Here is a 57,671-nt window from a genome sequence, read left to right as displayed (position 1 = left end):
ATGTTCAGGCTACCTACAAGGGTACTGCTCTGGAAAAAGTCAACCGCTTCTTGCACTGTTAGCTGTAAAACCTCACCTATAGACTTGCCTTGAAAGGTGACTTCTAAAATCTCTTGGTTATAGCGTGTACCTTGGCAAGTATCGCAGGTTAGCCAGATATCGCTCATAAAATCCATGGTGGTTTTGAGCATTCCATAACCTGCACAGGTGGGGCACTTACCTCGCTTACTCTGGTAAGAAAAGTCAGCTCGTTTCCACCCACCCGCATTGGCCGATTCGGTTTTGGCATAAATAGCTTTTAGCTCATCTAAGATTCCTGTATACGAAACAGGAGTAGTTAATCTGTTGACAGTCAAGCCTTCTTGAGTAATCATCAAAACCTCCGAAAATTGCTCTAAACCAAATACTGACGAACAATTAATTGCTTTTCCTTTTTCCCAAGAACGATAAAGTACCTCTTTCACCAAACTCGATTTCCCACTTCCCGATACGCCTGTAATCGCAGTGATTTGCCCAGCGAAAAAGTCCACATTAATCTGCTTTAGATTGTGCGCAAAAGCACCTTTCACCCCAAAAGCTTGCCCTGCCGAGTTTTCACTTTTCTTTACGTTCTCTCTTCGTTCATTTAAAAGTTGAGCTGTTACCGATTCTTTCACTTTACTTACACCTTCAACCGTTCCCTGATAAATGAGCTCGCCACCATTTCGACCAGCCTCAGGTCCCATTTCAATCAAGTAATCAGCCTGACCAATGAAGACAGGATCATGCTCTACCACCACCACAGTATTGCCATTGGACACCAGTTTTTTCAACGCTTTTGAAAGTATGAGTACTTGTTCTTCATCTAACCCAATAGTCGGTTCGTCTAACACGTAAATCACCCCGAAAAGATGCTTAGAAAGTTGACCAGCAAGTGTTACTCGCTGACGTTCACCACCCGAAAGGGTGCTCACTGCTCTGTCGAGGTTTAGGTAACCCAACCCTAAATCGATCATCGTTTGCAGCGATGCTTTCACCGATGGCAACACCACCTGAGCAATTGCCCATACCGTAGAATCATTAGAAGCTGAAGTTTCTTCCAATAATGACAAACATTCACTGATGCTCAGTGATGAAAGTTCGTGTATGTTTTTGCCCAAGAAAGTGGGAGTTAACAACTCTGGTTTCAGTCGGCTACCCTGGCAAGTAGCGCAAGTCACTTCGTGCATTAAACTTTCAAAATCGCTCAACTTTTTGTTGTGCAACCTGCGTTGATATTCTTCGTCAATATAGCGGCAAAAGCCTTTCCAAGGGGCTTTAATTTCTTGCTGGCCCTCTCCTGTTTTGGTTTTGTACTGCCAAGTGGTTTCCCAAATTTGGTTGCCCGTTCCATATAGAATGGCTTCTTGAATTTCAGGATCGAGTTCCTGCCACGGTTGCTCTAAATTCCACGACTTTTGGTGCGCAACTTCTTTCAACGTAGCCATAAACTGACCGTCTACATCGGCATAATAGGCAATAGCTTTGTTGGTTGAAACAGCTCCTTCAAAAACCGAATCACGTGGGTTCACAATAATTGCTTCAGGGTCGCATTTCAGCTGAATTCCCATGCCTTCGCAAGCTGGGCAAGCTCCCAAATAATGATTGAAAGAGAAATGCTGTGCCGTGAATACTTCTCCCTGATGTTGGGCAATTCGTGAGTACAGCAATCGAAAGGCATCGTGAATGGTAGATTGTGTTCCCACCGTAGACCGTTTAGATGGGCTGCCACCTCTTCGGTTAATGCCAATGGCTGGCCCCAAACCACTGAACGATTTGATTTCTGCTTCGCTATTTTGCTGCAAAAAGCTTCTGTGGTACGTAGAAAGTGATTCGGTAAATCGGGCATTCGACTCGGCAAAAAGCGTGTCGTAAACCAACGATGATTTTCCACTTCCAGAAAGACCCGTTACTACCGTTAGCTTGTTTTTAGGAACCCGAACATCTACATTTTTAAGACCATGAGTTGTTACTCCTTCCAAGAAAATTTGGTTCGTTAAAAGCTTTTTGGTTGACGCTTGACTCTTTTGAACATTTACCCTAGTTCTGCTTTGTTGTGGTACTCCCTGGTAAAGAATGGTTCCACCTTTTTGACCACTTTCTGGCCCTAACTCAATGTGCCAATCACTGTGGGCAATCACCGTCTCGTTCTGTTCAATACACACAATGGTGTTTCCCTTTTGCTTGATTCTTTCGAACAAACGCAAGAGCGAATGGATGTTATCGTGGTGCAGGCCAATGCTCGGTTCTATGATTACGTAAAGCGTATCGCCCGTATCTTTTTTCTGTAGTTGATTGGCGATTTTAATTCGCTGGGCTTCGCCACCAGACAAGGTGGAAGAAGACTGACCTAAAGTAAGGTAACCCAAGCCCATTTCTTCTAACAGTTGAAGTCCTGCAAGTACTTTTTTGTCTTTTGAAAAGAACGCCACTGCGTCAATCACCGACAATCTATACACATCGGCTATGGATAAGCCTTTGTACTTCACCTCTAGCGTTTCTTGGTTAAACCGATCACCATTACAGGTTCCGCAAACAAGCTCTACATTACCGAGAAAGTGCATCCCGATCTGAATCTTTCCCGCCCCTTGACAAGTCTCACAGCGTCCACCTTTATTGTTGAATGAAAATCGCGACTTGGTAAATTTCCTTTCTTTCGACTCTGGCAACTGCGCAAATATATCGCGGATATAATCTGACAAGCCCAAATAAGTAGCAGGGTTGCTTCTTGGCGTTTTTCCGATGGGCGAATGATCGATAAAAATCAGTTTATTGATGGCTTCTAGGTTTCGATGTTCGTTAACTTTCACTTTCCCATCTACCGAAACACCTAACTGCTGCTCTACCGCCTTGAGCAAAGTACCTTTCACCAAGCTCGACTTGCCTGCTCCCGACCGGCCACTCACTACATTGAGTTGCCCCAGATGAAAGCTAACATCAATATTTTTGAGGTTTCTTTCAGAACAACCGATGAGTTCTATCGCTGCTTTCTTTTCGGTTGATTTTGGTGTAGAAACCGTATCAGTTGTCGTTTGTAAAGCTCTAAAAGTAGGACTCGTTGCTGCCAAATCTTTTTGTTGAAGAAAATCAGACAAAGCTCCGTTAAAGATGAGCTCTCCTCCATTCACTCCCGCTTCAGGACCTATTTCTATGATATGATCTGCACTTTTAATGGTGGCCAAATCATGCTCTACCACAATTACAGTATTGCCCTTGCGCACCAACTCTTTGAAGTGATGAATCATTCTTTGCTTTTCGTGCCAATGCAAACCAATGGATGGTTCATCGAACACGTAAAGCACATCGCTAAGCGGCACTAAAATCTGATTGGCCACGCGAATTCGTTGTATTTCACTTGCTCTGAGCGAAGCCGAAGGTCGGTCTAAGGTAAGGTGCCCCAACCCTAAATCTGCCAGTAAATCGGTTTGAGCTTTTATTCTTTGTACTATCTCGGTGGCGACTTCGTTCCAATTGTTTGCTTCTATCCAAGCTTTGAGTTCATTCAATTCGAAACGGCTAACCTCTGCAATGTTTTTGTCTTGCACCCGAACACTCAGCGCATCTTGATTGAGTCTTGCCCCATGGCATTCAGGACAAGTAACTGCGCTCACAAATCGGAGAATGTTCGGGTTCCTATCGCGCTTCAAAATATCAGCCATGATGGTAAGAATGCCTTTGTAATAGCCTTCTTCCCTGGGTTTAGCCTTCATGCCTGTCCACCGTAAACGCGATTCTAAGGTGTGTTTACCGAAAGGCACTTTTATCTTGTCACTACCGTGAAGAATCACATGGCGTTGAGCATCGGTGAGATCGTTCCAAGGAACATCAACACTAAAACCCTCGGCTTCGCAAACTTGATTGAGTACATCAATAGTTACCTGAGAATACGTAATGTAGCCATTGGGCAAAGTGGTGGCCAGGGCGCCTTCTCTAATGGTTTTCTCAGGAAAAGCGACCAGCTTGTTGACATCAATTTGCTCTTCTTGGCCAATTCCGTTGCAACGTGGGCATTTGCCGATAGAAGAATTGAAGGAAAATAGTGAACGTGTGGGTTTTATATTTCGCTGTGTCTCTCCTGTTCTGGCAAATAGTAATCGGAGTAGATCGTGTATATCGGTAAGGGTTCCTACGGTAGATCGAGCATGAGAGCCACTTGTGCGCTGACCAATGGCAATTACTGGAGAAAGCCCTTCAATTTCATCAACTTCTGGACGATTCAGTTTGCCCATAAATTTTCGGGCGAAAGAAGGCAAGGTTTCGAAGTACCTACGCTGCCCTTCTTGGGCTATAATATCGAAGACCAAACTCGACTTTCCCGAACCTGAAATACCCGTGACTACAATCAGTTGATTGTGGGGAATTTTAAGCGAAATATCCTTTAGGTTATTGGCTTTAGCACCTTTTATAAGAATGGCAGGCTGCGAACTCTCTTGCATTCCGTGAAATTAGTAAAAGCCCTATGGAATGCTAATTATGCCTCTTGTCACCAGCAAGTAAAATCAGACCGATTATATTCAAACATAGAAGTCTTAGACGCTAAGACTAGTAAGGATCATGCTGAGGTACAAAGCATCTTATGCAGCCTAGTAGTCCTGTTAATCAATCTAGCTTCTACCCCTGCCCTAAAGGGTGAATGATGAAGATTTCGAACTGATGAAGCTAAAATCCCCTTTAGGGGAGTTAGGGGTCATGCTGAGGTACGAAGCATCTTATGCGGCCTTGCAAATCCTTGCTTGCGGATAGGATTCTTCTCTGCGTTCAGAATGACTTAGACGCAACCGTATCGGTAACCGCCTGTGCCCTTGCTGTATTGTCACCAACTAGCAAAGTAAGACTGATTGTATTCAAATATAAAAGTCTTAGCGAGACGCTAAGACTAGTGAGAGGTTTTATATTTCGTTGGGTCTCTCCTGTTCTGGCAAAAAGTAATCGGAGTAGATCGTGGATATCGGTAAGAGTTCCTACCGTAGACCTTGCGTGAGAACCACTTGTGCGCTGACCAATAGCAATGACTGGAGAAAGCCCTTCAATTTCATCTACCTCTGGGCGATTGAGTTTACCCATAAATTTTCGGGCGAAAGAAGGCAAGGTTTCGAAGTACCTGCGCTGCCCTTCTTGAGCAATTACATCGAAGACCAAGCTAGACTTTCCAGAACCCGAAATACCCGTAACTACAATCAACTGATTGTGGGGAATTTTAAGCGAAATATCCTTAAGGTTATTGGCTTTAGCACCTTTAATAAGAATGGCAGGCTGCGAACTCTCTTGCATTCCGTGAAATTAGTAAAAGCCCTATGGAATGCTAAACCTCACTTGGTCTCATATGTCTTAGCCAGATGCTAAGACTAGTTAGAGCTACGGCTTACCATATTACCCTTGCAAATAAACCCCGAATTAACTTTCTTGACCTCAAGAAAACACACACATATTCAATCTCCCCTGTGATTTTCTTAAAAACTTAAAAGGTGCATATAGCAGCACACCAATATGGTGTGCTAACGCTCACGTTTATGGGCATTAGCACACGTTGTACAGCGTAAAAAAGTAATAACAGGCAATCAATGAAAATTTTTAAAGTTGAAATCTCCAAGTTTAGGTCAATCGATAAAGGAGAGTTTCATTTAAGCCAATTAAATGCAATTGTAGGGCAAAACAACTCTGGAAAATCGGGAGTTATGAGAGCATTAAACTCTTTTTTTAATCCAAAAAATGAAATCGAATATTATAAGGATGGCACTAACCTTTATAGCTCTACTAATACAGTACCAAGAATAACTATTGTTTTTACGAATGTTCAACAAGATTCTATCCTAAGCAAATACGTTCAGAACGGTTATCTATCCATCAAACATGAGTATAATAAAAAAAGAAAAAGATTAGACTACTCGGTATTTGATACCAACAAAAAATACCGTGCATTAACTGAAGATGAATTAGACCAATTGCATCAGGGTATTCAATTTGTTTTGATTCCTTCTGAAAGAGGTTCTATGCACAACCTAAGAAATGAAACCGGTGTTTTGAGACAGCTTTTTGATACTTTTTTCACTAGTCATACTGCAAAAAGAGATACGTTAACACCTAAAGTAAAAAGTGCGTTCAATTATTTTAAGGATAATGCTCTAAACAAAGTTGCTCAAGGAATTGAAGGAAAATATTTAGCAAAAAGAGGCTTTAAAATAAACATAGACAGTCAATTCCCCTTGAGTTACGACTTGTTCGTCAATGATTTAATAATAAAAATAAGTGAAGGGGATAGAGATTTTAGTTTAGAAGAATGTGGTAGTGGTATTCAAAGTTTAGTAGCGATTTCTGTATATAAATATTTAGCTGAGCTAAACCATTCAAATTTCATTATCGGAATAGAGGAACCTGAAGTCAATTTACATCCACAAGCGCAAAAAGAGTTAATTCATTCTTTGTTAGATGAAATCAATGAAAATGATGTCCAGATTATTTTCACAACTCATTCTACTGTAATTATTGACCAATTAGACCATTCTGACATTATATTAGTTAGAAAAGTAACAGACCCTAAAAGGAAGTTTAAAACAAAAATCAAACAGTTATCCTCAACATTTTGGAATGATTACAGTCTTGATGAATTAAAATACAATAAGTTTCACAGGTTTAGGAACTCTGAGTTTTTTTTCGCTAACCATATATTAGTTACAGAAAGCGACACTGACTCTGAAGTCTTCAGGGAACTTCTGGATAGAAATAAGATTAACATCGAAAAATCTGGTATCTCGGTACTAGAATTAGGAGGAATAACATCATTAAAGTACGCCTTTTATCTAATTCGGGATTTAGAGCTTGAAAAGACCTTTGTAATTGACAAAGACTTTTTCTTCCCATATTCAAATAACAAAAAAGTGGACAGTAGAGATGGTAGAGGATTCTTTAAGTACGGTAAAACATTTAAATCGAATCAACTAATAAACGAGCTTTTTGATAACGAAAGTAAGAGATCAATAATCGAAGACTATCTTGCAAACAACCACACTAAGTCGTTACAACTTACACCTGATTTTGATGTCATATGCATGAAATATAATTTAGAAATGGATTTACTAGCTACTTCTAATTCACAAAATGTAGTTTACAACTATTTAAATGTACAACCAGAACAAAGAAATACAGCATACCTTTTTTTGAACAAAGAAGATGCTTTAAAAGAGGTATCCCTACTATTGCATGTAATTCAGAATTCGACAAGACAAAATCTTCCCTATTCTTATAGATACATAATTAAACGCTTCGAAAAGTATGCTAACAAATAAAAAAGCTGTACAACAATACCTATGACACCATGTCGTGTCGGTGGATTACGATAGGTTTGTAGTTACTTGATAGACCGCGAATTCTCTGAATGCGCCTAGTGTGAAAAAGAAATTACTATGCGAATTCAAAGATTTCGCTACTTAGATAAACGAAATACGAACTTAAACACGCCATGGTCCATACCCAAACCATTCTCATTCCCCCTCCCATTCACCATCAAACATTAAACTTTGAACATTCACCATTAAACCTTAAACATTGAACATCAAACATTCAACATTAAGCCTGCGGTCGATTAAACAATATTAACATCCTCCCTCAGTTACCCTTTTGAATTAATTACTATTTTTGACTTCAAATCATTCTGCATTGGCTAAGGAAATCAAGAAACATAAGCGCAAAAAGAAACTCGGATCATACCACTACGTCAGTGTCATCTTTAGTGCAACTCTAGCCTTATTTGTCATCGGTTTATTCGGCATAGTTATTCTGCAAGCCAACAAGCTTACTTCTATTATCAAGCAGAATATTGAAGTACAAGTCTATCTGAACAAAGACCTTTCTAATAGCCAAAAGAACAGAATTCAAAGCACGCTCACTTCTAGCGATTTCATTCTCAATGAAGAAGGAGAAGAACCGATTAACTTTATTTCTAAAGAAGAAGCGGCCACCCAGTTTATTGAAGAAACCGGAGAAGACTTCACTGAATTTTTAGGTGAGAATCCGTTGAGAGATGCCTACGTAATCAGAATTGCACCAACCTATCAGACCAATACCAAACTGGATAGCATAGCGAATGTCATTGAAGATATCAGTGGTGTGTATGAAGTAACTTACGTGCAAAACTTGGTCGACTCAATTAACAGCAACCTAACCAAACTCAGTCTTATTCTGGTGGGTATTGCTGCCCTATTGACCATTATTGTCATTCTGTTGATCAACAATTCTATTAAGCTAGCATTATTCTCACAGCGATTCCTGATCAGGAGTATGCAGTTGGTTGGAGCCAAAAGCGGATTCATCAAGAAGCCTTTCCTTTCTAGGTCTTTGCTTCATGGTGCCATTGCTGGTTTAATTGCTTCAGGACTTTTATTTGGGCTCAAGCAGTTTGCCAACCAAAAAGTGGAAGGCTTAGATCAGCTTCAGCAGCAAGAATTGATATTAGCGCTTTATGGCGTTTTGATTTTATTAGGGGCTTTAATCTCTTACTTTAGCACCATCAAAGCCATGAACAAGTATTTGAAAATGTCTTTGGACGAACTCTATTAGTATGTCGGAAAAGAAAAAGAACAACTTCGCTTTCAGCAAAGAAAATTATAAGTGGATGCTTATCGGATTAGGAACCATATTGGTTGGTTTCGTTATCATGTCATTAGACGGTGAGCAGCACGGACAAGGCTTCTTAGGCCTAACCCTCGGCCCAATCGTAATTATGGCTGGCTTTATCCTAGAGTTCTTCGCTATTTTCAAAAAATCAAAATAAATGACTTGGTTCGAAGCCCTAATTCTTGGCTTGGTTCAAGGGTTAACTGAGTTTCTCCCTGTAAGCAGTAGCGGACACTTGGAGATTACCAAAGCCATTTTTGGCGATAATAGCTTACCAGAAGAAAGCTTACTAATGACTGTGGTTTTGCATGCAGCCACTGCTTTGAGCACCATTGTCATCTTCCGAAAAGATATTGCTGAAATACTCAGGGGATTACTCCAATTCAAGAACAATGAGGAGTTTCGATTCTCTTTGAAAATCATCATTTCTATGATTCCTGCAGCCGTGGTTGGTGTTCTTTTTGAAGAAGAGATTGAGCAGTTTTTCGGTGGAAACCTTCTGCTGGTAGGTTCTATGCTTATCCTCACTGCTGGCTTACTTTTCTTGGCCGATAAAGCCAAAAGCACATTGAATCCTGTGTCTTACAAAAACGCATTTGTAATAGGTGTGGCTCAGGCAGTAGCTATTCTACCTGGAATTTCAAGATCTGGAGCAACTATTTCTACCTCAGTGCTTTTAGGAGTAGATAGACAAAAAGCAGCGCGTTTCTCCTTTTTAATGGTCGTACCATTGATTTTAGGGAAAATGGCTAAAGATATTTTGAGCGGAGACTTGGCCGAAACACAAACCGAGACCAGCCTTCTTATAGTTGGTTTTATAGCTGCATTTGTGGCTGGTTTAATCGCTTGCCAATGGATGATTGCGCTGGTAAAGAAAAGTCAACTTAAATATTTCTCCTTCTACTGCCTGATTGTTGGTATTATTGCCATCATCTACACCCTAGCTTAATGCTGAATTTAGATCCGGAACTAAGTAAGCAAGAAAACTTTCTTGCTGGTCAGGTATTACTGATCGACAAACCATTGGAGTGGACTTCTTTCGATGTTGTAAAGAAGGTTCGCAACAACATCAAGATTAAGAAAGTAGGCCATGCTGGTACCTTAGACCCATTGGCTACAGGCTTGCTCATTGTCTGCACAGGCAAAATGACCAAGTCTATTGAGACTTTTATGGGGCAGGAAAAGGAGTATACTGGTTCCTTCACTATCGGTCAGACCACTCCAACCTACGATTTGGAATCGGAACCTACAGAAGCGGTTGCCATAGACCATATTACTGAGGCCGGCCTAGAAAAGGCCAGACAGCCATTTTTAGGAGAAATCAGCCAGACCCCTCCCATTCACTCTGCCATTAAAGTGGGCGGAAAGAGAGTTTACGAACTGGCTCGTAAGGGAGAAGACGTAAAGTTGAAATCGAGACAGGTGACTATTTCAGAATTCGAACTCACCAAAGTAGATTTACCCCGAATTGAATTCCGTGTAGTTTGTTCAAAAGGCACATACATTCGTAGCTTAGCTAACGATTTTGGTGCAGCCTTAGGTGTGGGAGCACATTTAAGTAGCTTGAGAAGAACTAAAATTGGCGAATTTGATGTTGAAAATGCTTATCAGTTAGAACAACTGATAGACTTTCTAAAAGAGCTTTCATGAAGATTCATCTGGGAACAGAAGCTATTGAAAATATAAAAAATGCCGTTGTTACTTCTGGCACTTTCGATGGCGTACACATGGGCCATCAGAAAATCATAGATCGCCTAAAAGAAGAAGCCCGCAGAATTGATGGCGAAACAGTGCTCATCACCTATTGGCCTCATCCTAGGTTGGTTTTAAAGCCTTGGGACAGCTCACTCCAACTGCTTTCTACTTTTCCAGAAAAAGCAAACCTGCTAGAAGAGTACGGTATCGACCATTTGGTTAAAGTGCCTTTTACTAAGGAGTTTGCCTCCATGCAGGCCGAAGATTACATTAGAGTAATACTCAGTGAACGCATTCAAACCAAGAAAATAATCATTGGCTACGATCACCGTTTTGGTAAAGACAGAAGTGGTGGTTTGGAAGAGCTACACCAATTTTCTGATAAATATTGCTACGAGGTAGAAGAAATTCCTCGTCAGGATATTGAAGAAATAGGCATCAGCTCTACAAAAATCCGCAGAGCCTTAGAGGTTGGAGATGTACAACAAGCCAATACATTTTTAGGAAGAAACTATGCCATTACTGGCCGTGTAGTGCATGGTGAAAAAATTGGCAGATCTTTAGGATTCCCTACAGCCAACATTTCCATTAAAGAAAACTACAAACTCATTCCTGCCGATGGTATATATGCCGTTCGTGTTTGTCTTAAGTACAACAAATTCGATGGCATGCTCAACATTGGTAACCGCCCAACCATTGGTGGCGACCATAAAACAATTGAAGTAAACATTTTTGACTTCAATGAAGATATCTATGAGAGTGAGATCTCAATTGAATTTGTAGATTTGATTCGGAAGGAAATTAAATTCAGCTCGCTCGATGCGCTGAAGGAGCAGCTCAAAATTGACAAGCAGTCGGTTACTGAGCGATTAAGTAAACTATAAAATCAATTGCTATGATTAATAAGGTGGTCAACAATGCTGAAGAAGCCATTGCAGACATTCCTGATAACGCCACACTCATGTTGGGTGGTTTCGGCCTATGTGGAATACCCGAAAACTGTATCAGTGCACTAGTAAAGAAAGGCGTAACTGGCCTTACTTGTATTTCTAATAATGCTGGTGTAGATGATTTTGGAATCGGCCTAATGCTTCAAACCCGTCAGGTTAAAAAAATGATCTCCTCTTACGTAGGAGAGAATGCTGAATTCGAAAGACAGCTACTTTCGGGTGAATTGGAGGTAGACCTAATTCCACAAGGTACTTTGGCCGAAAGAATTAGGGCTGGTGGAGCTGGTATTCCTGCATTCTTCACTCCTGCTGGTTATGGAACCGAGGTAGCTGAAGGCAAAGAAGTAAGAGAATTCGATGGTAAACACTACTTATTGGAATCTTGGCTGAGGGCAGACTTTGCCTTAGTGAAAGCTTGGAAAGGCGATAAAGCTGGTAATCTAGTCTTTAAAGGAACGGCTAGAAACTTCAACCCAATGATGGCCACTGCTGGTAAAATCACCATTGCAGAAGTTGAAGAGCTAGTTGAAGTTGGTGAGTTAGATCCAAACCAAATTCATACTTCGGGTATTTTCGTTCAGCGAATTTTCGAAGGAAAAAACTACGAAAAGAGAATCGAACAGCGAACTACTAAAATTAAATGATTTGATGATTAGATAATTCGGTAATTTAATAATGCACTTAACAAACACACATGAGAACAGACAGAGAATTGAGGTTCAAAGGTTCGATTATAAAAGTGCTTTCGAAAAATATATCGACCAGTAAATCATCAAATTGACTCATCTTCAAATTTTCAAATTATGTCTTTAGACAAAATAGGTATAGCAAAACGTATTGCCCAAGAAGTTCAAGATGGCACATACATCAACTTAGGCATTGGCATCCCTACCCTAGTGGCCAACTTTATTCCTGACAATATTAATGTGGTGCTTCAATCTGAAAATGGGCTATTAGGTATTGGTCCTTTCCCTGAAGAGGAAGAAGTAGATGCTGATTTAATCAATGCAGGAAAGCAAACGGTGACAACCATGGCTGGTTCTTCACTTTTCAGTTCAGCAGAAAGCTTCGCTATGATTCGCGGTGGCCATGTAGACCTCACTATTCTTGGAGCTATGGAAGTATCAGAGAATGGCGACATTGCCAACTGGAAGATTCCAGGCAAAATGGTGAAAGGCATGGGTGGAGCTATGGACTTGGTGGCTTCGGCAGAAAACATCATTGTAGCCATGCAGCACTGCAGCAGAAGTGGAGACTCTAAATTATTAAAAGAGTGTACCCTTCCTATTACAGGTATCAGATGTGTAAAAAAGATAGTGACAGACTTAGCCGTAATGGATGTACTTCCTGAAGGTGGCTTTAAACTAATTGAAAGAGCACCTGGCGTATCTGTTGAAGAAATAGAAGCTGCTACAGAAGGAAAACTAATTATTGAAGGAGAAATTCCTGAAATGCAAATAGACTAACTAATACAGAAATGAAAGATTCAGAGATTAAGCTGAAAATAAAACTAGACAAAGACGCTATTCCAGAAACCATTACCTGGGATGCTACCGACAAAGACATTCCTGGAGAAGAGGAAACAAAGGCCTTTAACCTGGCCATTTGGGATCACAACACCATGAGCACTTTGCGCATTGATTTGTGGAACAAAGAAATGCCTGTAGACGAAATGAAGCGCTTTTATGTGGATTGTTTAGGTGGTCTAGCACAAAGCATATTGAACTCTACTGGAGACGAATTCATGTCTTCTGCTATGAACAGGCTTTGTGATAAACTGGTAAAACACCTTGAAGAGGAAAACCGCAAAAATTCCCAATAGAATTCACCCTATATGCTATAAAACCGCGCTTTGCCGTTCTTGCAGAAATATTATGCATGACGAATAAAATTACGCGCGGTACTTTTTAAACATCAAAAACATTGTATTTTTGGACTGATGCCTATGATTCAATTTCTGAGATCATAGGACCGCCAAACTTTATTTGTTTCAAAAACCTTAGTATGAAGAACTTGATGAAAATTTTTAAAGGTCTGCTACCGGTCCTGCTCTTAATGCAATCGATTACTGCGCTTGCTCAAGATCAGGTAAAGATATCTGGTAGAGTTATTGACGCTGCTAGCAGTCAGACCCTACCCGGAGTTAACATTCGGGTAAAAGACAAAGTGGTTGGAACAATCTCAAACGCCAATGGAGATTTCAACCTCACTGTCAATCAATCAGCACCACTAACATTGATTTTTTCTTATGTTGGCTACACTCCACAAGAAGTAGAAATCACTCAATCAAATGTTACTGGGTTAGAAATAAAAATGGAGGAACAAATCATATTCGGTCAAGAAGTAGTAGTATCTGCTTCTAGGTTCGAAGAGAACATCCTCACCTCTCCTGTTTCTATTGAAAAACTAGACATTCTGGATATTAAAGCCACTGCAGCCCCTTCATTTTATGAAGGCTTAGCTAACCTAAAAGGTATAGACTTTAGTACCCAAAGTTTAACGTTTAAATCGATCAACGCTCGTGGATTTGGAGCAAACGGTAACACCAGATTCGTTCAGTTGATAGATGGTATAGACAATCAAGCACCAGGCTTAAACTTTGCCGTAGGTAACATTGTAGGTATTAACGACCTAGACCTTGAGTCTGCTGAATTAATACCTGGTGCAGCTTCTGCCCTTTACGGACCAAACGCGATAAACGGTATTTTACTGCTAAACTCTAAAAACCCTTTCGAGTATCAAGGACTTAGCGTTTATGCTAAAACTGGTTTAAACAGTGTAGATTATGGTGCTTCTGAAGAACAAGAGTTTTACCAAGATTATGGATTTAGATGGGCTAAAGCCTTCAATAACAAACTAGCATTTAAAGTAACAGGTTCTTACCTAAGAGCTACAGACTTTGTAGGTATAGACACAAGAGACCAAGGTTTGGCTACTGGTGGTGCTGTAGAAAGAGGCACTACCGAAAGAGGTAACAATCGTTTTTATGATGGTGTAAACGTATATGGTGACTTCGGTATTACCGTAGGGGCTGTAGCAGATGCTGCCATTGCAGGTGGAACAACTTCTTTAGTTCCATTAAGAACCCTTTTCCCTGACGATCAGGACGGATATTTTACTCCTACTGGTTTCACCGAGAACTCGTTCGTAGACAATACTACTGAAAGTATAAAGTTTGGAGGTGCGCTTCACTACAGATTGAATGACAAACTAGAGTTATTCGGTCAAGTAAATTATGGTGCAGGTAGCACGGTATACACTGCCAACGATAGATTCGTACTAGATAATTTCTCAATTACTACTGCCAAAGTAGAATTAAGAGGTTCGGAATTCTACGCTAGAGCTTACACCACCCAAGAGAACTCAGGCGATAGTTACGCAGCTAACACCTTAGCTTCATTGATTAACCAGCAAACTTACTTATCTCCGTATCTTCAGACTTTTGCAGGTGCAAGATTAACAGGTGCATCAATTGAACAATCTCACGCTGCAGCACGTCAGGCAGCAGATGCAGCTCAGCCTCAACCAGGTTCTGCTGAATTCGAAACCTTAGCCAATTCACTAAGACAAGTTTCTATTGCCGATGGTGGTGCTAAGTTCTTAGACAAATCAGCACTTTGGCATATGGAAGGTAGCTGGGATTTAGGTGAAAGAATTGAGTGGGCCGATGTAGTAGTTGGTGCAAACTGGAGAAGATACTCATTGAATTCTGAGGGTACTCTTTTCGCTTTAACTAATGATGGCGAAGAAGTAAGCATAGATGAGTTTGGTGCTTATACTCAAGTTTCTAAGAACTTTTTAGACGACAACCTGAAGCTTCAAGGCTCGGTTAGATATGATAAAAACGAGAACTTTGAAGGCCAGCTTTCTCCAAGAATTTCAGCAGTTGGTACAATTGCAGACAATCACAACATTAGAGGTTCATTCCAGAGAGGTTTCCGTATCCCCACTACTCAAGATCAATTCATTGACTTAGATGTGGTTTCTAGAAGACTAATTGGTAGCAATGAGCTATTGGTAAATAGATACAACTTCTCTCCTCAAAACACTTACAGAAGTGAAAGTGTAGCGGCTGCTAGAGCTGCTGGCAACCCAGATCTTTTGGTTTTGGAAACTAGAGTAGACGATGGTTTTAAAACTGAAAAGGTTAACACCTTCGAAGTAGGATATAAAGGTCTTTTCCTAGACGGTAGACTTCTTGTTGATGCTTACTACTACTACAGTAGATACTCAGACTTCATTGCGGAGATCGATTTCACTCAAGCAGTACCTAATGGTATTAGAGGTTCAAAAGTAGACGATAGCCCTGCTGTTCGTCAAGATATAGTTGATGGTTCTGTTCCTACACAAAGATTCGGTTTTGACATCAATGCTGATGGTAATGTAGAAGCACAAGGTTGGGCTGTTGAAGTTGATTATACCTTAGATGGTGGCTACTACCTTGGTGGTAACGTGGCATTCAACCAACTAATCTCTCAAAGCGACCTTATTGCTCAAGGCTTTAGAGCTTCTTACAACACTCCTGAATATAGATTCAATCTGCAAGTAGGTAACCGTAAGGTAACTGATAAGCTTGGTTTCCAAGTAAACTATAGATGGCAGCAAGCATTCCTTTGGGAATCTTCTTTTGGTACTGGTGTAATTCCTGATTTTGGAACACTAGATGCTCAGGTTTCTTATAAAGTGCCTGAGTGGAAGTCTACCTTAAAACTTGGTGCTAGCAATATTCTTAATGAGCGTTATACAACCTCATTTGGTAACCCAACATTAGGTAGCATCTACTACTTCCAAATCACGTTTGACGAATTCTTCAATTAATTGAGAATGAAAATGAAAAGACTTAAAACATACTTATTCGCTCTACTTCCGCTTGCTTTCATTACGTTTAGCTGCGATGAAGAAGACATACTAGTACAAGAACAGCTAGACAATAACCCGCTACCTGGTGCCGAAACTGGAGACGGTGGAGTATTAGACCTTTCCAATTATATCTCGCTAGGTAATTCAATTACAGCGGGTTTTATGGACAATGCGCTCTACACCAACGGGCAGAACCATTCATTCCCTAACCTATTGGCAACTCAGTTTGCTATTCAGGGTGTAGGAGGTGGTTCTTTTAACCAACCAGATATTAATTCAGCTAATGGTTTTTCAGGGGTTTCAGGAACTAATATCTTAGGAAGATATGAGCTAAGCCTTGCTCAACAAAGACCAGTGCCAACAGTGGGTGAAGCAATTGGTGACTTTAGCGGAAACAAGTCAGAGTTGAACAATTTTGGTGTACCAGGTATGAAAATAACTGATGCAACAAACCCTGGCTTTGCAAATCCATATTATTTGAGGTTTGCCTCTAACCCTGGTACTAGTACAGTGTTGGGAGATGCCTTGTCTACCACACCTACTTTCTTTTCTTATTGGTTAGGCAACAATGACATTCTTGGTTACGCTGTTGCTGGTGGAGTTGACGAAAGTAGCATTACTAGTCAACCTAACTTCCAAAGTGCACTAGAACAGTCTTTAGGCGCGTTGGTACAGTCAGGCGCAGAAGGAGTAGTAATGACACTCCCTCCTTTTGTACTGCTTCCTTACTTTAGAGCAGTAAAATGGAATGCCATTACGCTAGATCAAGCTACCGCAGATCAGTTGAATGCAGGTCTTGGCTCTGTAAATCAAGTGCTAGAAGGAATGGTTGAAGCCAATCTGATTACTCAGGCAGACTACGATGAAAGAGAAATCTCTTATTCTGCTGGTGCAAATCCAATCTTGGCTCACGACACTGAACTTGAAGACCTAGGTCCAAAATTTGACTTATTACTTCTATTAAACAGAATCAGTGCGGCTCAAAGAGAGCAGCTAAGACCTTATGAGCAATCTCGACCGTTGAGAAATGGTGAGTTACCATTATTGACTGCAGGTTCTCTATTAGGTACTGAAGCTGATGGTGATAACTCAGCCAATACCCCTACTACTACTATTGGTGCGGTTATCCCTCTCGGATACAACCTTTTAAATCCATCAAACTCAGATGGTGATGGCCTATTCCTCAATATAGAGGAGTTTGAAACCGTAGTAGAAATGACAGCTACTTATAATGCTACAATTGCAGGAGTTGTTGCGGGAATCAACGCACAGGCTAATGGATCAATCACCTTAGTAGATGTTCAGCCTGCTTTTGCAGATGCCTTTGGACTTTCGCCAGCTTTAGCAAATGCGTTGTTCGATCCATCGAATGGTGCAAACCCAGCCTTAGCAGCTTTCGCAGATGCAGCAGAAGCAAGAGCAGATGGCACTTTAGGTATTATGATAGAAGGCCACAACCTTCAACCAGACTTTGCTCCTAACGGTATTTTCTCAACCGATGGTATTCATCCAAACCCAAGAGGTCATGCCATTATCGCTAACCTTATTATTGAGGCATTGAATAATCAAAAAGGTGCTGATATTCCTATGGTAAACGTAACTGCTCTAAGAGGCATACTCGCAAGAGACTTCTAAAGCAGAAGTATTGAAATTATATTGAAAGAGGCTTCGGCCTCTTTTTTTTATGCATAAAAAAAGAACCCCGAAGACGTATTCTTCGGGGTTCACCTCAACCAAATAGATTATTAACCATCAACTTCACTAACCAACCAGGTTACGATTGTAACCACAACACATAATAGGCAAAGGCATTGCCAACTAACTCTAAACATCATAAAACATTGACAATCTGTTACTTACACAAAACTTATGATGTGCCAAAAATCAAAATCAAGACCATAGCTAGACTTCATTCCCATAATGGGATTTTTATTAACTCTTCAAGAACGCATAAGCTTTTTGAAATGAGTTATTCTCACTTATGAGAGCTAAGTATTTCTATCTATTTTTGACAAAAATTATAATACATGCCAGGATTTGAGTTTTTCGGAGACGAAGAGAGAAAAGAAGTAAATGATGTGTTGAACACGGGGATTCTAATGCGCTATGGTTTCGATGGTATGAGACAGGGCCACTGGAAAGCCAAAGAATTAGAGAAGGCTATTACTGAGACTTTCGGTGTTAGACATGCTCAATTAACATCTAGTGGAACAACAGCCCTTAGCACAGCTATGGCTGTTATGGGAGTTGGACATGGAGATGAAGTGATAATGCCTACTTTCACTTTTGTAGCCAGCTTTGAAGCTATTATTGCTGCTGGTGCAATTCCAATACTAGTTGATATTGATGAAACGCTTTGCTTAGACCCTAAAGCCGTAGAAGCTGCTATTACCCCTAGAACCAAAATGGTAATGCCTGTTCATATGTGTGGCTCTATGGCTCAGATGGACGAACTTCAGGCAATCTGTAAGAAACACAATCTACTTTTATTAGAAGATGCTTGCCAAGCCATTGGAGGTACTTTTAATGGGCAGAAGCTCGGAACCATTGGAGATGGCGGCACTTTCTCATTCGACTTTGTAAAAACCATTACCTGTGGTGAGGGTGGTGCATTCTTAACCAACAATGAAGAATACTTTCTCAACGCGGACCATTACACCGACCACGGCCACGACCATATTGGCACCGATAGAGGTGCCGAAAGTCATCCATTCTTAGGTTATAACTTTAGAATTTCTGAGCTGCACGCTGCTGTTGGGCTTGGTCAAATCCGTAAGCTCGACAAAATCTTAGAAACGCAGAAGAAGCACAATGCCATCATTAAGGCTGCTTTAGAGAAAGTTGAAGGCATTACTTTTAGAAAAATCCCTGATCCGCAAGGTGATAATGCTTCTTTCCTATCCTTCTTCCTCCCTACTGAAGAATTGGCAAGAAAGGCGCACAAAGCACTTCTAGCCAACGGGCTTGGTGGAAATTTCTATTGGTTCGATAACAACTGGCATTATATTAAAAAGTGGGATCACCTGAAGAACGCTACTTCCCTATTCCCATTAAACCCAACATTAGTTCAGGCAATTGAAGAAACAGATTTCAACTCATTCGCTCAATCTGATACAGTAATGGGTAGAACTATATCATCATTAATCAACTTAAACTGGACGGAAGAACAAGCTAAAGAGAGAGCCTCTAAAATGGCTGAAACCATTCAATCGGTATTATAATGAAAGCAGTTGCATTGATTCCTGCCCGATACGATGCCACACGTTTCCCCGGTAAACTAATGGCAAAACTAGGCTCAAAGTCTGTGATTTTGAGAACCTACGAGTCAACGGTGAATACTGGTTTGTTTGAAGAAGTTTACGTAGTCACTGACTCAGACATCATATTTGAGGAGATTACGGCAAGTGGTGGCAAAGCCATAAAGAGTCAAAAAGAGCATGAATGTGGCAGTGATAGAATTGCCGAAGCCGCAGAAAAGATAGAGGCCGATATTATAGTAAATGTTCAGGGAGACGAACCATTTACCAAAAAAGAGCCATTGGTTAAGCTGCTCGAAGTTTTTGAAGGAGAAGATGCCAAAGAGATTGATTTAGCTTCTCTTATGCAGGTACTTACTAAGGTAAATCAGATTGAAGACCCAAACTATGTGAAGGTGGTGGTAGACCAAAATAACTTCGCCATGTTCTTTTCTAGGTCTCCAATTCCTTACCCAAGAAATAAGGCAGCAAACGCCAAATACTACGAGCACATTGGTGTATATGCTTTCAGAAAGCAGGCTTTGCTCGACTTTTACAATACGCCTATGACTATACTTGAAGACACTGAAAAAATTGAGTGCCTAAGGTATTTGGAAACAGGCAAAAAGATTAAAATGGTAGAAACAGAATATATGGGTATTGAAATAGATACTCCTGAAGATCTGGAGAATGCCAAAACATTTATTGAAGACTAATATGAAATTCAAGAATTTCCCAATGGTTAAAATGGTCGTTTACGGCAGAGGCTGTTTCGATCAAACCGCAGATATAATTAAACCACATAGAAAAGGAGACTATCCGTTTATCTACATTGTAGATGATGTGTTTAAAGACAAGCAAGAGCTAATTGGCCGAGTTCCCCTTTCAGGTACTGATAAAATTGTTTTTGCAAGTGCTGCCGATGAACCAAAAACCAAGCAAGTAGATGCAATTGCCAATGAGCTAAAAGACACTTACGGAGAAGTTTCTGGTGTAATAGGCATAGGTGGTGGAAGCATGCTAGATTTAGCCAAAGCTGTTTCGTTGATGATGACCAACCCTGGTTCTTCTGCAGATTATCAAGGCTGGGATTTGGTTAAAGTACCTGGCGCTTATCATGTTGGTATTCCTACACTCTCAGGTACTGGAGCTGAGGTCTCTAGAACTACAGTGCTTACTGGCCCAGAAAGAAAGCTGGGAATGAACTCAGACTACACGCCTTTCGATCAGATTGTGCTAGACCCTGAGTTGATTAAAAATGCTCCTAAAAACCAGAGGTTTTACACTGGTATGGATTGTTACATCCACTGTGTAGAATCTTTAACAGGAACTTACCTAAACACTTTTTCCCAATCTTACGGAGAGAAAGCTAATGAACTTTGTGAAGAGATTTTCCTAGAAAAAAATGAGTGGGACGATGACTCTGATGATAAGCTAATGATGGCTTCTTTTCATGGAGGAATGTCCATTGCCTATTCTCAAGTAGGTGTAGCACACGCTCTTTCTTATGGATTAAGCTTTTTACTAGGCACCAAGCACGGCATTGGGAACTGTATAGTTTTCGATCATCTTGAAGAGTTCTATCCTGATGGAGTTAAGAAGTTTAAGGCGATGGTAGATAAGCACGAAATCTACATTCCTAAAGGAATCTGTGCCGACCTTACCGATGCTCAGTTCGAGAAAATGATTGATGTAGCCATGTTCCTTGAACCACTTTGGGAAAATGCCCTTGGCAAAAACTGGAGAGAAACCATCACCAGAAAGAAACTTAGAGAAATGTACGAATTGATGTAAAAGTCAATTTTCAAGACATAAGGCAGTCAGCTCTCTTTGAGATGGCTGCCTTTTTTGTTTCAAACCTTTAAAAGGCCACACTTTAAGAACATATATTCTTAGGGAACACCTCTTCTCATTGGGCGGTTTCGCCCAATGAATAACAAAATCTAGTTTACTTCCCTCCTTTTTCTTAGTTTCAAAAGAATTATTTCGAAAAGAAATCTACAGATAATCATGAAACGCAGAAACTTTTTACAATCCGCAGCCTTAGCAGGCTCAGCTGCCTTAGTGGCACCTTCGGCTCTTGCTGAAGCAATGCGAAGAGAGAAAATCAAAGAGTTTGGTTTTCAGTCTTACACCGTCCGTGATTTTATTATGAAAGACATGGCTGGCACGCTAAAGCGACTCAGAAAAGCTGGCTACACCAACATGGAAGGCTTTAACTTTGGTGAAGGCAAACTACTCGGCAAGCCAATCGCTGAAGCCAAAGAAATCATCAGTGACAATAAAATCACACTCAAGAGCATTCACATAATGACACCAAACCTTGGTGACAACATGCAAAAAACCATTGATGATGCAGCAGAGCTCGGCACCGAATATTTGGTGTGCGCATACCTAATGCCTAACGAGAGAGAGTCAATTGACCAATACAAGGCACTATGTGAGCAGTTTAACACTTTTGGTGAAATGACTAAAAAGTCGGGAATCCAATTTGCTTATCACAACCACGATTTTGAGTTTCAGGAAATTGATGGCCAATTGCCGATGGATGTAATCCTAAAGGAAACTTCTTCAAGCAACGTCAAGATTGAACTAGACATTTACTGGGCTAGAAAAGCAGGCATCAACCCACTGACTTTCTTCAGAGATAACTCTGGCCGAGTTCCATTATGGCATGTGAAAGACCTTTCTTTAGACGAAGGGCAACCAATGACCGAGATTGGAAATGGCATTATAGACTGGAAACAGATCTTTGCTCACAAAAAAGACGCAGGGCTGAAGTACTTCTTCATTGAACAAGACGCCAACTTTGAGGTGGACTCTCTAACCAGTTTGGAGACCAGTATTCAACACCTCAAAAAACTGTCATATTAAAAAGATCAATTCATTATGAAATACAAAGGGCTACTTTCAGTAGCTCTTTGTATTTTAATTAATAAGTAAAACTCAGGTCAGCCAACCTACCGATGCACCTTAATTTCTAAGACTTTGTGATTAAGGTATTTATAGTAAATTACATTTTCAATTCAACCTTAATGAACGCTAAAAAAGTCTACTTCTGGTCTATAGCAGGAGCCCTTGCTGGTTTCCTCTTCGGTTTCGATACCATTGTAATCAACGGTGCAGAACAAGAGCTACAAGCTTTGTGGTCAACCTATACACTCAACGGCAGCAATGACCTTTTTCACGGTCTTATCGTTGTTGGTTCCGCGCTTTGGGGTACTGTTATAGGCGCTATGCTGGGAGGCATCCCAAACGACAAATTAGGTCGCAAGAAAACTCTTCTAATTATAGGAATCTTATATACTATCTCTGCACTAGGCTCGGCCATGGTGAGCGACCCTTGGCTGTTTGCTATATTCAGATTTATCGGTGGGCTTGGTGTTGGTGCTTCTACCATTGCCGCCCCTACGTTCGTATCGGAAATTGCCCCAGCACAAATGCGAGGCAGACTCGTTGCTCTGTATCAACTAAACATTGTTTTCGGTATACTTATAGCCTTTGTTTCTAATTACCTTATCGCTATAAATGTAGACACAGAAGCTTGGCGATGGATGATTGGTATTGAGGCTGTTCCAGCCCTAGCGTATACCCTTATAGTCTTGACTGTACCAAGAAGCCCTCGTTGGCTTATGCTAAAGAAAAACGATGAAGAAGGGGCACGAAAAATATTTGAATGCATTTACCCAGAAAATGAAGTGGAAGCTCAGCTTACCATTGTCCGTACATCTTCAGTTCAGAAGCATAGCACAGTAGAAAGCCTGTTTTCTTCTAAGTACAGAGTACCTTTAATGCTTGCATTTGCCATTGCATTCTTCAATCAGTTCAGTGGAATTAATGCATTGCTATACTACGCCAGAAGAATATTCTCAGAGGCAGGGTTGGGAGATGATGCCGTATTCTTGAGTACTGTTGGAGTTGGCATTGCCAATTTCATTTTCACCATAATAGGTGTACTTATTATAGACAGAGTAGGCAGAAAAAAGCTGATGTACATTGGTTCGTTTGGCTACATCATAACACTCGCTACTACTTCTTTGGCCTTTTTCAATGGGTGGTCTTCCATTATTCCTCCAGCGCTTTTTCTATTTATTGGAGCTCACGCCATTGGTCAAGGTGCGGTTATTTGGGTCTTTATATCTGAGATTTTCCCGAACCACCTGAGGTCAAAGGGTCAGTCATTCGGTTCCTCTGTTCACTGGTGGTTAGCGGCCATAATTCCAGCCATGGTTCCAGCTTTATTCACCTCTATTGGTGCAGGTTGGGTATTTGCCGTCTTCGCCATCTTTATGGTATTCCAACTTTTATTCGTTTGGAGGTTTATGCCTGAAACAAAAGGTAAATCACTAGAACAATTAGAGAAAGAACTAATCCGTCAATAATGAAAAAACTGTCCTTACTCCTTCTTACCATTCTAATACTCTCCTCTTGTAATCAAGAAAAGCAGAAAAAAGAGCAACAAGAAGAACTCTCTTTTCCTGACGACAAATTCAGGTCGCAAATTCACTTCACCCCAAAAGAAGCCTGGATGAACGACCCCAACGGGATGGTATATTACGATGGTGAATACCACCTTTTCTATCAATACTATCCTGACAGTACGGTGTGGGGACCAATGCATTGGGGGCATGCAGTAAGCCCAGACATGGTACATTGGAAACACTTACCTATAGCCCTTTACCCTGATGAATTAGGATATATATTCTCTGGTTCGGCAGTAGTTGACTGGAACAACACCAGTGGCTTTCAAACTGGAGAACACCCTCCCATGATTGCTATTTTTACTCATCATGAACCTGTTGGTGCTGAAGAAGAAGGCAACAACACCTATCAATATCAAAGCATAGCCTATAGCAATGACAAAGGTAGAACATGGACCAAGTATGAGGGTAATCCTGTAGTACCGAACCCTGGCATCAAAGATTTTCGCGACCCAAAAGTAATATGGCTCGAAGATTTCCAGCAGTGGTTAATGGTTTTTGCTGCACTTGATAGAGTGAAATTTTACACCTCTCCCAACTTAATAGACTGGAAATTTCAGAGTGACTTTGGAATGAATGATGGGTCTCACGGTGGTGTATGGGAATGCCCAGATCTTTTTCAGCTTCAGGTTGAAGGTAGCGAAGAAAAAAAATGGGTACTGTTGCTCAGTATTAATCCTGGAGGGCCAAATGGCGGTTCTGCTACCCAGTATTTTGTGGGAGACTTTGACGGAAAAACCTTTACCAACAGTCAAGACCCAAATGCAAGCCAGTGGCTAGACCATGGACCTGACAATTACGCTGGAGTTACTTGGAGCGATATTCCAGAAGAAGATGGTAGAAGGCTATTCTTAGGCTGGATGGGTAATTGGAATTATGCGCAAGTGGTTCCTACGGAAAAATGGCGCAGCGCGATGACCATTCCTAGAAGCCTCCACCTTACCAAAAATCAGACATCTGGAGTTTATACGGTAGCTTCTCGGCCAGTAAATGAATTAGCGAGTCTGCATACAAAATCAGTCGATTTTGAGAAGGAGTCGGTTAATGCAGGCACCAGGTTCTCCTTGATGAATACTGATGATTTAGGCTTGACCGTTCCTTTCAAGTCTGAATTCACTGTGAATACGTCTGGCAGACAAAGCAATTTCCGCTTAGTCTTAGACAATCCAAAAACTCAAGAAGAGTTTGTATTTAGATTCCAAGACGGTACTCTGTATGGTAATCGCGCAAAATCAGGTTTAACGGATTTTGCAGATAATTTTGCTCACCAAGAAGCAACAGCACCATTTCAACAATTATTGAAAGAGAAAGAGTTGAAAGTTGAGTTTTTCGTAGATGAATCCTCCATTGAAATATTCTTAAATGATGGCTCTGTAGTAATGACCGAAGTATTTTTCCCTACTGAAGGTTTTACCCGAGCCTACCTGATTTCAGACGATAATCCACTAGAAATCAATAGCGCAAGAACTACTCAACTCAAAAGTATTTGGTAACCACCTATACCCTTTTTATTGTATCATTTTTATGGAATGGGTACATTCCATCTTCAATCTTAATATATCAACCATGAAACAATTACTCAAACTCACTTTAGTAGCCTTGCTACTCTCACCGCTCAGCCTGCTGGCTCAGAAAAAAATTGTCGCACCAGAAAGCATAACGCTAGATGTTGGACAAAAAATGAAACTAGATATCTACGTAACAGAAGATGGCAAAAAATCTGACGAAACAGTTAGAGCGTTTTCAAGAGCTAGAAGAAGTCTTTATGTAGACGCTGACCTTATGGTTGAGGCTTTCAAGCCAGGTGAATATGAAGTTTTAGTAATTGGTGGCGGCTCGGTAGAAGACTACCCAGAAGGTAATAACCGTACCAGCATTAAGGTTTTGGTAAAGTATCCAGCAATCGCTGAGATAAAAGTAGAGGGCATTCCTAATAAAATCTATGCGGGAACTCCAGTACCGCTCAATTACACTGTTATTGATGAGGCCGGCCTAACCAGAGAAGATGTTCAAGTGACTTTCACTTCTAAGAACGAGAATATTGCTTCAGTATCAAGCTATGGCATCATCAACACCTTCAAAGAAGGTCGCGTTTCCATCACCGCAAAGGCAGAAGACATTGAAAATACTATCAACTTAAATGTGGTGAAAAACCCTATCACTAAAATTGAATTAACTGCCGATGGAGACCAAGCAAGAACTGGTGATGTTTTCCACTTTACAGCAAAAGCTATGGATGCAAAAGGCAATGTAATTGCCGATGCTCCTATCACCTATTCTTTCTATGGCGTTTCTGACGATGTAAGTCAAAGTGCTTCAGGGCTTATTAAGCAAGATGGAAGATTTGTTGCCGATGAGGCTGGAATCTATACCGTAACTGCTGCTGCAGGAGTTGCTTCAGCATCAAAAACGCTCAAGATTGTACCTAGAGATGTTCAAAGAAAAATTGAAATGGTTGGTCAAGGTTCTGTGAACGACAAACACACTTCAGATTTATGGATTTGGGAAGGTGTAGATGGAAGAGATTACGCAGTTACTGGAACTTGGGGTGCAGATGGTAAAGCCTATTTCTGGGACGTAACCGACCCTGCCAATATTTACAAAATAGATTCGGTACAGGTAGATGCTAGAACCGTGAACGATGTAAAAATTTCTGAAGATGGAACCATCTGTGTAATCAGTAGAGAAGGTGCTTCAAACAGAAAAAATGGCTTGGTAATCATTGATGTGAAGAATCCAAGAGACGTTCAAATTCTGTCTAGATTCGATGAAAACATGACTGGTGGTGTACACAACGTATTCATTTACCAAGACCATGTATATGCCCTAAGTGCTGGCCAAAAGTACTATGCTATCAATATTGAAGATCCTAAAAATCCGTATGCGGTTTCTAAGTTTGAATTAGACACTCCTGGTCATGCGATTCACGATGTTTGGGTAGAAGACGGAATTGCCTACAGCTCAAACTGGGCCGATGGTATTCAGTTAGTAGATGTTGGAAATGGAATAGCTGGTGGTTCTCCAAGTAACCCTGTTCAGTTTGCCAGTTATGCCTACCCTAACGGAGCTAACCATGCTTCTTTCCCATACAGAAGTAAGACAGGCAAGTTCTACGTTATTGGTGGTGACGAGATTTTCCCTTACGGCCTAAATACTGGCAAAGGCGGTGTTAACATGGCTGGTGGATATTTGCACATTGTAGACTTCACGGATCTTGAAAACCCTGAAGAAATTGCCAGAGTTGAAATTCCTTACGCTGGTTCTCACAACTACTGGATTGAAGATGACATCCTCTACGTAGCCTTCTATAATGCAGGAGTTAGAGTTTTCGATTTAAGTGGTGAATTAATGGGCGACTTAAGAAAGCAAGGAAGAGAAATAGCATGGTTTATTCCGAATGATGGCAACGGTTACACTGCCAATGCACCATTCACTTGGGGGGCACAGCTTCACAAAGGGCACATTTTCTTCTCTGACTGGAACAGTGGACTTTGGTCTGCCAAACTAGAGCCTGAAAAACCAAAAGAGACTCAAATTCAGTCGAAATAAGTCTGAAAATTAATATGTATTGATGTTGTGAAGTTGGCCATGAACCATCGGTCTTGGACTAATGACTAAGCACATCTCGCTCAGTGTCTCCCTTTAGGAGACACTGAGCGACAAATAATCAGAGTCCTCTTAAAGAGACTCTGATTGAGATTAAAAAACACTGATAATCGTTAACGGATAACCGATAACTAAAAAAATGAAAAAGCTTATTGTATTAATCTGTTTGCTGGCAGCCAGTTCACTATCTGCTCAAGACTATTACATCTATGTAACTGCAGAGTCTGAAGATGAAGTTTCTGTGGTAAAGTTTGATGGAAAGAAAGCTGAAACCATCAAGAACATACCTGTGGGGGTCTGGCCAGCAGAAATTGAAGGCCCGCACGGCATTACTGTAGACCCTGAAGGCGAGTATTGGTACTTAAGCCTGGCACATGGCAACCCATACGGCATGCTTTATAAGTTCAAAACCGGCACAGACGAAGTGGTTGGAACTACGCAACTTGGCCTCTTCCCTGCCTCTATGCAAATATCTCCTGTTACGGGTCTTCTTTACTGCGTAAACTTTAATCTGCATGGAGATATGGTACCAAGCACAGTATCGGTAGTAGATGTTGAATCTATGACTGAATTAGAGCAAATCACTACTGGAGCAATGCCTCACGGAAGTCGTTTATCTAGAGATGGCATGAAGCATTATTCTGTAGCAATGATGTCTGGTGAACTATTTGAAATTGATGCTTTGGACTTAAGAGTTTCGCGCCAGTTAGACCTAGACGAAGCCAGCAAAATGGTAGGCATGGATCATTCTAAGATGGATCACAGTCAAATGGGACATGATATGTCTGGAATGAAAAAACAAGAATCGATGGATCATTCAAAGTTGGATCATTCAAAAATGAATCATGACATGGGTGGCATGAAACATTCGGCTTTTAAACCAACATGGGTAAGCCCTCACCCTAGTAAAGACTTGGTTTATGTGGCAGGCAATGGTTCTGATGAGGTTTTGGAGATTGACACCAAATCTTGGAAAGCTACGCGCAAGTTCAAAACAGACAAAGGCCCATATAACATAGACCTCTCTCCTGACGGTAAATTTATGGTAGTGTCTTATAAGTCTGCAGCCAAGACAGGTATCTGGAATTTAGAAACAGGAGAAGAAGTAGCTAGGCTAGACAACAGCCAGAAAGTTACGCATGGTGTGGCCATTTCATCGGACTCAAAATATGCCTTTGTAAGTGTTGAAGGTATTGGCGATGCCCCTGGCATGGTGGATGTATTTGATTTACAAACGCTTAAGCTGATAGACACTGCTTATCTTGGAAAGCAAGCAGGAGGCATAGCTTTTTGGAAAATTGAGGACTGAAAAAAAAGTTGATATTTTTCTCTCAAAACGTTTTCAAATATAAGATCAAACACTACTTTTGTACTCCCAATTCAAGGATGGTCTATGGTGTAACTGGCAACACGTCTGATTTTGGTTCAGAAGAGTCTAGGTTCGAGCCCTAGTAGACCAACAAAAAGCTTCACAGAAATGTGGAGCTTTTTTTGTTTCGACTGATCAATAACTTCAAGAAACTCATCCTCGATTGTATCGAGGATACCCGAAAAGTCAGTTTATAACTGACACCCAACTCACCCACTAACGTTACTTAGCACCCTAATTTCCTATCCTGAGCGCAGCCGAATGATCTGCCCAATAAAGTCGACTAGCTGATTCCTCCTTTCCTCGGGATGAAAAAAGGCAGTTCATCAGTTATTCGAGCATCTTTGAACTTCGATTTCAATTGTATCGACCAGTTATGGCCACAAGTTTGTTAAAGGTTAGATCAACTCATCCTCGATTGTATCAAGGATACCCGAAAAGTCAGTTTATAACTGACACCCAACTCCCCCACTAACGTTACTAGTCCTAAATTCCCTATCCTGAGCGAAGCCGAAGGACCTGCCCAATAAAGTCGACTAGCTGATCCCTCCTTTCCTCGGGATGAAAAAAAGGTAGTTCATCAGTTATTCGAGCATCTTTGAACTTCGATTTCAATTGTATCGACCAATTATGGCCACAGGTTTGTTAAAGGTTAGACTCCACATCTCATTTCTCCCTATCTTCAGCAAATTTTCAATTATGAGGTTACTTTCATTTTTAGCGCTGCTCCTAATCGCCACTTCATCTTTCGCACAAGAATTTACACGTCAAGACTCGTTGCGTGGTACAATTACAGAAGAACGTAAATGGTGGGATTTAACCCATTACCATCTCAGTGTAGAAGTTTTACCCAATGAGAAGAGAATAACCGGAAGTAACACCATTCAATACAAAGTGCTAGAAGAGCACAACCTTATGCAAGTTGACCTTCAAGCTCCTCTTCAGATCACAAAGGTTATTCAGAATGGCCAAGAGCTGGACTTTAGCTCAGAGGGCAATGCCCACTTTATTCTTTTTACCGAGAAACAAACGCCAGGCTCGATCAATAAAGTTACTGTACACTATGAAGGCAAACCCAGAGAAGCAAGAAGAGCCCCTTGGGATGGTGGTTTCAGCTGGAAGAAAGACGCTAACGGAATGGATTTTATTGCCACCTCTTGCCAAGGTTTGGGTGCTTCTGTTTGGTGGCCTTGTAAAGACCATATGTATGACGAGGTAGACAGCATGGATATTAGTGTGGAAGTTCCAGAACATCTAGCCGATGTTTCTAATGGTCAGCTAGTGAAAATCGATAGAAATAGAAAGAAAAAAACCAGGACATTTCACTGGACAGTCAAAAACCCAATCAACAATTATGGAATCAATTTAAACATTGGAAACTACGTGAATTGGGAAGAAACTTACCAAGGCGAAAAAGGAGATTTACAGGTTAGCTATTGGGCACTTAAACCAGACGAAGCTAAGGCAAGAGAACAATTCAAAGAAGTACCTAGAATGCTAGAAGCCTTTGAACACTGGTTCGGAGCATATCCATTTTACGAAGACGGATTCAAACTTGTACAGGCTCCATACCTAGGCATGGAGCATCAAAGTTCAGTGACCTACGGAAACGGTTTTCAAAATGGCTATTTAGGTAGAGATTTAAGCTCTACTGGCTGGGGCTTGAAGTTCGATTTCATAATAGTTCATGAATCAGGCCATGAGTGGTTCGCTAACAATATTACCCATAAAGACATGGCCGATATGTGGATTCACGAAAGCTTCACCAACTATTCTGAAAGTCTGTTTTTAGACTATTTTTTCGGCAAAGAAGCAGGCCAAGAATACGTTAGAGGAACCAGAACAGCCATTGGAAACACACAACCCATGATTGGTCCATACGGAGTCAATTACCAAGACTACCCAGGTGACGTGTACTACAAAGGAGGCAACATGCTGAACACACTTAGAACCATTGTAAATGATGATGAGCAATGGAGAGGTGTACTCCGAGGGCTTGGAGAACAATTCTACCATAAAACGGTCCATACTTCAGATATTGAAAATTTCATAGCTGAATTTCTCAACCTAGATCTCACAGCATTTTTCAATCAATACTTGAGAGATAGAAGGGTACCCACATTGGAGTACTATTTTAAAGATGGTAAGCTATACCATCGCTGGATCAACTCTATCTCTTCATTCGATATGCCTGTTGACGTTACCGTTGGTCGTCAAAGCATTAGACTTACCCCAACTTCACGCTGGCAAAACCAAGAAGTAACAGGCAAAGAGCTGAAAGCAGACTTAAACTATTACATCGCAACACTTCAAAGCAGGTAAGAACTAATCAAGGGCAATTGATAAAATGGCAACACCCGAAGAACGACTTAAAGAACTAGGACTTATATTACCCGAAGTATCTACTCCTGGAGGGAGTTATGTTTCGGTAAATATCCGCGAGCAAATTGCCTATGTGGCCATTCAGTTCCCAATTCTGAACAAAGAGTATCTCTATCAAGGGCGCTTGGGAGAGTCAATTACAACAGAAGATGGTTACAAGGCCATGCAGCTATGTGCTCTAAACGTATTATCTCAAATAAAAGCGAAAGTAGGCTTCGACAGAGTTATCGGGCTTAATCAGTTTGATGCCTATTATCAGTCGGCAGAAGATTGGGACGATGCACCGAAAGTAGTGAATGGAGCATCTGATCTATTCGCGAAGGTTTTGGAAGAAAAAGGCACACATACTAGGGCTATTTTTGGCGTTCATAAGCTCCCACGAAACTTTTGCGTTGGCCTTACTGCTACTTTTACCATAGCGAAAACCCAATAAGACTCACATCCTAAATTGGAGGTAAAATCTGTTTTCGAGAAACAATTATAAATTCATTATTTTCCCTACCTTTGCAGCTCGAAAATTAGGCATTGTGAGTAATACATCCAGAGAACACAAAATTTTTGCAGGAAATGGTTCAGCAGACCTTGGGAAGAAGATCGGTGAGTTCTTCGGACAGGGATTAGGCGGAATAAAACTGCAAACATTCTCTGACGGAGAAATGGCTCCTTACTTCACTGAATCCATTCGTGGGGCAAACGTATTTTTGGTACAATCTACTATGGCACCAGCAGAAAACTTGTTGGAGCTATGTTTAATGATTGACGCTGCCAAAAGAGCCAGTGCTTATAAAGTAATTGCTGTACTTCCGTACTTCGGTTATGCCCGTCAGGACAGAAAAGACAAACCAAGAATAGCCATTGGTGCTAAATTGGTTGCCAACATTCTAACAGCTGCTGGTGCCGATAGAATTATGACTTGCGATTTACACGCTGGCCAGATTCAAGGCTTCTTTGACATTCCGGTAGACCATCTAGACGGTTCGGCCATATTTGTTCCTTACCTACGTAGTCTAAACCTAGACAACCTGCTTTTTGCTTCTCCAGATGTTGGAGGTGTGAAAAGAACTAGAGAGTTCGCGCAGCACTTTAATGCTGAAATGGTGGTGATTGATAAGCACCGTAAAAGACCAAATGAGGTTGCCGAAATGCGAATTATTGGTAGTGTAGAAGGCAAAAATGTAGTGCTTATAGATGACCTTGTAGATACAGGTGGCACGCTTTGTAAGGCTGCTAAAATCTGTATGGATGAAGGAGCAAAATCTGTAAGAGCAGTATGTACTCACCCAGTGCTTTCTGGCAAAGCCTATGAAAATATTGAAGGTTCTGTATTAGATGAATTGGTAGTAACCGATACTATTCCACTCAAGCAAGAGTCTTCTAAAATCCGTGTATTAACAGTGGCAGAGCTTTTCGCGAAAGCCATTAAGAACATCACCACGGATGGTTCAATTAGTCAATTATTTATTTAACAATTATATACAATGAGAGAAGTAGAGATTATAGGGTTTAAAAGAGCAAATCTCGGAAAAACTGAGTCTAACAGACTAAGAGCTGAAGGTAATGTACCAGGTGTTTTATATGGTGGCGATACGCAAGTGCATTTTTATGCTCCTGCTATTCAATTTAAGCCTGTATTGTACACTCCAGAAGCTTGTTTCATCAAGTTGAACATAGAGGGTGAAATCTATGAAACAATTATTCAAGAGTCGCAATGGCATCCAGTAAGTGAGGCTTTATTGCACGTAGACTTGCTACAATTGTTCAGAGGTACTCCTATTAAAATGAATATCCCTGTTAAAACTGTAGGAAATGCAGTTGGTGTTAAGAATGGTGGTACTTTAATTATTAAGAACCCTAAACTAGCCATCAAAGCGTTGCCTAAAGATATGCCAGAGGTAATCGAGATTGATGTAACTAACTTAAGAATTGGTAAGGCTATTAAAGTTGGTGAATTGCCAACAGAGAACTTCGAGTTCTTAACTAGCCCAATCGTAACAGTAGTGAACGTAGCTATTCCAAGAGCACTTAGAGGTAAATCTGCCGAAGAGCTTGAAGCTGCCGAAGCTGAAGATGATAGCGCTGAGTAATTCAGATAAAATCTTAGAAATGAATCCTGCTCAATTTTGGGCAGGATTTTTTATTTAATACCGTTCAAAGTTTAAAGTATAAATACTGACTGCTTACTTTGAGCATTGAAAACAAACTTGAAACTTAGATTTCATGAAATACCTCATCATCGGACTGGGGAATATAGGCCCCGAATATGAGCTTACGCGTCATAATATTGGCTTTCTAACGCTAGATCGTCTGGCAGACCAAAAAGGTGTCAACTTTGAAATGTCTCGCCTAGCTTATCATGCAGAAGCAAAGCACAAAGGCAGAACCATTCATATGATTAAGCCTACCACGTATATGAACCTAAGCGGCAAAGCCATGCGCCACTGGATGAATGAGCTAAACGTGTCAAAGGAAAACTGTCTAGTGATAGTAGATGATATTGCCATTCCTTTCGGTAAGTTGAGAATGCGTGCAAAAGGCTCTAGTGCTGGCCACAACGGGCTCAAGAACATTGAAGATCTCACAGGTGGACAAAACTATCCTCGCCTTAAATTTGGTATTGGTGATGACTTTGCAAAAGGTCGACAAGTTGATTATGTACTAGGGAAATTCACGAAACAAGAATTTGATGAACTACCATTCGCCATGGATAAGGCTATAGACATGATTTATAGCTTCTGCACCATTGGCATCATCAGAACCATGACAGAGTACAATGACTAGTTAGTTCTATGTTTCATGTTTTAAGTTCAACGTTTGAACTTTGAACAAACACATACCTAATTTTCTTATACATAAGAAAATTAGGTATACTTGTATATGTCTTCAAGTAAATTGCTAAAGGGAAGCTTAGCCACTATTGTTCTTCGACTATTAGAAGAGCAAGAAAAGATGTATGGCTATGAAATCACCCAAAAAGTAAAGCAGCTCACTGCTGGTGAATTTAAACTTACCGAAGGAGCCCTCTACCCCACTCTCCATAAGTTAGAAGCAGAAGGCTACCTAACCACAGAAACTCAGCAGGTTGATGGCCGAGTTCGCAAATACTACTCCCTAACCAAAGAAGGCAATGCCGAGGCTAAAGCAAAAGTCTCTGAACTAGAAGATTTTCTAGTAAACCTACAAAAAGTGTTGAACCCTAAACTTGGATTGGGATGAGTATGAATCAACATGATATTATTGGCAAATACCTTCAAGCCATTGGTGTAATGACGAGGGAATTCTTCTATGAAATGGAAGATCATATTTTATCATCATTTGAAAACAGAAAAGATAAGACTCAAACCCTTCAGGAGCATATTCGGGATGAAGTCCAACCCAGTTTTGGCGGAGTTAAGAAGATACTTTCTATTGAAAAAACTCAGATGAATGCGCGCAGGAAGCTCATCTGGAAGCGTTTCTTTCAAATATTAATGAGCTACCTTTTGGGCTGGCCTAACATGATTATAACAGCTGGTGTATCTGGAGTGGTTTACATCTCAAGTCTTTACATCAATAATTCTAAGCTTTTTGGGATATCTCTTGCCCTATGGTTCATTCTCGTTTTTGTATTTATGTCTAGAATTCTCTGGTATTCTTATCAATGCAAGACAAAGAAAAAATACTATAAAACCTCGCAAGTATATTCAGTTTTAGGCAACGACATGTCCCTATTCATTTCTATCCCAAATGTTGTTTTTCAGCTTTTCACATTATCTGGCGGATCGGAATTACTTATGAAATGGGTCAATTCTCCTATTTTAACTATTCCAGGAACAGTGCTACTGATCCTGTTCTTCATTAGCAGTCAGAAACTCTACAAAGAAGAATTTAGGTTGCAAATTCAAGCATTGAACTAATGGAAAGCCTTTTAACTACTCACAATCAGATTACCCCGAGAGAAGCTTACCATATCCAAGAGTTTCTTCTTCTTCATAAGTTCAACACAGAAGAGCTTTACGAGGAAATGTTCGATCACATAGCAACTAGCTTTGAGGAGAATACTAACTATGAAATTAGCATTGTTGATCATTTGAATGCCTTCTACCACCAGTGTGGTGGAGAAACGGGTTTGAGAAAAATTAGGAATAAAAAAGCGTATGCCTACAATTCTGCTCACAGAAGCCTTTTCTTGCAAGAGCTAAAGACATATTTCCGTTGGCCCATATTTATCTATTTACTAGCTGCTTTTGTCTCTATATATTGGCTCAATACCGTGTTTAACGAGAAAACAGTATCACTGATTTTCATACTCTTAAGTTTTGCTTCTGCCATAATAGTTCAGTCTTGTATAATTATAAGTTATAGAAAGTCTTGTAAGTCGCTCAACAAACCATATAAGCGTAGTTTAGCCAATACAACCTCACTGGCATGGGTCTTGAATCCAGTTTTACTAAGCAATTGTGTGAATCTACTCCGCGATGCATTTGGGGAGGATTACTATTATATCTACCTCCCCCTATCCGCCTTTCTAATCACATTTGTGGTTATATCTGAAATAGCCGCCATCAAGGTATCAATGATCAACAGTAAACTAAAGCCAGCACTATGAAACTAGCACAAGATCAAATAACTGAAATCAAGAAATTCATTCACTCCAGAGGCTTTACTCATATTGAAATAGAGATGGAGATTCTAGATCATGTGGCTTCTGCTGTTGAGGCTAAAATGGAGAAAAACCCAAATAAATCAATCTCTAAGGCTATCCATGAGGTTCACGCTGGCTTTGGGGTAATGGGCTTTTCTGTAATGGAAGATGAATTTAGAAAAAGCTTTTCAAAGCTCAGCAGAGATAAATTGGTAGATATAGTTTTCGATTACATTGCCAGTGTCAAAGCTTTAAGAACACTTGCAATCCTATTATTCTTCTACTTAATAGGCGATACGATTCTACCTTTTGAGAACGGTACTTATTACAAGATCTACTTTTACCTACTTGGAATGATTGAGGCTATTATTCTTTTACTAGCGTTATACTCTGGCACTAAAAAATGGAGAAAAAAGTCTTTTGTATTTTCCGTTTACGGAATGTATACTGCGTTTTCATTCACCTTATTTGGACAAGGCTTCGGAATTCTAACCGACATATTCTACCAAACAAATCGCCTAATTCCAGGCTTACTCTTTGCTATGTTCAGCACAATTACGGTTTTATATGCCATCATATTCTATGAAATGATGCAATGGGGATACCGATGGACTAATGAACGGTATTTGAAGTATGCTTAAAGCAAGAACATTTAACTGCTAGACTTCCTTAAAACAGCTGCCAACAAAACATTCGCCCCATTCTCCACATCTTTATCGTGAGAGAACTCTTCCACATTGTGACTAATGCCTCGTACACTTGGGATGAAAATCATGGTTGATGGACAAAAATGGGCCATCATCTGAGCATCATGCCCAGCACCACTTGACATTCTTTTATAAGTTAGCCCTAGAGACTGTGTAGCAATTTGCACACTGTCCGTCATACTAAGGGGAAAACGAACAGGACTAAACCGAACCAATTCCTCTCTTTCGAAATTCAATTCATCAGCCTCAACGGTCTCTTCTATATACTTATCAATTCGCTTTTGGGCTTTGCGAAGCAGTGCTTCATCGGTACTTCTTACATCTAAAGTAAATACAGCAGACTCTGGTACTATATTGATTGCATCTGGCGAGAGCTTAACCGACCCGACTGTAGTTAACACTTTACCTTCTTTCCTTCTGGTGTATTTACCTATGAATTGCTGAATTTTTGCAGCGGCAAAACCAGCATCTTTTCGGTAATAAACAGGCGTGGTTCCTGCGTGATTCGCCTCACCCAGAACTTTATACCGTGTCCAGTATATTCCCTGAACCTGCTCCACCACTCCAATATCAATTTGTTCTAGCTCTAAAACTGGTCCTTGCTCAATGTGCAGCTCATAAAATGCATCGAATTGAATGGCTCCAGGTTCCATTTCACCATCATATCCTATGGATTTCAGGCAACTCCCTACTGTTTCATTGGGATTGTCATAAGCAGGTGAGTTGAGAATATCGGAGAGGTCGGCCATACCAGCATGGACATGACTGCCCATCATGTCTGGTGCAAACCTCACTCCCTCTTCATTGGTAAAGTTCACCAACGCAAGAGGCTTCTCTGTCTCAATCTGATTGTCATTTAAGGTTTGAATGAGTTCCAAACCAGCAAGAACACCCAGTGCACCATCATACCTTCCTCCAGAATAGACAGTATCTAAATGTGAGCCAAAAGCAACTGGATTCCCCTCTCTTTTACCTTTGCGAATACCATTCATATTCCCCAACTGATCGATGTGAACTTGCAATCCAGCATCAATCATTTGGGCTTTTAATAAGTCGCGAGCTCGTTTATCTTCTTCAGATAGAGCAATACGCTCAACGCCAATACTGCCCATCTTCCCTATTTGCGCATAGCGATCAAGGTTTTCCAGTAAGCGTTGGGCGTTAATTTTCATAGAACTGTTTTATGTTCAGGGTTTAAGGTTTAAAGTCTATGTCCACCCCCTTCCCCCGCCAGCGGGGGACATTGAGCCACAGTTAATTGCGGTTTGCACGAATACCCTCCTTCGGAGGAGAACACATTAAACAATAACTTTAAACCTTAAACTAACTAACGGTAGAACCAGGGTTTACGTTTTCATTTGGCTGAATGAGTCTAAGGTTACCCTCAGCATCTTCGGCCATAAGAATCATTCCTTCTGAAACAGTACCCATCATTGGTCTTGGTGCCAAATTAGCCACAATGGTCACTTGCTTACCAATCATTTCTTCTGGAGAATAATGTTTAGCAATTCCACTCAAAATGGTTCTTTTATCAACTCCAGTATCTACTAAAAACTGAAGTAGTTTATTCGACTTTTCAACTTTCTTAGCTTCAAGGATAGTTCCTACCCTTAAATCGAGCTTCATAAAGTCATCAAATACGATAGTATCTTTCAATGGCGCTACTTCTATTTCCTTATTCTCCATCTCGTTCTGTTTCTTAGTATTTTCTAGTTTTTGTACTTGTTCTTCTATGGTTTTGTCTTCGATTTTATCGAAGAGCAACTGCGCTTTTTCTAATTGATGTCCGGCAGCTAAAAGCTCATCAGAACCTGCACTCGACCAATCGAGTTCACCAAGGTTCAAAAAGTCTCTAAGCTTATCTGTGCTGAAAGGAATAAATGGTTCAGCAACAATTGAAAGGTTGGCGACCAATTGTAAAGCAATATTCAGAATAGTCTTTACTCTTTCCTCATCTGTTTTGATCAGCTTCCAAGGCTCGGTGTCAGCTAAGTATTTGTTACCAATTCTAGCCAAGTCCATCATCTCAGCTAATGCCTCTCTGAAGCGATATCTTTCGATAGAATCGCCTACCTTTTTAGGCACCTGACCTAAAGCGTTAAGCACTTCTGAATCGATATCGAAAAGCTCTCCCCTCTCAGGCACTTTCCCTTCAAAATACTTGTGAGTCAACACCACAGCACGATTCACAAAGTTACCGAGGATGGCTACTAATTCGCTGTTATTTCTAGCCTGAAAGTCTTTCCAGGTAAAGTCATTGTCTTTGGTTTCCGGAGCATTAGCACAAAGCGCGTAACGCAATACATCTTGCTTGCCAGGAAGCTCCTCTAAATATTCGTGTAACCAAACAGCCCAGTTTCTTGAGGTTGAAATCTTGTCACTCTCAAGGTTCAAGAATTCATTGGCTGGTACATTATCAGGTAAAATATAATCACCATGAGCCTTTAGAATGGCTGGGAAGATAATGCAGTGGAACACGATATTATCCTTTCCGATAAAGTGAACCAGCTTGGTGTCCTTATCTTTCCAGTAAGGTTCCCAATCAATTCCCTTTTCCGTTGCCCATTCCTTAGTAGCCGAAATATAGCCAATTGGTGCATCGAACCACACGTAAAGGACTTTTCCTTCAGCTCCTTTTACTGGCACTTTTATACCCCAATCGAGATCACGAGTCATTGCTCTAGATTGTAAGCCTCCATCGATCCACGATTTACACTGTCCCCAAACATTCGACTTCCAGTCGCTCTTATGTCCTTCTACTATCCACTGGTTCAACCACTTTTCATAGTCTTGCAAAGGCAAATACCAGTGCTTGGTTTCCTTTAATACAGGAGGGTTTCCGGTAAGCGTAGACTTTGGGTTAATCAGGTCTGTTGGGTTTAATGACGAACCACAATTTTCGCACTGATCACCATATGCTGAAGGATGACTACACTTAGGACAAGTTCCAATAATGTATCTGTCGGCTAAAAACTGCTTAGCCTCTTCATCGTAATACTGCTCGCTTTGGCGTTCTTCGAATTTACCATCATCATAAAGGGTTTTGAAAAACTCCTGAGCTGTTTCATGATGAACCTGATTAGAGGTTCTTGAATAGATATCAAAAGAAATTCCCAACTGACCAAAACTGTCTTTGATCATGTTATGATACTTATCTACGATCTCTTGCGGGTTAATTCCTTCTTTTCTGGCACGCATGGTTATGGCCATTCCGTGCTCATCGGAACCACAAATGAATGCTACATCTTCTCCCTTAGAACGCAAATAGCGCACATAAATATCGGCTGGGACATATACACCCGCTAAGTGACCTATATGCACAGGTCCGTTGGCGTAAGGTAAAGCAGCCGTTACAGTATGTCTTTTGAAATCCGTTTTTGTCATGGCTGCAAAGATAGTTTTTAGATTGCTGAAGTCAGATTTTAAGTGCTCAATTTTGCCTCGATTTGTGAAGGAAGCAGTTCCTATTCTGGTAAAAGATGAAGCAACCAAATCATTTCGTATCCTGAGCGCAGTCGAAGGGTCTACAATAATTTGTAATTAAGCCGATCCCTCGTCCCGATGCCTCGAGACCTCGGGATGGAAACAATAAGCCCACGGTTGAGGCCGTGGGCTTATTGTTGTTTCTAAAGATTTGGAGATTTCCGCTCCCGATGGTTCGGGACGCGAGGATGACAGTTCTCACTCCTTCAGAGTCCCTCTTAGGAGACTCTGAGGGTGGTTTTACCTCTTGTTATTCATTTTATTTTTTCTTGCTCCCTGATAGATAGCATTAAAGATGAGCTTATAAGTACCTCTTGGTTGGCCTCTGAACTGTGGCTTAAAACCAAATAAAACAAGGTTTCCGCCTCCATACTGAGCGTTCAGCATAGCCGAAGTTCCAGCAAGATGTTCGTCTTCGCCCATGGCCCAACCACTCATTAGTAAATCTTTATCGGCATAACGAGCTACCTCTGTGATTCCCTGAGCACCAGATTCAACCTCAAATGCTCCGCTATTATCAAAAGAAGCCGCTACTTCATCCATCATTCCGAAAGCCAGTGGGTTAGATGTATCTATCTTGGTTCTAATTAATGAACCAGGAATAAAGAACTCAGAGCTATTGAGATCTGATAGCACATTTTTGACTGGTAGATTAAACTGGTTGATAGCGAAATCAGTAGAGCCATCGAAGAAGATAATTGAACCGCCACTCTTAGCATAGGTATCCAATGCAGCTACGCCTTCTTCTCCTATTCCTCCTACAAATTTTTCAGGGGCTCTTCTCGCGCTATTTCCTTCTAAAATTCCTCGCTCGCTTTGATCTGGGAAAATAATAGCACTGTACTGAGAGAGGTTTCCACTTTGGATGTCTTCATTATGAAGGGTGTCTAAATCGAAATCGAATTGTTCTAGCATCCAGCGTGTCCAACCTTCATCCATATTTGCCTGCCAAGACTTGTAAATACCTACTTTTACAGGGTTCAACTCAGCTAGTTCGGCCGAAGGCTTACTTCTTAAACCAGTAAAGTTTAGACCTAATTCTTTGCTTAGGTTTTCAACCTCTGAGTCTAATCCTCGCTTGCTTCTCACTATGATAGAACCTGCCTTAACATCGCCTTCATCTGAGCCCAGAACACTTACCGTGTAACCCGCTTTTTGAAGCTTATTCACTGCCTTAGCACTCAAGTTATCTCTATTAGAAAAAGCATATCCATATCTTCCTGTTCCACTAACTGTACCTGGCGTAGGCTTCAGCTTTTCAGTTATTTCTTCTGCCTGTGCATTGAATGAAGCGGTAATTCTATCTACCTGAACTCCCATTTGCATTGGAAGTGTCCAACCAGCTAAATCGTATGGAGGCATTGGCGGGCCACCTGGGTATCTAAACTGATCTGGATAAACTTGCTTCTCCATAAGATCGGCCAGAAAAGGCCTGAAGGCTTGTGCTCCATAAAAAATAATTGAACCAGCCTCGTAATTCTTTCCATTTGCAGTGAAGTCGGAAGTAGCTTTATGCGCCTCTACCCCACCTTGCATCATAATATTGGTAAGGTTCATGGCCTCACTCGGATTCCATTGCCCCTTAGGTATTACATAGGCAAATGCACCCGTTTTGTCTTCAATAGCATCTCTACCCATGCTGTAGATGTTATAAAGAAACTCATCTTTCTTATCTGCAGCTAAATCAAGAATTGCTATTGACGATTCTAGCATATATTCAATGGCCGATCGGAAATGTAGTGTCCCACCTTTCCATGGGTATGGATAGAAAATCTCGGTTGAGTTTGCTTGCTTTCCTCCTACAAACTCAGGCATTTTTTCTGGGTCATATTCTGTTGGTGTTGGAGAAGGCTGCGCTGTTTCGGTCAAAATACCAATCTGATTATGGTAGTATGGAGCAGTTCTCATTCCACCATTCCAAAACATACTGTATGATGTGGTAGCAATAGCCCCAGGCATCTTCTTCATGGCAAAACGGTTTGCCATTGCAGTACCCACCAAATTCACACCTGTAGTTACTCCTGGATGAATTTTCTGGTTAACAGGGCTTCTGAATGGAGGAATGAATATCATGGCCCAACGTGGAGCAGTTTGGTGATGGTTATGTACAATTTGAGGATACCACTCATCATACAATACCTTAGTAATGGCCTGAGTCTCTACCATGTTATTCATAAACCAGTCACGATTATTGTCGTGACCAACGTATTTCTGATAAAGCACAGGAGGGCTAGAAGTCTCGTAAGGTGTACCCAAATTCTTTCTATACCAATCAGCCACTATATCTAATCCATCGGGGTTAATAACGGGCGCTACTAGGGTAATAACATTTTCCCTTATCTTTTGCATTTCTTCCGACTCCTCAGAAGCCACTCTCCACATGAGTTCAGCGGTCATCTGAGCAGGAGCCCTTTCAGTAGCATGCATTCCACCATCAAACCAAACAATAGCCTTTCCATCTTTCGACAATCTTCTTGCTTCAGCTTCGGAAATTTCAGCCCTAGAAAGCTTTTCACTAATTTCTCTCCACTTTTCAAGCTGAGCCATGTTTTCTTCACTAGAAATAAAGAAAAGCTTCATTGATTTGCCCATAGAAGACTTTCCAATCTCTATCATCTGAACACGATCTGTAGAAGCCGCTAGCTTGTTATAGTACTCTAACATTTGACTGTAGTCTGCCAGCTTGTAATCTGCTCCAACTTCATGTCCAAATGTTTCTCTCGGATGAGGAATTTGCGCCTGAGCAATAGCAGACGCTCCAGCCATAATAGCCAGAAACATAGTTAATAGTCTTTTCATATCAGGTTTAAGATTTCCTTGAATATAACAGGTTATACTAGACATGCCTGCCACTTATTGGGCAACCACCAAATTTTTGAAATGAATGGGAAATTATTGGTATAGACAGTTTTACAGGTACTACTAGAGAGAATTTGACCATAAGATTTGCTAAAAGAGTGATAGCACCTGATATTCAATGGAATTTTGAAACGCGCAACATGAAAAAATCATTAAAAACCATCACTTTTACACTTGCCTTAATGAGTGCCTCTGCATTTGCAGGATGGCACGGTAATGAGTTATTCGATAAAGATATCTCTAGTCAAATTATCAGCCGGGCTGAAGCTGATCACAGCTCAGAAGAATGGGGAGAGTTTATTGTTTACACACCAGAAAATGGCACTAATACTTACGGCACAAAGAATATGCTTACTGCTATGGCTGAAATAAAACCAGGTCAACAAATACACCCTCCTCATCAACACACTGCAGAAGAATTCATCTACATATTAGAAGGAACTGGTATTTGGAGCATGGAAGGACAAGAAATACCTTTAAAAGCAGGTGATGTAATGTATGCTGAACCTTGGGACTGGCACGGCTTAAAAAATACCGGAGAAACTACACTGAAATTCTTTGTAGTAAAATGGGATAGTAAAGGGGTTAAAATGCCTAAACAGAAATAACCCCTCCATTATTTTTAAAGGATAATGATTAATAAGAGAATAACGATAATAGCACCGGTAGAGATGAACAATCCACCAGATCTGTGTCGGTGCTCATCTCTTTCTCTAATATCCTTTCTCATATCTCTCAGCTCTTTTCTCAATGCCTTTTTCTCATCGCGAGTAAGCTCAGATTTATCCATTTCTTTAATTTCCATTATTCTGGCCTCAATAGCCATTACTTCTTCTTTAGTATATGGTTGCACTTCACCTTTAACATCGGCTCCATCATTAGGGTCTGTTGCTGATACTGCAGGCAGTGCGAGAAGAAGAAAGATTAATACATAAACGATTTTTTTCATTTCTAAAAAAGTTAGGTTAATAAGAAATCAACCCGGAACACTTTCAAATGTTTAGACTTGTGACCAACTATTCTACCTCAATACAACCATCGCTACTAATGAGAGAATAAGAAGCTAAAGGTTTTGTCAGACACTCCACTCTAAGTTTAAACCTGAAAACCCCACCTCCACTAATTGATTTTATACACTTATATAAAGCCATTTTTAACTCTTCCATAATCTAACATCAAACCAGTTCTAGTTTGAATCCATCATCAGATAAACTAGATTCAAACATTCTTAAACATCTATGAAACTCACTACCTCTACCCTACTTATAGTTCTTCTATTTACGCTTTCCTGTCAGCCTAAGCGAGAGATCAAATTCCCAACCACCAACCTTGAAGAAGCTGCGGTTATTCCTAAGCCGCTAGAAGTATCAGCCTCAAGCAGCGGGTTTGCTCTAGACCAATACACCAAGCTCAGTGTGGTTTCGGAAGATGAAGCATTCGAAGATGTTGCTAACTATTTAAGCGATAAAATCAAAAGTAGAACAGGAGTTGACCTGAAAAACACCTCAAGAAACTATACCCAGCTAAGTATTCAACAGGCTGAAGGTTTCACCAATGAAGAAGGTTATGAGTTGGAGATAAGACAAGACTCTCTAATTCTAAAGGCTGGTACGGCCGCTGGTGCCTTCAGAGGAATTCAAACCATTCGACAGCTAATTCCTGAAGAAGCCAATAAAACCCTTACTGATTATCCTATATGGGTAATTCCTACAGGCACTATTAAAGATGAACCTCAGTTTGGTTTTAGAAGTACCATGCTAGATGTAGCCAGACATTTCTTTACCGTTGAGGACGTGAAGAAGTACATCGATATTCTGGCATATTATAAGTTGAATACTTTTCACATGCACTTGACCGATGACCAAGGATGGCGAATTGAAATTAAGTCTTGGCCGAAGCTGACTGAAGTAGGCAGCACAACGGGCGTTGGTGGTGGACCTGGTGGTTTCTACACTCAGGAAGACTATAAGGAGATTGTTGCTTATGCGGCTGAAAGATACATCACCGTGATTCCTGAAGTGGATATGCCAGGGCATACCAATTCGGCTTCGCTGGCTTATCCTTTCCTCAATGGCAACGGAAAAGAAATCGAAATAGTGACCAGTATGGCAGTGGGTTACAGCACCTTCGACACGAGAAAAGATACGGTTTACGCCTTTATCGATGATGTGATTCGAGAGATAAGCGCCATGACTCCTGGCCCTTATTTTCATATTGGTGGCGATGAAAGCTTAGTGACTAAAGACGATGATTATGTTTATTTCATTGAAAAGGTTGAAAAGATAGTCAGCAAGTACGGTAAGAAGATGATAGGGTGGGACGAAGTAGCTACGGCTAACCTAGGCAGTGGAGCTGTTGCTCAATGGTGGAACAGTAAAAAGAATGCTGACTTGGCCATTAAGCTAAACATGAAGCTAATCCTCTCCCCTGCTAAAAAGGCTTATCTCGATATGAAGTATGATGACAATTCCGAGTTCGGTCTGCGCTGGGCTGGTTACATCCCGGTTGATACGGCTTACATATGGAATCCAGAATCGTACTTTCCAATGGAGAATGTTTTAGGGGTTGAAGCTCCACTTTGGTCGGAGACTATCCGCACTCTTGATGAGCTAGAGTACCTAGCCTTTCCAAGAGTGATTGGCTATGCCGAGCTAGGCTGGTCTACCCAGGAAAACCGTAATTGGGAAGACTATAAAAAGAGATTGGCTCACCATAGATTGTTTTTAGATGCAAATGGCGTGAATTATTATAAGAGTCCTGTGATTGAGATGGAGCATTGAGCCCCGAGGCCTCGGGATGGGTATTGAGTAGAGAGTATTGCGATGTGGGTAATGAGTATAGGGTAATAAGTATAGTGATCTTCGTATGGAGTATTGCGACAAACTCCTTTTAGGAGAATGAACTCCAAATCAAAAAATCCCCGATATGTACCCAATGATAGCAGCACTTGTGAACTGAACATTCTCCCAATTAAAGTCCTCCTTTTTGTTATAAACTCTACTCCTTCTTTGAAGGATAGTAATAGTTATACCAACTAACAGAAATGCAAAACCTATCAGAAATTCATAAATATCCATTTTACTTCTCACTCTGGTTCGCACGTGCTGTGCAGAGCCATTTTGATTAAGACTTGAAGTCTAAAGTAAGAAAGTACTCACCTGCGGTGAGTACTTGTTAATTAAACATTAGCGCAATCTAACTCCCCTCCTGATTCAGGAGGGGCTGGGGGTGGTCAACCAAAAAGTGCCCCAGCGATAGTGGCTGTCATCATGGTGGCGAGGGTGGCGGCCATAAGGGCTTTTACCCCAAGTTTGGATAGGTCTCCCTGACGTTCTGGTGCCATTCCTCCAATACCTCCAATCTGAATAGCGATAGATGAGAAGTTTGCAAAACCACAAAGTGCATAGGTAGAAATGATAATGGCTTTCTGGCTTAACAAACCATCAGCTTTCATATCTGCTAAGGCCAAATAGGCTACAAACTCATTGATAACTGTTTTCTGACCAATTAATGAACCTACCTGAAGTGTTTCATTCCAGTCTACGCCCATGGCAAAAGCAAATACTCTAAAGATTTGTCCAAGAATGTACTGTAAGCTCAAGCCATCGAACACACCATTAGTACTTTCGATAATTATAGCATTAAGGCCAGTGATTTCACCGATTCCATCAACCAACACCCAGTTGAGGGTATAGATAACGGCAATAAAAGCCAAGAGCATGGCTCCAATATTAGCCGCTAGTTTCAGTCCATCACTAGCTCCACCGGCCAATGCATCGATTACATTCGCTCCAATCTGGTCTTTGGAAACCTTCAATTCTTCATCTACCTCTTCTGTTTCTGGAAGGAAGATTTTAGCCATTAGTATGGCAGCTGGCGCATTCATAATTGATGCACTCAACAAATAAGTGGCAAACTGAGCTTGCTGTTCAGGATCTCCTCCACCCAAGAAAGAAACATAAGCCCCAAGCACAGAACCTGCAATGGTGGCCATTCCACCCGTCATTAAGCAGAGTAATTCTGACTTAGTCATTTTGCCAATAAAGGGCTTTACAAGAAGCGGTGCTTCTGTTTGACCCAAGAATACGTTACCTGCAGCAGACATAGACTCTGCTCCGGAAAGCCTCATGGTTTTGGCCATAATCCAAGCAAATACGTAAACGATTTTTTGGAGGATGCCCAAATAATAAAGTCCTGCTGTTATGGCCGAAAAGAAGATTACCGTTGGTAGCGCCTGAAAAACAAATAGGAACCCAAGGCTGTGCCTAGTTCCTTCTACAGCATCACTATTTCTGGCAAGGTCACCGTAAAGGAATTCAGCTCCGTCTAAAGCAAAGTTGAGGAAGGTAACGAAGCCTTCACTCATTAGTCTGAAGGCAGACTGGACTATTGGAACGTAAGAAATTAATAGGGCGATAATTATCTGAAGGGTGATACCTACTCCCACCAATCGCCAGCTAACTTTCTTCTTGTTTCCTGACAATAAATAGGCTATTCCGATTAGAATAGCCAGTCCAAATACTGCTCTTAATATGTCCATTATTGTTGTTCTATTACAGGAGAATCATCAGTGGACACAACAATAGCCCTCTGAATGATTTGGAAGTTAACTTCTTCTGTTGATTTCGTCTCTAATTTTTGCCGCTTTTTCGTAGTCTTCGGCTTTTAATGCTTCATCTAGCATTTCATTCAGCTTATCTACGGTAAAGTCTTGAAGCCTGTCACCTTTCTTCTCTACTACTATCGGCTCATCCTCTTCGTCCACAATCTCTTCCTCATCGGTAAGAATAATTCCAGCTTCAGACAGCACTGATTCGTAGGTATAAAAAGGAACTTCGAACCTGATACCAATGGCTATGGCATCAGAAGGGCGTGAGTCTACTTCGATGGTTCGGTCACCATCGGTACAAATAATCTTAGCGAAAAATATTCCTTCCTTCAGGTCAGAAATAATGATTTCAGTGATTTCATAGTTGAAAGCATGCGCAAACGACTTGAAAAGATCATGCGTCATAGGTCTATTTGGAGTAATCTTTTCGATTTCCAATGCAATAGCCTGAGCCTCGAACATACCAATGATAATTGGCAGTCTTCTCTCGCCTTCTACTTCACCTAAAACAAGGGCAAACGAGCCAGTCGATTGTGACTGACTCGATGACAATCCTAAAATTTCAATCTTTACTTTTTCCAAGATAAAAAAGTCTAAGCTAGGGCTTTCTTAAGCGCCTCATTCAGCTTTGGTACAACTTCGAAAGCATCTCCCACAATACCGTAATCTGCGGCTTTAAAGAATGGAGCTTCCTCATCTTTGTTAATAACTACAATATACTTAGAAGAATTGACACCTGCTAAGTGCTGAATTGCACCAGAAATACCAACTGCAACGTAAAGCGTAGGGCTCACTTTTACTCCCGTTTGACCCACATGCTCGTGGTGAGGTCTCCAGTCCATATCAGAAACTGGTTTAGAACAACCTGTTGCTGCACCAAGTGTTTTGGCAAGATCTTCGATCATTCCCCAGTTTTCAGGACCTTTCAATCCTCTTCCTCCTGAAACTACAATGTCTGCTTCTGGTAAAAGTACATCGCCTTCAGCTTTATCTGTAGAAGTAATTTTTGCACCGAAAAGCGCATCGTCTAGAGATACGGAGAATGCTTCAACAGCAGCTGAACCACCATCAGTTTTCACTTCAATAGCATTTTTCTTGATGGCCAAGATTTTCTTATCGGTTGTAATGGAAGTATTCGCGAAAGCTTTACCTGTGTAAATGCTTCTCTTCACCACAAAGCCATTCGAAGTATCTGGTAAACCAACTACATTAGAAACCAATCCGGCTCCAAGTTTAGCAGCAACTCTACCAACTACAGCATCGGCCAAAGAAGACTTTGCTGTAACAATTGTTTCTGCACCTGACTCATTAGCCGCGGCAGCAAGCACCTCGGCATAAGGTTGAATCAAACCTGCATTTAATCTATCATCGGCAACATGAAGTACTTTTGAGGCACCATTGTTACCAGCTGAAGCCAACTCATCGGCATCAGCAGTTCCAAGTGCTACAGCAACGGTGTCTCCCATTGCAGCTGCAAAAGATATAGCCTCTCTAGAAGATTTCTTGATTTTGCCTTCCTCTAATTCTATAAATACTAGTACTGACATTTCTTTCTATTTAAGGTTATATCACTTTTGCTTCGTTCTTCAACAAGTCTACCAACTCTTCAACATTGTCGGCATCTATCATCTTCACAGCACCTTTTGCAGGTGGAAGCTCATACTTTGAAAGCTCACTGTGCACTGTGGCATCAGTTGGCTCAACAACGTTCAAAGGCTTAGTTCTGGCAGACATAATTCCACGCATGTTAGGAATTTTCCACTCAGCAATTGGCTCTTGGCAACCCGCAACAAAAGGCAAGTTCACTTCCAACTTCTCTTTTCCACCTTCAATTTCTCTGGTGATTTTAGCAGTAGAACCATCAACATCTAGCTGCATTACTGGAGAGAAAGATGGTAAACCTAGAAGTTCTCCAACCATACCATGCACCATACCTCCGTTAAAGTCTATAGACTCACGTCCCATTAAAATCAGATCATACTCACCTTGCTTAGCTACTGCAGCTATTTGATTAGCAACAAAGAATGAATCTGAAGGGAATGCATTTACTCTAACCGCTTCATCGGCACCAATAGCCAATGCTTTACGAATAGTTGGGTCAGACTCTGCTTCACCTACGTTAAGAACCGTAATTTTTCCTCCATGCTGTTCCTTTAACTCAACAGCTCTTGCCAACGCATAATCATCATAAGGCCCAATAATGAACTGGACTCCATTCTTATCGAATTCTGTATTATCGTTGGTAAAAGCAATGCGAGAAGTGGTATCAGGAACATGTGTAATACAAACCAATATGTTCATGCTTGCTTTATAGTTTAATGATTTATGAATCAAACCCAGAGTCTGCTTAAGTGTTTATAAAAGTCGCCCTTAACAAAAGCTAAAGCAGTGGGTATTGCTTAAATTTGCCCGAAGATAGTCAATAATGAAGTAAATAAAAACGAGTGTTAGGCATGAATGAAAGCCGAATTGAACTACTAGAAAAGTACATTAAAGAAGAACCAAACGAACCTTTTAATCACTACGCTTTGGCCAACGAATATATGGCTTCAGATGGTAAAAAGGCGTTGGATATTTTCTTGAATGTATTAAAGGAATTTCCAGACTACCTGCCTACTTACTATCAGGCCGCCAAGCTTTTAGAAGAGTTTGAAATGGAAGAAAAAGCCCTAGAAGTTTACACCTTAGGAATTGATTTGGCTAAAACTCAGGGCAACCACAAGACTTTAAATGAACTAAAAACAGCCCATCAGAATTTACTGTTTGAAATATAGAATACAGCTTGATACAGGCCCCCTTCAAATAATTTCACTTTATGACAAAAATTAATATCCGAGTTGGCGGAGTACCAGAACATTTCAACCTACCTATTCACCAGATTAATGAGAATGGTACATTAGATCGCAATGGAATCTCCCTTGAGTGGACCGATTTTTATGGTGGCACTGGTCAAATGACAAAAGCACTGAGAGAAGGTGAAGTTGACATTTGTATTCTTTTAACCGAAGGGATTGTAAAAGACATTATCAAAGGTAGCCCAAGTAAAATCATTAGTGAATATGTGATCACTCCACTTACTTGGGGAATACACACAGGTCTAGAAAACTCGTTACAAAAGAAAGACTTCATTTTCGATAAAAAGCATGCAATCAGTCGGTTTGGGTCTGGTTCACATTTAATTTCCATTGTAAATGCGAACAGTAAAAACCAACAGATTGCTGAAGATCAGTTTACTGTAATCAATGATATTAATGGCGCTATAAAGTCATTGAATGCACTAGAAACAGATGTCTTTTACTGGGAAAAATATACAACCAAACCATATGTTGACGCTGGTATTATCCGCAGAATTGATGAATACCTGACTCCTTGGCCTTGTTTTGTCATAGCTGCTACAGACAGTATTCTAGAAAAGCACCCTGAGCAAATAGATCTGTTACTCGACCTGATTCAGGAAAGCTGTAAAAAGTTTATGAAAGATGATTCTGTGATTCCAGTTGTTGCGGAACGATATGACCAACAACTACCCGATGTAGAGCGCTGGTATCATAGCACTGAATGGGCCACCAACAGCTGGGTAAGCGATAAGATGCTCAAGAGTGTGATCTACCACCTTAAGTCGGCCAATATTATTAATGAAGATGAGTACATTCCAGAATTGATTTGGAAGAAGTAAATCCGAAAAGCCACGTTTATTAGTATATAAGTGGAATAGAGTGAACATCAAAACGCAACGTCCACCACACTTAACACTGAAGAAACACTCAAAAAGTGAGCATTCATTATCTTCGCAACCAATGCTGAAACTGATCAGACACGTATTAATACTCCTTCTGCTTTTTAGTTTCACCAAGGCTTACACTCAAGAAAAGGAATCGCTCCCCTACACTAAAAAAGGGCAATTCTACTTTTACTGGGGCTACAACTGGTCTTCCTACACGGACTCTGACATCCACTTTAGAGGTTCAGACCATGACTTTACGCTGTATGATGTGGTTGCGCATGATAGGCCTAGCAAGTTCACCTTAGAGACCTACTTTAATATTTTCAACTTTTCGGCACCCCAGTTTAGCACTCGCTTTGGCTATTTCATTAAAGACAATTGGGAGCTATCATTAGGAATGGATCACATGAAATATGTGGCCAAACAACTTCAAAACACCACCATAACAGGCTGGATTGAAGAAGACGGCACAACCACAATATACAATAATGATGACATCAGACTACTTTATAGCTTTCTACAATACGAACATACTGATGGATTGAACTACATCAATCTAGGATTGAGAAGAACCATCAATATCATTAACAAGGGTAAGTTTGACTTAAACCTAATTGCAGGCTTTGAGTCTGGCATTATCATGCCTCGCTCTGATGTAACTCTGCTCGGGAAAGACCGATCTGACCGCTACCATTTATCGGGTTATGGTTTGAATCTGGTTGGCGCTATCAACTTTACTTTTTTCGAGAAATACTTCTTTCAAGCAGAGCTGAAAGGTGGCTATGTAAATATGCCTAAAGTCCTGACTTCATTTGAAGGAGATATTGCCAGTCAAGACTTCTTTTTCTCTCAAACCAACATCTCTTTTGGTGGATACTTTCCTTTGTTTAGACGGAAGGTAAAGGATTAAAGAGCTGCTACCTAAGACTAAAACCTGAAAAGGTTCAGCATAAAAAAACCGACCTCCTTCGAAGTCGGTTTTTTTTATTTTTTTATTGATTATCTGATAATTACCTAGTCACCACACCACCTTTGGCGCTGTCTACAGTAATTTTCGGAGTACCTCTACCTGATACAATCCAACGAACCTTTACAATTGAATTACCTGGAATGTTATTCACCTCAAGCTTTGCAGGATTCACCTTTTGTTCTCTGGTAACATTGGTATCTTCATTGTCTACAATCATACCTGCCTGAACGTCTACACCTTCAATAGTTATATAATCAGGACGCTCAATTCTATACTTCAAGTCTTGTGAAGCGTGAGTTGGCATTAACCTTTCGTTCTTGATGTAAGCAGTAATTTCTCTCATTCCGCCACCAAGATCTTTCTCCTTAACCTCAGCAATACTCAACTTAGGCATGTGATAAGCATGATACATGGTGAAGGCCATGTTTCTGTGTAATTCTTCTTCTAGCATAAAACCAGGAGTAGCTCTACCAAAATTCTTCTTGAAGCCACCAATTTCTATCTCACCATAAGTTGGGTGGTCGTAGGTAGTCCAAGGCTTAAATGCATCACCAAACAGTAAGTCTGAATCTACTTTATACGACTGATCTGGATCTCTCTGGTTAGACTTATAATAGGCGAAGTTGGTGAAGATTTCATTGGTAAAAGTATAAATACCTCTACTACCGTAGAACCAATCCAGCTCACCACCAAACACAGAGTATAAGTCTTTATAAACTGTTAGATAGCGGTAACCAGGCATTATCTCTTCACCTTTTCTACCAATAGCATCATAAATTCTAAGGTCAGCACGGTTGTAAGTAGAAAGGTCTTCTTCAGCTCCAGGGCCTCTAAGAATCATTCCACCTGAGTTATGGTAACTCTGTGCACCTGCAATGTTAGGATGAGCCAATACAAAGTCGGCTACATTTCTATTCTCCGGCACACTGAATGGGTATTTATAAGCACCACCTTGAATATAGTCTGGCTGCCACTTCCAAGCCCAGTCTCTGTTCGGATCGTAATAACCGATTCTATCCTCGTTTATACTTCCATCACCATCATTGTCTATACCCTCTGAACCCAAATACTCGTAACGCTCTACGCCAGCAGGCACTTCATCGTCAGGTCCTATCTGAATCATTTTTCTAGGATCTTTCGGATCGAGAATAAAGTCGCCATAAGGATTCTTTCTTCTCATCTGAGTGATAGAACCGTCTCCATCCAAATCGTCTGGCTGATCTTCATCGAACAAACCATCTCTATCATCATCTAGAGGAATCATACCAGACCTTGGCGAACTACCAGTGTTTGGTTCCGTCATGTAGTTGTGTCTAGCATCTGGATTTAGGGTTGGAAGAATGTAGAAAATTCTATCGTCCAACATCTCAGTAATGTAATCAATTGCACCATACTGCTCAGTTAAATACCAAGCGGTATAAATTGAAATTTCAGCTCCTTGGATCTCATTAGAGTGGATGTTACCATCTATATAGAAACCAGGTTTTCTATCAGGGTTACCCTTCTGAAAATTAGTGATTTGCAACATGTACATTTCCCTTCCTTCAAAAGATTTCCCGATAGAAACTCGCTTTACCAGATTAGGATGAGCGTCCGCAATCTTTTTAGTAATAGCAGCTAAACCATCAGGTGTATAGTACCTATTGAAAGAAATCTGAACCTTAGGATTCTCTGGTGAACCCACAGCTCTGAATACTTCACTTGCCGACTGAGCAAATGCTGGAATTGAAAAACCTATTAAAAGGAAACCAGCGAATATATGTTTGAAATACTTTTTCATCTGTTCTCTTATTTAAGGTTTACACTAATTTGATCAGTACCTGCATGTGCTGCACCAGCTTCAATCTGAAGACTACCCTTTCCTTTTACCAACCAAGTTAGCTGTCTAGACTCATCGCCATCTAAGCTGCTGAACATTTGTATTTTGGTTCCAGAAACAATCTCCTGACCATTTCCTAGTTTCACCTCTACCTTAATTCTTCTCAACCACTTAGATCTAGTTCCCATTTGTGAATGAGTAGGTAAAGTACCAGGGTTATAAAGATCTACAGTAACTCTAGTAAGCCCTTTGCCAACCGCTTCAGTTTTTAGGTTAACCAATTGAACATCAGACTGCATTGAGGCTAATTTTAGAATAAACTCGTTGTGCTTTTGTGCAGCATCGTCAATCATAGAGATTGGAGGGTTCATCATTTTGAAAGGTGCAATTCCACCTACTTCAACCTTCTGACCTGGGAAATCAGGGTGTTGAATTTCTGTCCACTCTACAAAGTAGTTTGACAAGCCTTCTTGAGCAGCCCATCTTAAGAAATTCACCTCTCTATTTTTGTCCTTATTAGCAGTTTCTCCTTCTTGAGCCTCCACCATAGGAGCCCACCAACCTGGTGTACCAAAGCTCATTCTACCAAAGTGAAAATAAGCCCATTGGAAGAAGTCGCCACCTTGCGCACCAGATGCAGGAGCATCTTTCATACCTACTACATCATTGTAAGCTTTTGAAGCTAGAGCATTCAAACCAGCATCTTCATTAAGAACGCTAGTAACCACTCTTTTAGAAGCTCCAGCTCTGTTATATTTCCAAGGGGAAGAAAGGTTGTTTCCTGGCCCAAAAGTAAAGAAGCCATAAATATTGAACTTAGTGTAAAGTTCATCTAATAGCGCTCTATTTTCCAGTTCAGAAACAGAGTGCTCTCCAGAACCAGCAACAAAATAAGGATACTCATAAGTTAAGTTTTTATTGAAGTGGATTCCACCAGGACCATCTTCATTGAACTTACCGTCCTTATCATTATCTCTTCCTTCAGTGAAATAGTGATACTTACCTTTTTCACCCTCACCTTTATCGGCTTTAATCATTACTCTATCATCGGCAGGATGAGTAACCCAATCACCAGTTACGTCTTCTACCCTCATCATGGTAATGATTCCGTCACCGTTTAAATCTTCGAATGGGTCTTCACCATTTTTTCCATCACGGTCATCATCAGTTTCCTTAGCATTACCGCTTCTTTCCCATTTTAGAGAAGCAAAATATTGTTCATAAGCGTCTGGGCTCATGTTTGGAAAAACATAAAAAGTAGTGTTATCCAATGCTTGCGAGTTATTCTTCACAACATCTTCTGCAAATCTAATGGCCATTTCTACGCCCAAAAGATGACTACCTTCTACACCACCAACTACAGCCATTGCTGGCTTATTTTCAACATCTCCCTTACCCAGGGTTAACATCCAAATGTCTTTACCACCAAGTGTTTTGGTGAGTGATTTGAGTGAAGCCAGGTCTGAAGAATTTGCCAACGAGCGTAAACGCTGCGACTGTTCATTTAGCGTAGGGTAATCTTGTGCCCACACCGAGAACATCATGCAAACTCCCATCCCCAAAAGGCTCAGCTTTCGTAAGTTGTACTTCATAGAGTTCTTAGTTTGATAAAAATTGAAACAACAATTAACCAAAAGGCCACTTCTGGTTAAATAGTTGGACTTCTAAACGGTTGCCTATTGTTATGGATGGAAAGTGAGACTGTGAAATCAGCCAAACATCATAATTCTAAATCGTCATTATTTCGAAACACACAATCAGAAAAAACTATCGCACCACCAGAAATCCTTTCTTCATCATCAAGATCAGACATTTTAAAAATTGCACTTTTCTAATTAACATCAAACAAACCATCGAATCATCAAGGCAAAAAATAATTACTCTCCAAATGAGCAAAAAGAACACCCCAAACAACACAAAGACTAAATAAAGATAAAATTTAAGCATTTTTTCAGAGCAACACTCTTACACATTGTCACAAAAAAAATGTTGATGAGCTTAAATTATACCAGAAATCAGGAAAAACCGACAACGTACATCAAATCAATTTATTGCATTATTTTAACCAACCCCGTACATTCATGGTACAGATTAAGCAAGCGCTTAACTCTGTTAAGTAACCTAAACTTCAGACTCATGAAAATCAACAGAAGCAAAGCTATTGCTCAGGAACCATTAACTGTAATAGCGGCTGGAACCACATTTACTGGCAGAATAGAATCTAACCAAACAGTCAGAATTGAAGGCAACTTCATTGGAGATATTAACGGAACTGGCAAAGTAATTACCTGCCCTGACTCATCCATTCAAGGCAATGTTGAAGCCAATGAATTAATAGTTGGAGGAAACATCAAAGGAGAGCTGTCGGGATTTACATCCATAACTATACAGAATACAGGAGTTGTTGAAGGAACCATTCAGTCGGACACCATAGTAATTGAAAAGGGAGGTCTTTTTGAGGGCGACTGTGTGATGTACAGAAAAGAAATAGAGGTTATAGAAATGGGGCCTCACCTTCTTGAAAAACAAGCATAACAGCATATCAACCATCTAAAAATAATGGTTCATGAGAGCATTCTTGCACCGTTTATCTATAGCTTTGAGCATACTCTCTTGCTCATTCGCATACTCCCAATCTGTGGGTATTGGCGATGAAAAATTCACCCCGCATCCATCAGCTTTACTCGAACTAAAGTCGGGAGCAAAGGGGCTTCTCATCCCAAGAGTTACGGAGTCAGATCGACAGGCTATTGACAATCCAGCCGAAGGCCTGCTAATTTACCAGACTGATGGCAGTGCAGGCTTTTATCTCTACTCAGCCAGTAGATGGTCACTTCTGATCACAGAATCGAACCTCCCTGTAGACGACAACCAACAACTGTCCTTCAACTTAACCAACTATCGACTTACTCTAGAAAACGGTGGAGAAGTTGACCTGTCGATTCTTAGGAATGGCAGAAGTCTAATAGAAACTATAGACAATGGAGATGGCACATTTACTTTTAAGTATAATGATGGCACATCTTTTACCACAAGAAATTTACAAGGTCCACAGGGACTAAAAGGAGATAAGGGAACTGACGGCACAAATGGAGTAGACGGTGCTGACGGCCAAGATGGCAACACTATTCTTAATGGCAACATTGACCCAAATAATACACAAGGGACGGATGGAGACATCTATATCAACACAGCGACCAATACTTATTTCGGACCTAAAACTGCTGGGGTTTGGGGTGCCGGAACTTCTCTCATTGGCCCTGCCGGGGCCGATGGTGCTGACGGAACTAATGGTATAGATGGAACCAATGGAGTAGATGGCCAGGACGGCAACACTATTCTTAGTGGCAACACTGACCCAATGAATACACAAGGAAAAGATGGCGATATCTACATCAATACAGCTACAAATACTTATTTCGGTCCTAAAACTACTGGGGTTTGGGGTGCTGGAACTTCCCTCATTGGCCCTGCTGGAGCAGATGGTACTGACGGAACTAATGGAATAAACGGAACTAACGGAGTAGATGGCCAAGATGGCAACACTATTCTTAGTGGCAACACGGATCCAAACAATACGCAAGGAACGGATGGTGATATCTACATCAACACAGCTACAAATACTTATTTCGGCCCTAAAACTGCTGGGGTTTGGGGTGCCGGAACTTCTCT

46 protein-coding genes, 1 tRNA gene and 1 pseudogene (1 of these 48 running past the window's edge) are annotated in these 57,671 nt (G+C 40.8%); 36 read left to right on the top strand and 12 right to left on the bottom strand.

Features of this window, described 5'->3' with window-relative positions:
- Both AWW68_RS12365 and AWW68_RS12355 read right to left on the bottom strand, forming a co-directional pair.
- On the bottom strand, positions 1-4,454 hold the 5' portion of the coding sequence (locus AWW68_RS12365; RefSeq protein WP_068221482.1) for an excinuclease ABC subunit UvrA. It extends 331 nt beyond the left edge of the window; only the first 4,454 of its 4,785 coding nucleotides appear in the window; the start codon lies at positions 4,452-4,454; its stop codon lies off the left edge, out of view.
- A gap of 322 nt (positions 4,455-4,776) precedes the next feature.
- Complete coding sequence (locus AWW68_RS12355; RefSeq protein WP_068221478.1) at positions 4,777-5,289, bottom strand: hypothetical protein; 513 nt, start codon at positions 5,287-5,289, stop codon at positions 4,777-4,779.
- A 290-nt stretch (positions 5,290-5,579) separates the two neighbouring features.
- On the opposite strand from AWW68_RS12355, the gene AWW68_RS12350 reads away from it, so the two are divergent.
- The 29 genes from AWW68_RS12350 (at position 5,580) to AWW68_RS12210 (ending at position 36,469) form a co-directional block, all read left to right on the top strand.
- On the top strand, positions 5,580-7,301 hold the full coding sequence (locus AWW68_RS12350) for an ATP-dependent nuclease (RefSeq protein ID WP_068221476.1): 1,722 nt from the start codon (positions 5,580-5,582) through the stop codon (positions 7,299-7,301).
- A gap of 370 nt (positions 7,302-7,671) precedes the next feature.
- Positions 7,672-8,571, top strand: coding sequence for a cell division protein FtsX (locus AWW68_RS12345; protein ID WP_068224075.1), 900 nt, complete (start codon positions 7,672-7,674; stop codon positions 8,569-8,571).
- A gap of 1 nt (position 8,572) precedes the next feature.
- Positions 8,573-8,785, top strand: coding sequence for a DUF3098 domain-containing protein (locus tag AWW68_RS12340; protein WP_068221474.1), 213 nt, complete (start codon positions 8,573-8,575; stop codon positions 8,783-8,785).
- Positions 8,786-9,577 (top strand): undecaprenyl-diphosphatase UppP, encoded by a 792-nt coding sequence (gene uppP / locus AWW68_RS12335; protein WP_068221472.1) that lies wholly within the window; start codon positions 8,786-8,788, stop codon positions 9,575-9,577.
- On the top strand, positions 9,577-10,278 hold the full coding sequence (gene truB, locus AWW68_RS12330) for a tRNA pseudouridine(55) synthase TruB (protein ID WP_068221470.1): 702 nt from the start codon (positions 9,577-9,579) through the stop codon (positions 10,276-10,278). The genes uppP and truB overlap by 1 nt, the downstream gene beginning before the upstream one ends.
- Positions 10,275-11,207 (top strand): bifunctional riboflavin kinase/FAD synthetase, encoded by a 933-nt coding sequence (locus AWW68_RS12325; protein WP_068221468.1) that lies wholly within the window; start codon positions 10,275-10,277, stop codon positions 11,205-11,207. The genes truB and AWW68_RS12325 overlap by 4 nt, the downstream gene beginning before the upstream one ends.
- A gap of 11 nt (positions 11,208-11,218) precedes the next feature.
- Positions 11,219-11,917 (top strand): CoA transferase subunit A, encoded by a 699-nt coding sequence (locus AWW68_RS12320; protein WP_068221466.1) that lies wholly within the window; start codon positions 11,219-11,221, stop codon positions 11,915-11,917.
- Between the two features lie 159 nt (positions 11,918-12,076).
- On the top strand, positions 12,077-12,739 hold the full coding sequence (locus tag AWW68_RS12315) for a 3-oxoacid CoA-transferase subunit B (RefSeq protein WP_068221464.1): 663 nt from the start codon (positions 12,077-12,079) through the stop codon (positions 12,737-12,739).
- An 11-nt stretch (positions 12,740-12,750) separates the two neighbouring features.
- On the top strand, positions 12,751-13,095 hold the full coding sequence (gene gldC, locus AWW68_RS12310; RefSeq protein WP_068221462.1) for a gliding motility protein GldC: 345 nt from the start codon (positions 12,751-12,753) through the stop codon (positions 13,093-13,095).
- Between the two features lie 233 nt (positions 13,096-13,328).
- The gene (locus tag AWW68_RS12305; protein WP_068224074.1) at positions 13,329-16,091 is read left to right on the top strand and encodes a TonB-dependent receptor; all 2,763 of its coding nucleotides are present in this window, start codon (positions 13,329-13,331) and stop codon (positions 16,089-16,091) included.
- 12 nt (positions 16,092-16,103) lie between these two features.
- Positions 16,104-17,768, top strand: a complete 1,665-nt coding sequence (locus AWW68_RS12300) for an SGNH/GDSL hydrolase family protein (RefSeq protein ID WP_157717633.1) — start codon at positions 16,104-16,106, stop codon at positions 17,766-17,768.
- Positions 17,769-18,160: 392 nt separating this feature from the next.
- Complete coding sequence (locus tag AWW68_RS12295) at positions 18,161-19,354, top strand: DegT/DnrJ/EryC1/StrS family aminotransferase (RefSeq protein ID WP_068221458.1); 1,194 nt, start codon at positions 18,161-18,163, stop codon at positions 19,352-19,354.
- Complete coding sequence (kdsB, locus tag AWW68_RS12290; RefSeq protein ID WP_068221456.1) at positions 19,354-20,085, top strand: 3-deoxy-manno-octulosonate cytidylyltransferase; 732 nt, start codon at positions 19,354-19,356, stop codon at positions 20,083-20,085. Before AWW68_RS12295 ends, kdsB begins: the two co-directional genes overlap by 1 nt.
- Position 20,086: 1 nt before the next feature.
- On the top strand, positions 20,087-21,163 hold the full coding sequence (locus AWW68_RS12285) for an iron-containing alcohol dehydrogenase family protein (RefSeq protein ID WP_068221454.1): 1,077 nt from the start codon (positions 20,087-20,089) through the stop codon (positions 21,161-21,163).
- Positions 21,164-21,379: 216 nt separating this feature from the next.
- Positions 21,380-22,243 carry a sugar phosphate isomerase/epimerase family protein gene (locus AWW68_RS12280; RefSeq protein ID WP_068221452.1) on the top strand — a complete coding sequence of 288 codons (864 nt, stop codon included), beginning with the start codon at positions 21,380-21,382 and terminating at the stop codon, positions 22,241-22,243.
- 161 nt (positions 22,244-22,404) lie between these two features.
- Positions 22,405-23,751: a sugar porter family MFS transporter gene (locus tag AWW68_RS12275; RefSeq protein ID WP_068221450.1), complete on the top strand. Its 1,347-nt coding sequence runs from the start codon at positions 22,405-22,407 to the stop codon at positions 23,749-23,751.
- Positions 23,751-25,343, top strand: a complete 1,593-nt coding sequence (locus tag AWW68_RS12270; protein WP_068221448.1) for a glycoside hydrolase family 32 protein — start codon at positions 23,751-23,753, stop codon at positions 25,341-25,343. The genes AWW68_RS12275 and AWW68_RS12270 overlap by 1 nt, the downstream gene beginning before the upstream one ends.
- Before the next feature lie 73 nt (positions 25,344-25,416).
- On the top strand, positions 25,417-27,399 hold the full coding sequence (locus tag AWW68_RS12265) for a hypothetical protein (protein ID WP_089082303.1): 1,983 nt from the start codon (positions 25,417-25,419) through the stop codon (positions 27,397-27,399).
- Positions 27,400-27,595: 196 nt separating this feature from the next.
- Entirely contained in the window at positions 27,596-28,765 is a 1,170-nt protein-coding gene (locus AWW68_RS12260) for a YncE family protein (protein WP_068221446.1), read from the top strand.
- Between the two features lie 78 nt (positions 28,766-28,843).
- Positions 28,844-28,916: transfer RNA gene (locus AWW68_RS12255), tRNA-Gln, on the top strand.
- A 608-nt stretch (positions 28,917-29,524) separates the two neighbouring features.
- On the top strand, positions 29,525-31,147 hold the full coding sequence (locus tag AWW68_RS12250) for a M1 family metallopeptidase (protein WP_068224072.1): 1,623 nt from the start codon (positions 29,525-29,527) through the stop codon (positions 31,145-31,147).
- Between the two features lie 25 nt (positions 31,148-31,172).
- Positions 31,173-31,640 carry a RidA family protein gene (locus tag AWW68_RS12245; RefSeq protein ID WP_068221444.1) on the top strand — a complete coding sequence of 156 codons (468 nt, stop codon included), beginning with the start codon at positions 31,173-31,175 and terminating at the stop codon, positions 31,638-31,640.
- A 94-nt stretch (positions 31,641-31,734) separates the two neighbouring features.
- Positions 31,735-32,673, top strand: a complete 939-nt coding sequence (locus AWW68_RS12240) for a ribose-phosphate pyrophosphokinase (RefSeq protein WP_068221441.1) — start codon at positions 31,735-31,737, stop codon at positions 32,671-32,673.
- Between the two features lie 12 nt (positions 32,674-32,685).
- Entirely contained in the window at positions 32,686-33,291 is a 606-nt protein-coding gene (locus tag AWW68_RS12235; RefSeq protein ID WP_068221439.1) for a 50S ribosomal protein L25/general stress protein Ctc, read from the top strand.
- A gap of 133 nt (positions 33,292-33,424) precedes the next feature.
- Complete coding sequence (pth, locus tag AWW68_RS12230) at positions 33,425-33,985, top strand: aminoacyl-tRNA hydrolase (protein ID WP_068221438.1); 561 nt, start codon at positions 33,425-33,427, stop codon at positions 33,983-33,985.
- A 96-nt stretch (positions 33,986-34,081) separates the two neighbouring features.
- Complete coding sequence (locus AWW68_RS12225) at positions 34,082-34,420, top strand: PadR family transcriptional regulator (protein WP_068221436.1); 339 nt, start codon at positions 34,082-34,084, stop codon at positions 34,418-34,420.
- The gene (locus AWW68_RS12220) at positions 34,417-35,100 is read left to right on the top strand and encodes a hypothetical protein (RefSeq protein WP_185101263.1); all 684 of its coding nucleotides are present in this window, start codon (positions 34,417-34,419) and stop codon (positions 35,098-35,100) included. The genes AWW68_RS12225 and AWW68_RS12220 overlap by 4 nt, the downstream gene beginning before the upstream one ends.
- A complete protein-coding gene (locus tag AWW68_RS12215; RefSeq protein ID WP_068221432.1) occupies positions 35,100-35,792 on the top strand; it encodes a hypothetical protein in 693 nt (230 codons plus the stop codon). The genes AWW68_RS12220 and AWW68_RS12215 overlap by 1 nt, the downstream gene beginning before the upstream one ends.
- Positions 35,789-36,469, top strand: coding sequence for a hypothetical protein (locus AWW68_RS12210; protein WP_068221430.1), 681 nt, complete (start codon positions 35,789-35,791; stop codon positions 36,467-36,469). Before AWW68_RS12215 ends, AWW68_RS12210 begins: the two co-directional genes overlap by 4 nt.
- Positions 36,470-36,480: 11 nt before the next feature.
- Here AWW68_RS12210 and AWW68_RS12205 read toward each other — a convergent pair whose 3' ends face one another.
- The 3 genes from AWW68_RS12205 to AWW68_RS12195 all read right to left on the bottom strand — a co-directional run bounded on the left by AWW68_RS12205 (position 36,481) and on the right by AWW68_RS12195 (position 42,817).
- A complete protein-coding gene (locus tag AWW68_RS12205; protein ID WP_068221428.1) occupies positions 36,481-37,707 on the bottom strand; it encodes a M20 family metallo-hydrolase in 1,227 nt (408 codons plus the stop codon).
- A gap of 151 nt (positions 37,708-37,858) precedes the next feature.
- Positions 37,859-39,919 (bottom strand): methionine--tRNA ligase, encoded by a 2,061-nt coding sequence (gene metG / locus AWW68_RS12200; RefSeq protein WP_068224069.1) that lies wholly within the window; start codon positions 39,917-39,919, stop codon positions 37,859-37,861.
- 339 nt (positions 39,920-40,258) lie between these two features.
- Positions 40,259-42,817, bottom strand: a complete 2,559-nt coding sequence (locus tag AWW68_RS12195) for a M14 family metallopeptidase (RefSeq protein WP_089082302.1) — start codon at positions 42,815-42,817, stop codon at positions 40,259-40,261.
- A gap of 200 nt (positions 42,818-43,017) precedes the next feature.
- Here AWW68_RS12195 and AWW68_RS12190 point away from each other — a divergent pair, with 200 nt between their 5' ends.
- A complete protein-coding gene (locus tag AWW68_RS12190; RefSeq protein ID WP_157717632.1) occupies positions 43,018-43,485 on the top strand; it encodes a cupin domain-containing protein in 468 nt (155 codons plus the stop codon).
- Positions 43,486-43,499: 14 nt separating this feature from the next.
- On the opposite strand, the gene AWW68_RS12185 is transcribed toward AWW68_RS12190, so the two are convergent.
- The gene (locus AWW68_RS12185) at positions 43,500-43,826 is read right to left on the bottom strand and encodes a hypothetical protein (protein WP_068221423.1); all 327 of its coding nucleotides are present in this window, start codon (positions 43,824-43,826) and stop codon (positions 43,500-43,502) included.
- Positions 43,827-44,115: 289 nt separating this feature from the next.
- On the opposite strand from AWW68_RS12185, the gene AWW68_RS12180 reads away from it, so the two are divergent.
- Positions 44,116-45,657, top strand: coding sequence for a beta-N-acetylhexosaminidase (locus tag AWW68_RS12180; RefSeq protein ID WP_068221422.1), 1,542 nt, complete (start codon positions 44,116-44,118; stop codon positions 45,655-45,657).
- 452 nt (positions 45,658-46,109) lie between these two features.
- Here the strand turns inward: AWW68_RS12180 and AWW68_RS12175 are convergent, their stop codons facing one another.
- From AWW68_RS12175 to AWW68_RS12160, 4 genes are all read right to left on the bottom strand, one after another.
- Positions 46,110-47,417: a NupC/NupG family nucleoside CNT transporter gene (locus tag AWW68_RS12175; protein WP_068221420.1), complete on the bottom strand. Its 1,308-nt coding sequence runs from the start codon at positions 47,415-47,417 to the stop codon at positions 46,110-46,112.
- A 66-nt stretch (positions 47,418-47,483) separates the two neighbouring features.
- On the bottom strand, positions 47,484-48,068 hold the full coding sequence (locus tag AWW68_RS12170; RefSeq protein ID WP_068221418.1) for a bifunctional nuclease family protein: 585 nt from the start codon (positions 48,066-48,068) through the stop codon (positions 47,484-47,486).
- Positions 48,069-48,079: 11 nt separating this feature from the next.
- Positions 48,080-49,033 (bottom strand): electron transfer flavoprotein subunit alpha/FixB family protein, encoded by a 954-nt coding sequence (locus tag AWW68_RS12165; RefSeq protein WP_068221416.1) that lies wholly within the window; start codon positions 49,031-49,033, stop codon positions 48,080-48,082.
- Between the two features lie 16 nt (positions 49,034-49,049).
- A complete protein-coding gene (locus AWW68_RS12160) occupies positions 49,050-49,787 on the bottom strand; it encodes an electron transfer flavoprotein subunit beta/FixA family protein (RefSeq protein WP_068221414.1) in 738 nt (245 codons plus the stop codon).
- A 152-nt stretch (positions 49,788-49,939) separates the two neighbouring features.
- On the opposite strand from AWW68_RS12160, the gene AWW68_RS12155 reads away from it, so the two are divergent.
- The 3 genes from AWW68_RS12155 (at position 49,940) to AWW68_RS12145 (ending at position 52,120) form a co-directional block, all read left to right on the top strand.
- Positions 49,940-50,260 carry a tetratricopeptide repeat protein gene (locus tag AWW68_RS12155; protein ID WP_068221412.1) on the top strand — a complete coding sequence of 107 codons (321 nt, stop codon included), beginning with the start codon at positions 49,940-49,942 and terminating at the stop codon, positions 50,258-50,260.
- Positions 50,261-50,301: 41 nt separating this feature from the next.
- A complete protein-coding gene (locus tag AWW68_RS12150; protein WP_068221410.1) occupies positions 50,302-51,162 on the top strand; it encodes a type 2 periplasmic-binding domain-containing protein in 861 nt (286 codons plus the stop codon).
- Between the two features lie 121 nt (positions 51,163-51,283).
- Positions 51,284-52,120 (top strand): hypothetical protein, encoded by an 837-nt coding sequence (locus AWW68_RS12145; RefSeq protein WP_068221407.1) that lies wholly within the window; start codon positions 51,284-51,286, stop codon positions 52,118-52,120.
- A 100-nt stretch (positions 52,121-52,220) separates the two neighbouring features.
- Here AWW68_RS12145 and AWW68_RS12140 read toward each other — a convergent pair whose 3' ends face one another.
- Both AWW68_RS12140 and AWW68_RS12135 read right to left on the bottom strand, forming a co-directional pair.
- Positions 52,221-53,960 (bottom strand): M14 family metallopeptidase, encoded by a 1,740-nt coding sequence (locus AWW68_RS12140; protein ID WP_068221405.1) that lies wholly within the window; start codon positions 53,958-53,960, stop codon positions 52,221-52,223.
- An 8-nt stretch (positions 53,961-53,968) separates the two neighbouring features.
- On the bottom strand, positions 53,969-55,591 hold the full coding sequence (locus AWW68_RS12135; protein ID WP_068221403.1) for a M14 family metallopeptidase: 1,623 nt from the start codon (positions 55,589-55,591) through the stop codon (positions 53,969-53,971).
- Between the two features lie 544 nt (positions 55,592-56,135).
- Between AWW68_RS12135 and AWW68_RS12130 the strand changes: the two genes are divergently transcribed.
- Both AWW68_RS12130 and AWW68_RS12125 read left to right on the top strand, forming a co-directional pair.
- A complete protein-coding gene (locus AWW68_RS12130) occupies positions 56,136-56,534 on the top strand; it encodes a bactofilin family protein (protein ID WP_068221400.1) in 399 nt (132 codons plus the stop codon).
- Positions 56,535-56,565: 31 nt separating this feature from the next.
- Positions 56,566-57,671 (top strand): annotated as a pseudogene (locus tag AWW68_RS12125) (hypothetical protein); the annotation flags it as partial.

It is taken from the genome of Roseivirga spongicola (genome assembly GCF_001592965.1).
Lineage (GTDB): Bacteria > Bacteroidota > Bacteroidia > Cytophagales > Cyclobacteriaceae > Roseivirga > Roseivirga spongicola.
This window is presented reverse-complemented; position numbering and strand designations above follow the sequence as displayed.

Excerpts from the sequence above, each read along its gene's own strand:
- AWW68_RS12355 (WP_068221478.1), bottom strand. The coding sequence starts at position 5,289 with ATGCAAGAGAGTTCGCAGCCTGCCATTCTTATTAAAGGTGCTAAAGCC.
- AWW68_RS12350 (WP_068221476.1), top strand. The coding sequence starts at position 5,580 with ATGAAAATTTTTAAAGTTGAAATCTCCAAGTTTAGGTCAATCGATAAA.
- AWW68_RS12340 (WP_068221474.1), top strand. The coding sequence starts at position 8,573 with ATGTCGGAAAAGAAAAAGAACAACTTCGCTTTCAGCAAAGAAAATTAT.
- uppP (WP_068221472.1), top strand. The coding sequence starts at position 8,786 with ATGACTTGGTTCGAAGCCCTAATTCTTGGCTTGGTTCAAGGGTTAACT.
- truB (WP_068221470.1), top strand. The coding sequence starts at position 9,577 with ATGCTGAATTTAGATCCGGAACTAAGTAAGCAAGAAAACTTTCTTGCT.
- AWW68_RS12325 (WP_068221468.1), top strand. The coding sequence starts at position 10,275 with ATGAAGATTCATCTGGGAACAGAAGCTATTGAAAATATAAAAAATGCC.
- AWW68_RS12320 (WP_068221466.1), top strand. The coding sequence starts at position 11,219 with ATGATTAATAAGGTGGTCAACAATGCTGAAGAAGCCATTGCAGACATT.
- AWW68_RS12315 (WP_068221464.1), top strand. The coding sequence starts at position 12,077 with ATGTCTTTAGACAAAATAGGTATAGCAAAACGTATTGCCCAAGAAGTT.
- gldC (WP_068221462.1), top strand. The coding sequence starts at position 12,751 with ATGAAAGATTCAGAGATTAAGCTGAAAATAAAACTAGACAAAGACGCT.
- AWW68_RS12305 (WP_068224074.1), top strand. The coding sequence starts at position 13,329 with ATGCAATCGATTACTGCGCTTGCTCAAGATCAGGTAAAGATATCTGGT.
- AWW68_RS12300 (WP_157717633.1), top strand. The coding sequence starts at position 16,104 with ATGAAAAGACTTAAAACATACTTATTCGCTCTACTTCCGCTTGCTTTC.
- AWW68_RS12295 (WP_068221458.1), top strand. The coding sequence starts at position 18,161 with ATGCCAGGATTTGAGTTTTTCGGAGACGAAGAGAGAAAAGAAGTAAAT.
- kdsB (WP_068221456.1), top strand. The coding sequence starts at position 19,354 with ATGAAAGCAGTTGCATTGATTCCTGCCCGATACGATGCCACACGTTTC.
- AWW68_RS12285 (WP_068221454.1), top strand. The coding sequence starts at position 20,087 with ATGAAATTCAAGAATTTCCCAATGGTTAAAATGGTCGTTTACGGCAGA.
- AWW68_RS12280 (WP_068221452.1), top strand. The coding sequence starts at position 21,380 with ATGAAACGCAGAAACTTTTTACAATCCGCAGCCTTAGCAGGCTCAGCT.
- AWW68_RS12275 (WP_068221450.1), top strand. The coding sequence starts at position 22,405 with ATGAACGCTAAAAAAGTCTACTTCTGGTCTATAGCAGGAGCCCTTGCT.
- AWW68_RS12270 (WP_068221448.1), top strand. The coding sequence starts at position 23,751 with ATGAAAAAACTGTCCTTACTCCTTCTTACCATTCTAATACTCTCCTCT.
- AWW68_RS12265 (WP_089082303.1), top strand. The coding sequence starts at position 25,417 with ATGAAACAATTACTCAAACTCACTTTAGTAGCCTTGCTACTCTCACCG.
- AWW68_RS12260 (WP_068221446.1), top strand. The coding sequence starts at position 27,596 with ATGAAAAAGCTTATTGTATTAATCTGTTTGCTGGCAGCCAGTTCACTA.
- AWW68_RS12250 (WP_068224072.1), top strand. The coding sequence starts at position 29,525 with ATGAGGTTACTTTCATTTTTAGCGCTGCTCCTAATCGCCACTTCATCT.
- AWW68_RS12245 (WP_068221444.1), top strand. The coding sequence starts at position 31,173 with ATGGCAACACCCGAAGAACGACTTAAAGAACTAGGACTTATATTACCC.
- AWW68_RS12235 (WP_068221439.1), top strand. The coding sequence starts at position 32,686 with ATGAGAGAAGTAGAGATTATAGGGTTTAAAAGAGCAAATCTCGGAAAA.
- pth (WP_068221438.1), top strand. The coding sequence starts at position 33,425 with ATGAAATACCTCATCATCGGACTGGGGAATATAGGCCCCGAATATGAG.
- AWW68_RS12225 (WP_068221436.1), top strand. The coding sequence starts at position 34,082 with ATGTCTTCAAGTAAATTGCTAAAGGGAAGCTTAGCCACTATTGTTCTT.
- AWW68_RS12220 (WP_185101263.1), top strand. The coding sequence starts at position 34,417 with ATGAGTATGAATCAACATGATATTATTGGCAAATACCTTCAAGCCATT.
- AWW68_RS12215 (WP_068221432.1), top strand. The coding sequence starts at position 35,100 with ATGGAAAGCCTTTTAACTACTCACAATCAGATTACCCCGAGAGAAGCT.
- AWW68_RS12210 (WP_068221430.1), top strand. The coding sequence starts at position 35,789 with ATGAAACTAGCACAAGATCAAATAACTGAAATCAAGAAATTCATTCAC.
- AWW68_RS12205 (WP_068221428.1), bottom strand. The coding sequence starts at position 37,707 with ATGAAAATTAACGCCCAACGCTTACTGGAAAACCTTGATCGCTATGCG.
- metG (WP_068224069.1), bottom strand. The coding sequence starts at position 39,919 with ATGACAAAAACGGATTTCAAAAGACATACTGTAACGGCTGCTTTACCT.
- AWW68_RS12195 (WP_089082302.1), bottom strand. The coding sequence starts at position 42,817 with ATGAAAAGACTATTAACTATGTTTCTGGCTATTATGGCTGGAGCGTCT.
- AWW68_RS12190 (WP_157717632.1), top strand. The coding sequence starts at position 43,018 with ATGAAAAAATCATTAAAAACCATCACTTTTACACTTGCCTTAATGAGT.
- AWW68_RS12185 (WP_068221423.1), bottom strand. The coding sequence starts at position 43,826 with ATGAAAAAAATCGTTTATGTATTAATCTTTCTTCTTCTCGCACTGCCT.
- AWW68_RS12180 (WP_068221422.1), top strand. The coding sequence starts at position 44,116 with ATGAAACTCACTACCTCTACCCTACTTATAGTTCTTCTATTTACGCTT.
- AWW68_RS12175 (WP_068221420.1), bottom strand. The coding sequence starts at position 47,417 with ATGGACATATTAAGAGCAGTATTTGGACTGGCTATTCTAATCGGAATA.
- AWW68_RS12165 (WP_068221416.1), bottom strand. The coding sequence starts at position 49,033 with ATGTCAGTACTAGTATTTATAGAATTAGAGGAAGGCAAAATCAAGAAA.
- AWW68_RS12160 (WP_068221414.1), bottom strand. The coding sequence starts at position 49,787 with ATGAACATATTGGTTTGTATTACACATGTTCCTGATACCACTTCTCGC.
- AWW68_RS12155 (WP_068221412.1), top strand. The coding sequence starts at position 49,940 with ATGAATGAAAGCCGAATTGAACTACTAGAAAAGTACATTAAAGAAGAA.
- AWW68_RS12150 (WP_068221410.1), top strand. The coding sequence starts at position 50,302 with ATGACAAAAATTAATATCCGAGTTGGCGGAGTACCAGAACATTTCAAC.
- AWW68_RS12145 (WP_068221407.1), top strand. The coding sequence starts at position 51,284 with ATGCTGAAACTGATCAGACACGTATTAATACTCCTTCTGCTTTTTAGT.
- AWW68_RS12140 (WP_068221405.1), bottom strand. The coding sequence starts at position 53,960 with ATGAAAAAGTATTTCAAACATATATTCGCTGGTTTCCTTTTAATAGGT.
- AWW68_RS12135 (WP_068221403.1), bottom strand. The coding sequence starts at position 55,591 with ATGAAGTACAACTTACGAAAGCTGAGCCTTTTGGGGATGGGAGTTTGC.
- AWW68_RS12130 (WP_068221400.1), top strand. The coding sequence starts at position 56,136 with ATGAAAATCAACAGAAGCAAAGCTATTGCTCAGGAACCATTAACTGTA.